General features: G+C 35.4%; 46 protein-coding genes and 1 tRNA gene (2 of these 47 cut by a window edge). 19 read left to right on the forward strand and 28 right to left on the reverse strand.

What is annotated here, in order from left to right:
- On the reverse strand, nt 1-1,898 hold the 5' portion of the coding sequence (locus BMX24_RS00475) for a TonB-dependent siderophore receptor (protein ID WP_089790056.1). Its footprint begins 301 nt before the window's first position; 1,898 of the gene's 2,199 nt are visible here — the first part of the coding sequence; its start codon is at nt 1,896-1,898; its stop codon lies off the left edge, out of view.
- Nucleotides 1,899-2,069: 171 nt separating this feature from the next.
- Between BMX24_RS00475 and BMX24_RS00480 the strand changes: the two genes are divergently transcribed.
- Nucleotides 2,070-3,125, forward strand: coding sequence for a Gfo/Idh/MocA family oxidoreductase (locus BMX24_RS00480; protein ID WP_089790058.1), 1,056 nt, complete (start codon nt 2,070-2,072; stop codon nt 3,123-3,125).
- A 120-nt stretch (nt 3,126-3,245) separates the two neighbouring features.
- Here the strand turns inward: BMX24_RS00480 and BMX24_RS00485 are convergent, their stop codons facing one another.
- Nucleotides 3,246-5,147, reverse strand: coding sequence for an ABC-F family ATP-binding cassette domain-containing protein (locus BMX24_RS00485; protein ID WP_089790060.1), 1,902 nt, complete (start codon nt 5,145-5,147; stop codon nt 3,246-3,248).
- Between the two features lie 276 nt (nt 5,148-5,423).
- Here BMX24_RS00485 and BMX24_RS00490 point away from each other — a divergent pair, with 276 nt between their 5' ends.
- Both BMX24_RS00490 and BMX24_RS00495 read left to right on the forward strand, forming a co-directional pair.
- Nucleotides 5,424-5,939, forward strand: a complete 516-nt coding sequence (locus BMX24_RS00490; protein ID WP_317040864.1) for a DUF1761 domain-containing protein — start codon at nt 5,424-5,426, stop codon at nt 5,937-5,939.
- A 126-nt stretch (nt 5,940-6,065) separates the two neighbouring features.
- A complete protein-coding gene (locus BMX24_RS00495; protein ID WP_139176673.1) occupies nt 6,066-7,115 on the forward strand; it encodes a peptidogalycan biosysnthesis protein in 1,050 nt (349 codons plus the stop codon).
- A 226-nt stretch (nt 7,116-7,341) separates the two neighbouring features.
- Here BMX24_RS00495 and BMX24_RS00500 read toward each other — a convergent pair whose 3' ends face one another.
- Complete coding sequence (locus BMX24_RS00500) at nt 7,342-8,202, reverse strand: glycoside hydrolase family 25 protein (RefSeq protein ID WP_089790064.1); 861 nt, start codon at nt 8,200-8,202, stop codon at nt 7,342-7,344.
- Nucleotides 8,203-8,267: 65 nt separating this feature from the next.
- On the opposite strand from BMX24_RS00500, the gene BMX24_RS00505 reads away from it, so the two are divergent.
- The 5 genes from BMX24_RS00505 to deoC all read left to right on the forward strand — a co-directional run bounded on the left by BMX24_RS00505 (nt 8,268) and on the right by deoC (nt 12,770).
- On the forward strand, nt 8,268-9,530 hold the full coding sequence (locus tag BMX24_RS00505; protein WP_089790066.1) for an NAD(P)/FAD-dependent oxidoreductase: 1,263 nt from the start codon (nt 8,268-8,270) through the stop codon (nt 9,528-9,530).
- Entirely contained in the window at nt 9,527-10,204 is a 678-nt protein-coding gene (gene trmD, locus BMX24_RS00510; RefSeq protein WP_089790068.1) for a tRNA (guanosine(37)-N1)-methyltransferase TrmD, read from the forward strand. The genes BMX24_RS00505 and trmD overlap by 4 nt, the downstream gene beginning before the upstream one ends.
- A gap of 373 nt (nt 10,205-10,577) precedes the next feature.
- Nucleotides 10,578-11,522, forward strand: a complete 945-nt coding sequence (locus tag BMX24_RS00515) for an endonuclease/exonuclease/phosphatase family protein (protein WP_089790070.1) — start codon at nt 10,578-10,580, stop codon at nt 11,520-11,522.
- A gap of 27 nt (nt 11,523-11,549) precedes the next feature.
- Nucleotides 11,550-12,020: an Lrp/AsnC ligand binding domain-containing protein gene (locus tag BMX24_RS00520; RefSeq protein ID WP_089790072.1), complete on the forward strand. Its 471-nt coding sequence runs from the start codon at nt 11,550-11,552 to the stop codon at nt 12,018-12,020.
- 3 nt (nt 12,021-12,023) lie between these two features.
- On the forward strand, nt 12,024-12,770 hold the full coding sequence (gene deoC / locus BMX24_RS00525) for a deoxyribose-phosphate aldolase (RefSeq protein ID WP_089790074.1): 747 nt from the start codon (nt 12,024-12,026) through the stop codon (nt 12,768-12,770).
- 65 nt (nt 12,771-12,835) lie between these two features.
- Here deoC and dusB read toward each other — a convergent pair whose 3' ends face one another.
- Together dusB and BMX24_RS00535 are read right to left on the reverse strand one after the other, a co-directional pair.
- Complete coding sequence (gene dusB, locus BMX24_RS00530; protein ID WP_089790076.1) at nt 12,836-13,834, reverse strand: tRNA dihydrouridine synthase DusB; 999 nt, start codon at nt 13,832-13,834, stop codon at nt 12,836-12,838.
- Nucleotides 13,835-13,973: 139 nt separating this feature from the next.
- Nucleotides 13,974-17,186, reverse strand: a complete 3,213-nt coding sequence (locus BMX24_RS00535) for a hypothetical protein (protein ID WP_089790078.1) — start codon at nt 17,184-17,186, stop codon at nt 13,974-13,976.
- Nucleotides 17,187-17,375: 189 nt separating this feature from the next.
- Here BMX24_RS00535 and BMX24_RS00540 point away from each other — a divergent pair, with 189 nt between their 5' ends.
- A complete protein-coding gene (locus tag BMX24_RS00540; RefSeq protein ID WP_089790081.1) occupies nt 17,376-18,317 on the forward strand; it encodes a T9SS type A sorting domain-containing protein in 942 nt (313 codons plus the stop codon).
- Between the two features lie 225 nt (nt 18,318-18,542).
- A complete protein-coding gene (locus BMX24_RS00545; RefSeq protein WP_089790083.1) occupies nt 18,543-19,409 on the forward strand; it encodes a lamin tail domain-containing protein in 867 nt (288 codons plus the stop codon).
- Nucleotides 19,410-19,469: 60 nt separating this feature from the next.
- Here BMX24_RS00545 and BMX24_RS00550 read toward each other — a convergent pair whose 3' ends face one another.
- The 8 genes from BMX24_RS00550 to BMX24_RS00585 all read right to left on the reverse strand — a co-directional run bounded on the left by BMX24_RS00550 (nt 19,470) and on the right by BMX24_RS00585 (nt 29,139).
- A complete protein-coding gene (locus BMX24_RS00550) occupies nt 19,470-22,286 on the reverse strand; it encodes a gluzincin family metallopeptidase (RefSeq protein WP_228404614.1) in 2,817 nt (938 codons plus the stop codon).
- A gap of 59 nt (nt 22,287-22,345) precedes the next feature.
- The gene (gene pyrF / locus BMX24_RS00555) at nt 22,346-23,725 is read right to left on the reverse strand and encodes an orotidine-5'-phosphate decarboxylase (RefSeq protein WP_089790085.1); all 1,380 of its coding nucleotides are present in this window, start codon (nt 23,723-23,725) and stop codon (nt 22,346-22,348) included.
- A 442-nt stretch (nt 23,726-24,167) separates the two neighbouring features.
- Nucleotides 24,168-24,515 carry a YkvA family protein gene (locus BMX24_RS00560; protein ID WP_089790088.1) on the reverse strand — a complete coding sequence of 116 codons (348 nt, stop codon included), beginning with the start codon at nt 24,513-24,515 and terminating at the stop codon, nt 24,168-24,170.
- An 82-nt stretch (nt 24,516-24,597) separates the two neighbouring features.
- Nucleotides 24,598-25,137 carry a TlpA family protein disulfide reductase gene (locus BMX24_RS00565; RefSeq protein WP_089790090.1) on the reverse strand — a complete coding sequence of 180 codons (540 nt, stop codon included), beginning with the start codon at nt 25,135-25,137 and terminating at the stop codon, nt 24,598-24,600.
- A 64-nt stretch (nt 25,138-25,201) separates the two neighbouring features.
- Nucleotides 25,202-25,765: a thioredoxin family protein gene (locus BMX24_RS00570; protein ID WP_089790093.1), complete on the reverse strand. Its 564-nt coding sequence runs from the start codon at nt 25,763-25,765 to the stop codon at nt 25,202-25,204.
- 15 nt (nt 25,766-25,780) lie between these two features.
- Nucleotides 25,781-26,851: a chorismate synthase gene (aroC, locus tag BMX24_RS00575; protein WP_089790095.1), complete on the reverse strand. Its 1,071-nt coding sequence runs from the start codon at nt 26,849-26,851 to the stop codon at nt 25,781-25,783.
- Nucleotides 26,852-26,901: 50 nt separating this feature from the next.
- The gene (locus BMX24_RS00580) at nt 26,902-28,536 is read right to left on the reverse strand and encodes an LIC_10190 family membrane protein (protein WP_089790097.1); all 1,635 of its coding nucleotides are present in this window, start codon (nt 28,534-28,536) and stop codon (nt 26,902-26,904) included.
- Nucleotides 28,537-28,590: 54 nt separating this feature from the next.
- Nucleotides 28,591-29,139 carry a YMGG-like glycine zipper-containing protein gene (locus BMX24_RS00585; protein WP_089790100.1) on the reverse strand — a complete coding sequence of 183 codons (549 nt, stop codon included), beginning with the start codon at nt 29,137-29,139 and terminating at the stop codon, nt 28,591-28,593.
- A 261-nt stretch (nt 29,140-29,400) separates the two neighbouring features.
- Between BMX24_RS00585 and BMX24_RS00590 the strand changes: the two genes are divergently transcribed.
- Both BMX24_RS00590 and BMX24_RS00595 read left to right on the forward strand, forming a co-directional pair.
- Nucleotides 29,401-29,847 carry a hypothetical protein gene (locus BMX24_RS00590; protein ID WP_089790102.1) on the forward strand — a complete coding sequence of 149 codons (447 nt, stop codon included), beginning with the start codon at nt 29,401-29,403 and terminating at the stop codon, nt 29,845-29,847.
- A gap of 516 nt (nt 29,848-30,363) precedes the next feature.
- Nucleotides 30,364-30,624 carry a hypothetical protein gene (locus BMX24_RS00595; protein WP_089790104.1) on the forward strand — a complete coding sequence of 87 codons (261 nt, stop codon included), beginning with the start codon at nt 30,364-30,366 and terminating at the stop codon, nt 30,622-30,624.
- A gap of 69 nt (nt 30,625-30,693) precedes the next feature.
- Here BMX24_RS00595 and BMX24_RS00600 read toward each other — a convergent pair whose 3' ends face one another.
- Nucleotides 30,694-31,524 carry a glycosyltransferase family 2 protein gene (locus tag BMX24_RS00600; protein ID WP_089790106.1) on the reverse strand — a complete coding sequence of 277 codons (831 nt, stop codon included), beginning with the start codon at nt 31,522-31,524 and terminating at the stop codon, nt 30,694-30,696.
- 564 nt (nt 31,525-32,088) lie between these two features.
- Between BMX24_RS00600 and BMX24_RS21405 the strand changes: the two genes are divergently transcribed.
- Together BMX24_RS21405 and BMX24_RS00605 are read left to right on the forward strand one after the other, a co-directional pair.
- Nucleotides 32,089-32,223 carry a hypothetical protein gene (locus BMX24_RS21405; RefSeq protein ID WP_262485630.1) on the forward strand — a complete coding sequence of 45 codons (135 nt, stop codon included), beginning with the start codon at nt 32,089-32,091 and terminating at the stop codon, nt 32,221-32,223.
- Between the two features lie 486 nt (nt 32,224-32,709).
- Nucleotides 32,710-36,483 (forward strand): fibronectin type III domain-containing protein, encoded by a 3,774-nt coding sequence (locus BMX24_RS00605; protein WP_089790109.1) that lies wholly within the window; start codon nt 32,710-32,712, stop codon nt 36,481-36,483.
- A 371-nt stretch (nt 36,484-36,854) separates the two neighbouring features.
- On the opposite strand, the gene BMX24_RS00610 is transcribed toward BMX24_RS00605, so the two are convergent.
- From BMX24_RS00610 to BMX24_RS00645, 8 genes are all read right to left on the reverse strand, one after another.
- Nucleotides 36,855-37,082: a hypothetical protein gene (locus tag BMX24_RS00610; protein WP_089790111.1), complete on the reverse strand. Its 228-nt coding sequence runs from the start codon at nt 37,080-37,082 to the stop codon at nt 36,855-36,857.
- An 832-nt stretch (nt 37,083-37,914) separates the two neighbouring features.
- Nucleotides 37,915-37,985 (reverse strand) — tRNA-Cys (locus BMX24_RS00615).
- Nucleotides 37,986-38,043: 58 nt separating this feature from the next.
- Nucleotides 38,044-38,556 (reverse strand): RDD family protein, encoded by a 513-nt coding sequence (locus BMX24_RS00620; protein WP_089790113.1) that lies wholly within the window; start codon nt 38,554-38,556, stop codon nt 38,044-38,046.
- A 13-nt stretch (nt 38,557-38,569) separates the two neighbouring features.
- Complete coding sequence (locus tag BMX24_RS00625) at nt 38,570-39,934, reverse strand: DUF4403 family protein (RefSeq protein ID WP_089790115.1); 1,365 nt, start codon at nt 39,932-39,934, stop codon at nt 38,570-38,572.
- A gap of 37 nt (nt 39,935-39,971) precedes the next feature.
- Nucleotides 39,972-40,343 (reverse strand): dihydroneopterin aldolase, encoded by a 372-nt coding sequence (gene folB / locus BMX24_RS00630; RefSeq protein WP_089790117.1) that lies wholly within the window; start codon nt 40,341-40,343, stop codon nt 39,972-39,974.
- Between the two features lie 395 nt (nt 40,344-40,738).
- Complete coding sequence (gene nadA / locus BMX24_RS00635; RefSeq protein ID WP_089790119.1) at nt 40,739-41,758, reverse strand: quinolinate synthase NadA; 1,020 nt, start codon at nt 41,756-41,758, stop codon at nt 40,739-40,741.
- Between the two features lie 106 nt (nt 41,759-41,864).
- Nucleotides 41,865-42,428, reverse strand: a complete 564-nt coding sequence (gene gmk / locus BMX24_RS00640; protein WP_089790121.1) for a guanylate kinase — start codon at nt 42,426-42,428, stop codon at nt 41,865-41,867.
- Nucleotides 42,429-42,522: 94 nt separating this feature from the next.
- The gene (locus tag BMX24_RS00645) at nt 42,523-43,380 is read right to left on the reverse strand and encodes a YicC/YloC family endoribonuclease (protein ID WP_089790124.1); all 858 of its coding nucleotides are present in this window, start codon (nt 43,378-43,380) and stop codon (nt 42,523-42,525) included.
- Nucleotides 43,381-43,591: 211 nt separating this feature from the next.
- Here BMX24_RS00645 and miaA point away from each other — a divergent pair, with 211 nt between their 5' ends.
- Nucleotides 43,592-44,512, forward strand: a complete 921-nt coding sequence (gene miaA, locus BMX24_RS00650; protein ID WP_089790126.1) for a tRNA (adenosine(37)-N6)-dimethylallyltransferase MiaA — start codon at nt 43,592-43,594, stop codon at nt 44,510-44,512.
- 71 nt (nt 44,513-44,583) lie between these two features.
- Here miaA and BMX24_RS00655 read toward each other — a convergent pair whose 3' ends face one another.
- From BMX24_RS00655 to BMX24_RS00675, 5 genes are all read right to left on the reverse strand, one after another.
- Nucleotides 44,584-45,231, reverse strand: coding sequence for a hypothetical protein (locus BMX24_RS00655; RefSeq protein ID WP_089790128.1), 648 nt, complete (start codon nt 45,229-45,231; stop codon nt 44,584-44,586).
- A 192-nt stretch (nt 45,232-45,423) separates the two neighbouring features.
- On the reverse strand, nt 45,424-46,836 hold the full coding sequence (locus BMX24_RS00660; RefSeq protein ID WP_089790129.1) for an efflux transporter outer membrane subunit: 1,413 nt from the start codon (nt 46,834-46,836) through the stop codon (nt 45,424-45,426).
- Nucleotides 46,837-47,066: 230 nt separating this feature from the next.
- Nucleotides 47,067-50,249 (reverse strand): efflux RND transporter permease subunit, encoded by a 3,183-nt coding sequence (locus BMX24_RS00665; protein WP_089790131.1) that lies wholly within the window; start codon nt 50,247-50,249, stop codon nt 47,067-47,069.
- A 246-nt stretch (nt 50,250-50,495) separates the two neighbouring features.
- Nucleotides 50,496-51,656, reverse strand: a complete 1,161-nt coding sequence (locus tag BMX24_RS00670) for an efflux RND transporter periplasmic adaptor subunit (RefSeq protein ID WP_089790135.1) — start codon at nt 51,654-51,656, stop codon at nt 50,496-50,498.
- 371 nt (nt 51,657-52,027) lie between these two features.
- On the reverse strand, nt 52,028-52,624 hold the full coding sequence (locus tag BMX24_RS00675; protein ID WP_089790137.1) for a TetR/AcrR family transcriptional regulator: 597 nt from the start codon (nt 52,622-52,624) through the stop codon (nt 52,028-52,030).
- Between the two features lie 302 nt (nt 52,625-52,926).
- Between BMX24_RS00675 and BMX24_RS00680 the strand changes: the two genes are divergently transcribed.
- Nucleotides 52,927-53,481, forward strand: a complete 555-nt coding sequence (locus tag BMX24_RS00680; protein ID WP_089790139.1) for a thioredoxin family protein — start codon at nt 52,927-52,929, stop codon at nt 53,479-53,481.
- Between the two features lie 337 nt (nt 53,482-53,818).
- On the opposite strand, the gene BMX24_RS00685 is transcribed toward BMX24_RS00680, so the two are convergent.
- Nucleotides 53,819-54,718: an AraC family transcriptional regulator gene (locus tag BMX24_RS00685; RefSeq protein WP_089790142.1), complete on the reverse strand. Its 900-nt coding sequence runs from the start codon at nt 54,716-54,718 to the stop codon at nt 53,819-53,821.
- 123 nt (nt 54,719-54,841) lie between these two features.
- Here BMX24_RS00685 and BMX24_RS00690 point away from each other — a divergent pair, with 123 nt between their 5' ends.
- The 3 genes in view from BMX24_RS00690 to BMX24_RS00700 are tightly spaced (at most 27 nt apart) and all read left to right on the forward strand, a layout consistent with a single transcriptional unit that may run on beyond the window.
- On the forward strand, nt 54,842-56,071 hold the full coding sequence (locus BMX24_RS00690) for an MFS transporter (protein WP_089790145.1): 1,230 nt from the start codon (nt 54,842-54,844) through the stop codon (nt 56,069-56,071).
- A 2-nt stretch (nt 56,072-56,073) separates the two neighbouring features.
- On the forward strand, nt 56,074-57,552 hold the full coding sequence (locus BMX24_RS00695) for a trehalase family glycosidase (protein ID WP_089790148.1): 1,479 nt from the start codon (nt 56,074-56,076) through the stop codon (nt 57,550-57,552).
- A 27-nt stretch (nt 57,553-57,579) separates the two neighbouring features.
- Nucleotides 57,580-57,671 carry the 5' end (the start) of a TonB-dependent receptor gene (locus BMX24_RS00700; RefSeq protein ID WP_089792655.1) on the forward strand. The gene runs 2,359 nt beyond the window's last position, so only the first 92 of its 2,451 coding nucleotides appear in the window; the start codon lies at nt 57,580-57,582; its stop codon lies off the right edge, out of view.

The raw sequence follows: 57,671 nt of genomic DNA on the forward strand, positions 1-57,671 counted from the left end.
GAAGCATTTGCTGTCACAGCAGGTGTTCTTACCAATCTTTGATCCTCAACATAGCCATAAACGTCAGGAGTTTCTGTGTACACAGAATTATTATATGACACTCCTCCTATTAATGATAAATTGGTAAGCGGATTTCCGGTGATATCCAATTCTACACCCCGGCTTCTTACTTTACCTGCAAATTCTTTTAAATTGGAATCTGAGTTCTGTGTACCATCAGCTTTGAATCTCGCTGTGTTGTAAGTATTATTGTTAATGATTTGATAAGCCGTTAAGTTAATGGCTACTGCATTATTAAATACATTCTTTTTAATACCAATTTCATACTGATCTACGGTAGAAGGTTTTAATGCTTCAAAATATACTGTAGTTCCTGTGTTTGGAACGAATGAGTTGGTATAAGTCGCAAATACTGAAAGATTATCATTTGGATTATAAACAATGCCAACTTTCGGAGAAAAAGCGTGATCTTCCGTTTTTGCACTTGTAGCAGCAACAGGGTTATTTGGCAAGAATATTTTATCACTGGACTCTCCGTTCGTTAAATAAGAAAAACGTACTCCAGCTAATAATTTTAAAGATTTTGTTAGTTCTACAAGATCTTGTGTATAAATTCCCAATCTTCTTGTAGGAATTCTTCTTCTGTACGTTTTATCAGCGGTTGGCATTGCTCCTTCATTACTCCATGTAGAAGGATCATTTAGAAGTAATGTACCTAAAGTTGTACTGCTTAGTTTGAAAGTATATGAATCAGCCTGACCATAATCACCGTCGGTTCCTACTAAAAGTTTATGAACTATATTTCCTGTTTTAAATTCTCCATTTAAGTTGATCTGCAGGGAAGTGTAGTTTTGCTCATTATAAGTTCTTCCAACAGGTCTTGTCCAAGACGGATTGAAATTATTGTTTTTTGAATTATAAGCCCACTGAATCCTCTCTGTAGAAAAATAATCTTTCGTATAGTTTTGATAAGAAGCTACAGCGTTTAAAGCCCAGTTGTTATTAAATTTATGATTTAAAATCACATCGGTTGAAGCCTGTTGATTGGTTTGATATTGCCAATTTGCTCCAAAGAATTGATTTCTTCCAATTTCGGTTGCCAATCTTGAAACTCCGGTAGCATTATCCGTGACACTTCCGATTCCAAAATCCGGTGTGAAATTATGGTATAAATAATCACCTTCTACTATTAACTGTGTATTTTCACTAAGATTAAAAACAAAAGACGGGTTGAAATAATTCTTTTTAGATTGTACCAAATCCCTGAAACTTTCAGCATATTCATAAGCTCCGTTTACTCTAAAAGCAATATTTTTTGATAGAGGTCCATAAATATCAATTGTTGGTTTGTAAGAATTCCAGCTTCCGGCACTGAAGCCAAATGCACCTCCAAATTCGAATTTTGGTTTTTTTGTGATTAAGTTTACAATTCCACCAGGACCAACGTTTCCATATAACATTGCATTCGCTCCTTTTAAAACTTCAACTCTCTCCAAGCCGCTTACTTCAGGAAAAACCCCACTATTTACTTTAGCTCCGTTTTTGAAAATATTATCGTTCCCAAATGTGAAACCACGTCCACCAAAACTATCCTGAGAACCGCCTCTTGCAGAAGTTAAGTAAATACCATTTACATTTCTAATAACATCACTCAACTGTTTAGCCTGTTGCTGCTCAATGATTTCGTGCGTTACAATCGACATAGCCTGCGGATTTTCCATTACCGTAAGGTTAGACTTTGTAGAAAGCGGTCTCGCTTTGTTGGGATTTCCTGTTTTATGTAAGTTCACGTCTTCAATGGTCTGAACTCTGACAGTATCCGCTTCCGTATTTTTCATTTGTGCAGATAAGGATATCGCTGTGAACAATAATCCTAAGGTAACCAGCTGTTTTTTCATTCGTACTATTATTATTTAGAGAGGTTTTAAATAAGTGGCAAAAGTAAGGCTTATTTAGAATTATTCGAAATAAAAATAATGATTTTTATCACTTTAATTAAGAATTAATAATTCCCGAACACGACAAAACAGATAATATTTTTATAGATATATTTGTTAAAAATAAAAATTATGCAATTGGTAAAAGTAGGTTTGTGTGCATTCGGGATGAGCGGAAAGGTTTTCCATGCCCCGTTTCTAAAGGAACATCCGGGATTTTTTATGTCTGCAGTAGTGGAAAGAAGCAAGGAAGATTCAAAAGAAAAATACCCTGAGGCAACCATTTATCGATCAGTAGAAGAAATGCTGAAAAATGCAGATATTGAGCTGGTTGTAGTGAATACACCCGTTCAGACTCATTTTGAATATACCAAAATGGCGCTCGAAGCCGGAAAAAATGTAGTGGTTGAAAAACCTTTTACAGTTAATGTTTCCCAGGCAGAAGAACTGGTAAAACTGGCAGAAGAAAAGGGATTGTTTCTAAGTGTTTATCAAAACAGAAGATTCGACCGTGATTATCTTCAGGTACAAAAAATCATGAGTGAAGGAAACGTAGGCAATATTAAAGAAGCCGAAATCCGTTTCGACAGATTCCGCACCGAGCCAAGCGGGAAAGCCCATAAAGAAAATCCGGAAGCTACTGGTTCTGGCTCGCTTCACGATTTGGGATCACATTTGGTCGATCAGGCGGTGCAATACTTTGGTTTTCCGGAAAGATTGTTTGCAGATGTTTTTTCTATGAAAGGAAAAGAGTTTGCGAATGACTATTTTGAAATTATTTTATTTTATCAAAATGATTTGAGAGTAAGGTTAAAATCTTCGGTTTTCACTAAGGAAGCACATTATGCATACGCTATTCATGGGGAAAAAGGAAGCTTTTTGCAAGAACGAACAGATAATCAGGAAAATGAATTGGTCGCAGGAGCTGTTCCCGAATATGGAAAAGAATGGACGCAGCCTTTAAAAGAACCGGATGGAATTCTGAATTATTTAAATGAAAATAAAGAAACCCAAAGAATTTTTACATCAAGCGAACCCGGAAATTATATGAATTATTATCAGCAGATCTATGAATTTATTGTTTTCGGATATGCATTGCCATCACCGGCAGAAGAAATCATCAAAAACATGAAGATCATTGATGCAGCCTGGGAAAGTTCTAAGGAAGGGAAAATTGTAACTTTGTAAGTATTTGATTCGGAGGGTTTTAGTGTTTGAGAGTGGGTGTTTTTAGAAAAAAGTATTAAAAATTTAATTCTCAAATACTCTCACCCTCAAACCCTCCAACTCCAAAACTCTCCAACCCAATTATCCTTCTCCCAGCATTTCCTGAAGTTCCAGCCATCTCATTTCGTGGTTTTCCAGTTTTTCGGAAATGGCTTCGAGGTCTGCAGAAAGTTTTGAAATCTTTTCATAATCAGATTCATTGTTGAGAGAATCTAGGATTTCAGCTCTTTTTGTTTCCAGTTCGGGCATTTCTTTTTCGATGGTTTCTAATTCTTTTTGTTCTTTAAAGGAAAGTTTTTTCTTTTTAAACGAGTTTTGAGAAATATTTGGTGCGGAAACAGGCTCTTTTACTGGCTCAACTTTCTGAACTGCCGATTTTTCCAAAGATTCTTCGCGGCTTTTTGCTTCACGATATTCTGAGAAATTTCCGACAAAATCTTTAATTTTTCCTTCTCCTTCGAAAGCTAAAATATGATCAACAATTCTGTCCATAAAATATCTGTCGTGGGAAACGATAATCAGTGAACCTTGAAACTGTTGCAAAAAGTTTTCAAGAACCGTGAGTGTCGGAAGATCCAAGTCATTGGTAGGCTCATCAAAGATCAGGAAATTCGGATTCTGATATAAAATATACATCAGATGCAATCTCCTTTTTTCACCTCCGGAAAGCTTTGAAATCGGAGAATACTGCGTCTGGTCGTCAAATAAAAATAATCTTAAAAACTGCGATGCAGAAAGACTTTTTCCGTTGGCCAAAGGATAAAACTCCGCAACTTCTTTAATAAAATCAATGACTCTTTCATCTTCTTTATACTGCAATCCTTTTTGAGAAAAATATCCGAAATGAATGGTTTCCCCGGTTTCAATTTCACCATTATCAAATTTTTCAAATCCCTGGATAATATTTAAAAGCGTCGATTTCCCAACTCCGTTTTTTCCTACGATTCCTACTTTTTCACCTCTTTGAAATTGGTAGCTGAAATCTTTAAGCAACACTTTATTTCCAAAACTTTTATCAATATGTTTTAGTTCAAGGATTTTTTTACCCAAACGTTTCATTTCAAAATCCAGTTCCAGGCCTTGTTTTCGGGTGTCGGTTTTAGCTACTTTTTCCGTTTCGTAGAAAGAATCGATTCTTGATTTTGATTTTGTCGTTCTTGCTTTTGGCTGTCTTCGCATCCACTCTAGCTCCTTTCTGTAAAGGTTGTTGGCCTTATCGATCGTTGCATTTAAGTTGTCCTCACGAATCATTTTGTTCTCAAGATATGTTGCATAAGAACCGTTGTGAATGTAAAGGTTTTTGTCTTCCAGCTCCCAGATGATATCGCAGACACTGTCTAGAAAATACCGGTCGTGGGTTACCAGTAATAAGGTGATTTTAGCTTTATTCAAATAATTTTCAAGCCATTCTACCATTTCTACATCGAGGTGGTTGGTGGGCTCATCCATGATGAGAAGGGTATGACGGTGTTCCGCTCTGGTTTCCGTTAACAATTTTGCCAGTGCCACACGTTTGATCTGTCCTCCGGAAAGGGTTCCCATTTTAGCTTCCAGATCTGTGATTTTAAGCTGGGAAAGAATCTGTTTCATTTCATTTTCCAGATCCCAGGCTTTGTGGGCTTCCATTTCGGCTAATGCTTTTTCAATAAAATCATTGTCTGTGGAATGAAGCGATTTATGATAATTTTTCAGAGCTTTGATCGGTGCAGAATCCAACGTCATCATGAATTCCTCAATGGTAAGATCAGAATTAAAATCAATTTCCTGATCAAACAAAACCACCTGTATATCTTTATTAATATTCACTGTTCCGCTGTCTGCTACTTCTTTTCCCATCAGGATTTTCAGAATGGTAGATTTTCCGCTTCCGTTTTTGGCTACAATGGCAATTTTGTCCCCTTCATTGATGTGAAAAGAAATATTTTCAAACAAAACTTTAATGCCATAAGATTTGGTGAGATTTTCAACAGAAACGTAATTCATTGGAATGTAATACTTTAATTTAAAACTTAAATCGAGCCGCAAAAATACGAAAATGTATCAACAAAAACTTTTAAATAAAGCGATTCCGAAACAGCAGATTCTGGCGTTTTTTTTAAATTGAAAATAATAACGATTCTTTGATTGTTTTAAATTATTATTCATTAAATAGTATTTTGTTTGTGATTTTTTAATTGAAATTAATAAAATTTTGATTTTAATATATTTTGTATTGATTTTTGATGTAGCTTTATGTAACTAATTTTAAAAATTAAAACTATGATGCAAATTAACTTTTGGGCTATTCTTGTAGCCGCAATCGTCCCTCTCATTATGGGATTTATCTGGTATCATCCAAAAATTTTCGGTACTGTTTGGATGCGTGAAGCCGGATTGTCGGAAGATAAAATGCAGGGACAGATGATAGGAGTTTTTATTTTCTCACTGATTTTATCGGCGCTCATGGCCTTTTTCCTTCAGATGGTGACGATTCACCAGTTTGGAGCTATGGGAATGGTCGGCGGCGACGAGATGAACGCCAAAGATTCTTACACCGCTTTCATGAAAGACTACGGAATGGCTTACCGTTCTTTTGGTCACGGCGCTTTGCATTCTTTTATGGCAGGGATATTTTTTGTTTTTCCTCTTATTGCCATTAATGCCATGTTTGAAAGAAAATCCTGGAAATACACCATGATCAATACGGCGTATTGGACGATCACCATTACCATTATGGGAGGAATTATTTGCGGATGGTATGCCGTAGATGGTTTTTATTGGGTGACTCAAAAATAATTTTAACGGTTTAAAAGATAGGGCTACATTTGTGTGGCCTTTTTTATGTCTTATAATTTAAAAATATACTCCACTGTTTCAGATTTACCTGAATATTGGAACACTGTGATTGGGAACCATAATATTATGCTTTCCAAAGAATATTTCCATGTTCTTGAAGTGTCCTCTCCTCAAAATATGCGATGTTATTTTGTGGGATTTTTCCTGGATAATGAATTGATTGGTGGCGCTTTGTTTCAATATCTGGACTTTCAATATCATTCTACTTTTCAGAAAAACCAGGTTTGGTGCAGCATCAGGAATTTCTTTGGACGGCAGTTCAGCAAAGATGTGATGATTCTCGGAAATAATATGCTGACCGGGCAAAACGGGTTTTATTTCGATTCGTCAAAAATTAATCTAGAACAGGTTGTTCCTCTTCTGGATAAAGCGGTTTGTAAGATGCAAAAAGAGATCAGAAAAACGTCTTTGATAATTTATAAAGATTATCAGTCGAATTTTGTTACTTATTTTAATGATAAGGCGCATCAGGCTTACTTTAAATTTTCAGTGCAGCCGACAATGATTTTAAAATTAAGAAAGCAATGGTTGAATTTTGAAGACTATTTAAATGATTTTTCAACAAAATACAGAACCAGAGCCAAATCTGCCAAGAAAAAATTACAGGGAATCGAGAAGAGGGAGCTTCATTTGAGAGAAGTGAAAAAGCTTCAGAAAGAAATGAATTTCCTCTACCAGAATGTCGCGGAAAATGCACCTTTCAATACATTTTTCCTGGCTGAAAATCATTTTGAAATGATGAAGGAAAATTTAAAAGATAACTTTAAAATCTTTGGATATTTTTCAGAGCAAAAGTTAATTGGTTTCTATACTTTAATCCTGAATAATGAAGATATTGATACCTATTTTTTAGGTTACAATAAAGAACTTCAAAAGGAAAAACAACTTTATCTGAATATGTTGTTGGATATGGTGGATTTTTCAATCCATCATCAGTTTAAAAGAATTATTTTCGGAAGAACAGCTTTGGAAATAAAATCGACTATCGGCGCAGAACCCGTAGAAATTTTCGGATTAATTAAACATAAAAGTTTTCTTGCCAACCAATTCATGAAAAATATTTTTCCTTCACTTTCCCCAAAAACAGAATGGATTCAGCGAAAACCGTTTAAATGATTTTAAACACAAATGACACAAATATTTTCATGGATAACACAAATGAAATTAAAAAAAAGATAATTACAATCATCTGCTTAATCTACAAAATCCGCGAGAGAATTCCAAAACACAAATAACACAAATGTTCTCACAAATAAACACAATGTTTTATATCAATAGGAACGGGCTTTAGCCCGTTTAAAAAAATAAAATAAATCAATCGGCTTTAGCCAAAACATAAAAATCAATCCAAAGTCAATCTTTTCAAAGACCAGGAACTCCCATTATAAATATCCAAATCAACCTTCGCATTAATCCCGTGAACAATTCCGTTTTCTGTAAACTGCCAAAAATCCCAGTCGTCATTGGGTGATGGAGTAGGAACATCATTGTAATTGGCCAGCCAAAGTGGATAATCATCAAATTCTCCCTTCAGAAAGTCTTTGTAATAATGATAATAGGTGTAGATAATAGGTTTTTCGCCATATGTTTCCTCAATGATTTTACACCAGATTTTCAAATCTTCGAGCAACTTTTTGTTAGTCTTACGTTTCGGAATTTTTTCAATATCTAAAATTGGAGGGAGATCTCCGCTTTCCAGTTTTACATTTTCAAGAAAATTATTTGCCTGAATTACAGGATCTTCATCAACTCTGTAAAAATGATAGGCTCCGCGGATCAATTCATGCTTTTTTGCCTGTTCCCAAAACTCATCAAAATGTTTATCAGCATTTCGGTTGCCCATCGTAGCGCGCATCACGACAAATTCCAGAGGGATGGTTCTATTTCCGATACTTAAACTGTCCCAGTTGATGTCTTCTCTGTTTTGATAATGCGAAATATCAAATCCATAGGTCTTATTAAGATTATCAGACAAGATTTTTTGAATTCTTAAAGCTTCCGCTTCAGTGTTATGAAGTTTTTTATGTTTAAATTTATTAAAGTACAGCGCGTAATAATAGCTTATAGATTGCTTTAAATAAAGACCTGTTCCTACCAAAGCAATTATTAAAATTATCAATACTACTTTTCGACGCAAAAAATAGTTCTTTCGTCGCTTCTGGTGGATCTTGGCGGTCTTTTTGCTGTATTTTCTCTGAGTCATAAAGTTTTGCAAAACTAACTTTTTTCAATACTAAATGCTAAATAAAATCAGTAAATTTGTCTACTATGGAAACACGCGAAAAAATCATCATTATTGGAGGTGGTTTTGCGGGACTGCAACTTGCAAAAACATTGAACAATAAAAATAAAAAAGTAATTGTTCTGGATCGGGTAAACCACCACATGTTCCAACCTCTATTTTATCAGGTAGCGTGTGGGAGGATCGAGCCTTCCAATATTTCTTTCCCTTTCAGGAAAATTTTTCAGCGTTCCAGAAATACGCAGTTTCGTTTAACGGAAGTTAAAGAAATTGATACCGCAAACAATAAAGTCATTACGGACGAAGCCGATTTCAGCTATGATAAATTAATCATCGCGACAGGCTGTAAAACCAATTTTTTCGGCAATAAAGATCTTGAAGGCAGAGCTTTCGGAATGAAAAATACTCAGGAAGCGATCAGCATCAGAAATCATGTGTTAATGACTTTCGAAAAACTGATTATCGAGAAAAGCCGAAGCGACGACGGAAACTGGAATATCGTTATCGTAGGAAGCGGTCCGACGGGAGTAGAATTAGCCGGAGCTTTTGCGGAAATGAAAAAAGAAATTCTTCCGAGAGACTATCCGTATATGAATTTTGATCATCTTAAAATCATTCTGATAAGCTCTACAGAAAAACCATTAGCGGTAATGAGTCCTGAAGCTCAGGAAAAATCTGAAAAATATTTGAAAGATTTAGGAGTAACATTCCTGAGTCAGGAATATGTTACAGATTACGACGGCGACAAAGTGTACATGAAAAGCGGGAAGAGCATTCCTTCTAATAATGTAATCTGGGCAGCAGGTGTGACGGGAAATGTGGTAGATGGTTTTTCTCAGGAGAATTTAATGAAAAACAGATATATAGTCGACAGATATAATAAAGTAAAAGGCTACGAAAATATTTATGCAATCGGGGATATTGCCTACATGGAAACACCAAAATATCCGCAGGGTCATCCGCAGGTTGCCAACGTAGCGATTAATCAGGCAAAAAATTTAGGAAAAAACCTTTTAAAGAAGGGTGTTAATGATTGGGTAGAATATGAATATGATGATAAAGGTTCATTGGCAACCATCGGAAAACACAGGGCTGTTGTAGATTTACCATATATAAAATTCCAGGGATTTCTGGCATGGTATTTCTGGATGTTTTTACACTTGATGTTGATTTTAAGTGTAAGAAATAAACTGGCGGTGTTCTTCAACTGGATGTGGAGCTACTTCAATAAAGATTCTTCTTTACGATTAATAATTTTGCCCAATAAGAAAAACGAAACATTACAATGAGAATTGACATTATAAGCGTACTTCCGGAATTGATGGAAAGTCCGTTTCAGACTTCTATCTTAAGGAGAGCGATGGATAAAGGATTGGCAGAAGTACACTTTCATCATCTGAGAGATTGGGCCACGAACAAGCACAGGCAGATAGACGACGAGCCTTACGGAGGCGGGGCGGGAATGGTAATGATGGTAGAGCCGTTGGACAAGTGCATTTCTGAACTGAAATCTCAAAGAGAATATGATGAGGTAATTTACCTTACTCCGGACGGGATCACTTTAAATCAAAAAATCGCCAATACACTTTCTATTAAGAATAACCTGATCTTTTTATGTGGCCATTATAAAGGAATAGATCAGCGTGTGAGAGATCTTCATATCACGAAAGAAATATCGATCGGTGATTATGTTTTAACGGGTGGAGAGTTGGCTGCGTGTGTTTTGGCAGATTCTGTGATCCGACTTCTTCCCGGTGTTTTGAATGACGAGCAAAGCGCATTGACGGACAGTTTTCAGGATGATCTGTTATCTCCGCCGATTTATACAAGACCCGAAGTTTACAAAGGTCTGGAGGTTCCTAAAATTCTTTTAAGCGGAAATTTTGGGAAAATTGAAGAATGGCGTCATGATGAAGCAATAAGGATTACGAAAGAAAAACGTCCTGATCTGCTAGGAAATTGATCGTTAAAATTTGTTAAATAAGAATTATTTTTCTATTTTTTAAAAAATTAAGTTTAGAATGGAATAAAAATTGCTCGTATTTGATTTATGATTAAAATTTAGCTTAAATTCATATTGATAAATAATTTTTATTCTAATAAATTTAAGTTTAATATATTTTTTTAATTTTACTTTAATCAGAGATAAAAAAGAATAATTAAAAATTTTAACCTAATATTAGTAAATAGATTTTTATTTTTTGTTAAGAATGGTATATTTTGAGTAAGAAATTAATGTGAAAAATATACAAAATAATTAATGATATATTAAAAAAAATAATAAATTTACATTCTGAAGTTGAGATGTAAATTTTAATTTTAAGAAATACGTGTTGATGGAGCTGTTCAGTTTTTACAACGTTGAAAATTTATTTTTACCGGATCCAATGCCGAAACATAAGTTAGACCCCACCATATCGGGGCTTAGGAATTGGGACGAGAAAAAATATCAGAACAAGCTCTTTAAAATATCACACGTCTTTCAGCTGATGAAGGAGGAAAATGGTGTATTGCCTTTTATGATCGGTTTGTCAGAAGTTTCCGGAAGGAAAGTGTTGGAAGACCTTGTGAAGATGGAACCTTTTAATTCGCAGTATGGAATTGTCCACTACAATTCTATGGATGAAAGGAATGTAGATGTAGCTTTATTGTATGATATGAATAAGATTGAAGTGGTAGACTCTCAAACTATTACTTTCTTCTTTGAAATAATAAAAAAAAACACAGAAAACTACGACACAACTAGGGATGTACTTTATTCAAAAGTAAAATATAAAGGAGAGGTCATTAATGTTTTTATCGCGCATCTTCCCTCTAAGCGTAAGAAAGATATTAATAAACCCAAAAGAGCCTTTATACTTAATGAAATTCGGGGGCGAATTTTGAATTTAGTCAATGAAGAGAAAGAACATGTGATTTTGTGTGGTGATTTTAACGAAAACCCAGATGATGAAAATTTAGTAAAAATTCTCTATGATGACGCGCATGGAAAGGTTTTAGAAAACCCTTTTCAGCAGTTATTTTCCACAAGAAATTATTCTACTTTTCATTATAAATCTGGACTGCTGTTTGACCAGATCATTTTGTCGAAGTCTTTCTTCACAAAACAATCTGCTCTGCATTTTCAGGACGCGGAAGTATTCCGATCCGAAAAAATCAGCAGCCGGAACAGGAAATTTGAAGGGCGACCCTTCCGAACTTATGCAGGTACACGGTATTTGGGCGGATACAGCGATCATTTTCCGGTTTTCGTGAGTTTCAAAAAAGATGGCACAACGTAAAAACATGAATAATAAAAAAAGTAGAAAATGAAAAATTCAAGCAACACAAACTATCATTTAGATTCAATCGACAAGGAAATCATTTACATGTTGATGGACAATGCTAAAACGTCATTAGCGCACATTTCGAAAAATGTTGGAATTTCAACAACTGCCGTTCACCAGAGAATTAAGAAACTGGAACATGCGGGTGTGATTGAAAACTCAATTTCATTCTTAAATCCTAAAAAAATCGGATATAAGGTTATTTCGTATATTGGTGTATTCCTAGATCAGCCAAGCAACTATCCTGATGTGGTAAAATCTTTAAAAGATATTAATGAAGTGGTGGAAGCTCATTATACAACAGGAAACTATACAATCTTCCTGAAGGTTCTTTGCAAGGATAACGATCACTTGATGCAGATTCTTAGCAAACTTCAGAAACTAAAAGGAGTTACAAGAACAGAAACTTTCATATCTTTGGAACAAGGTATTTACAGACAATTGAAAGTATAACAGATTATGAATATTGCTCAGTATTTGGATTCAACTTATTTGAAAACGCCCGCGCAATCAGGGCTTTCAGATGAAGAAACTTTACAGATAGATAAAGATCTTGCTCAGGAAGCGATCGAAAACGGAATTTTTGCCGTGATGATACGCCCGGATTATGTATCTGAAATCAAAAAATATCTTCTGGAAAGGAATTCAAATGTTGTGGTAGGAACTGTAATCGGTTTTCACGAAGGAACTTATTCCATCGATGAAAAACTGGCAGAAGCCTCAAAAGCAATAGCTGACGGAGCCGATGAATTGGATTTTGTTATTAATTATAATGCATACCTGAAAGGAAATCTGGGCTTGGTAAAAGAAGAATTTGTAAAATGTACACTGTTGTGCGTGCAGCATCATAAAATTGCAAAATGGATTATTGAAATTGCAGCTTTATCTGATGAACAAATTGCAGACCTTACTAAAAACATTTCCCATTGGGCAGAAGAGAACTTTTCTGAAAACGACCTGTCAAAAATTTTCGTAAAATCTTCAACGGGCTTTTATAAAACTACCGGTGAAAAGCCTAACGGAGCAACATTTGAAGGTGTAAAAATAATGCTTGATAATGCCGGGAAACTTCCTGTAAAAGCTGCAGGAGGGGTAAGAACTCCCGAAGATGCGGAAAAAATGATCACTATGGGCGTAAAAAGAATAGGAACTTCTTCAGCATTGGCTTTAATTAAAAATCAATCTGCTTCTGAAGGTTATTAATACAAAAATATTTATTTAAGATAATGCAAAAAGAAACCCATCAGTATTGATGGGTTTTTTATTTTTTATGCCTGTTGAGCTAGATATTCTGAATAGAACTCTTGAGTTTCTTTGATCAGAGCATCCATTTCCTCTAAAGTAAAGACTTCCAAAAATTTCTTTCTGAAATCTTTAAAGTGAGGAACCCCACGGAAATAATTGCTGTAATGCTGTCTCATTTCGATCAATCCCAATCTTTCGCCTTTCCATTCTGCACTCCATTCTGCATGTTGGCGAACGGCTAATAATCTGTCTGCAATCTCAGGTGCCTGCAAATGTTCCCCGGTTTTAAAGAAATGTTTAATCTCATTAAAAATCCATGGATAACCAATCGCTGCACGACCGATCATGATTCCGTCGCAGGCGTATTTTTGTTTGTACTCCAAAGCTTTTTCAGGAGAATCGATGTCACCGTTCCCGAAAATCGGAATTTCAATATTTGGATTTTGTTTAATTCTTGAAATATGTTCCCAATCCGCTTCACCTTTGTACATCTGCGCACGGGTTCTCGCGTGAATGGTCAGTGCCTTGATTCCGGTTTCCTGAAGACGTTCTGCAACTTCATCAATGTTGATGGATGTGCTGTCCCATCCCAGACGGGTTTTTACCGTAACAGGAAGACTGGTAGAACTTACCACGGCTTTTGTAAGACGAACCATAAGGTCGATGTCTTTCAAAACTCCGGCTCCGGCTCCTTTGCAAACCACTTTTTTTACCGGACATCCGAAATTGATATCTACAAGATCGGGGTTTACAGTCTCCACAATTCTTGCCGACATGGCCATTGCCTCCTCATCACCACCAAAAATTTGGATTCCGACAGGTCTTTCGTAATCGAAAATATCTAGTTTTTTTCTACTTTTTATCGCATCACGAATTAGCCCTTCAGAAGAGATAAACTCAGAATACATCAAGTCTGCACCATGCATTTTGCACAGCCTTCTGAATGGCGGATCACTTACATCCTCCATCGGTGCAAGCAAAAGCGGAAATTCCGGCAGTTCTATGTTGCCTATTTTTATCATGGCGCAAATTTACAAAATTCTAAATTATGTAGTAATAGAGTTTATAAGTAGTAATTATTTGAATTAATAAATTGAATTAAACTGCGTAGAAATGCTTTCAGCATATAAAAAATAATGATTTAAAAACAAGCAACCAAAACTAAAAACTCGCCTTCACCTGCATACTTCCAATGTGAATTGTTCTGTCTCCAGAATTTCTTCCTTCGTAGTTTAAATTTAATTGTAAGAAAGAATTGATCGCCTGCTGAATGAAAACACTCCAAACCTGGTTTTTCCCCGGCTTCAGACCATCCAACATCTGGTTTCCGACAATGCTAAAATTATTGCCTGTAAAATTATTATTAATGAAAGAAAAATTACCCCTAATTGTGGTTTTTCTGCGCTCCCACTGGATTGTTCCTGTGATATCAAATGCTTTCAGAAGCTCTTCTCCATCCACTCTGTCTTTTTGACGGAAAGCCGAAGAAAGCTCGGCCTGAATGGCGTCCGTAAACTTATACGTAGCTTTTGGCTTGGTTTCAAAATTATTCAAACGGTAATCTCTCGTCTGGAACAACTGCGATGAATTTTGAATATCATGAACGGAATTTTCCCAGTCTACCCGGAATTCTTTGTTAAACCAATATCCGATATTTAAGAAATGGGAGGTTTGTTCCCTTTCTTCGTTACTGAAATTGGCATTCACAAGATTGTCATTCGAGATAAAGCGGTAGTTTCCGTTCCAGCCGGATTTTTCTGTCGGGCTGAACTGTACAGATGCCAGAATATTCTGATTTTTAAGAATCTGGTCATCATTTTTTTCAAAAGGATTTAATACTAAAACTCTATCCTTTTTATAGAAAGAGTTTTGTGAATTTAATGAAATATTAAAATTCCAACGTTTTAAAAATTTATTTTCAGAATTAAATACAATGGAAGGATTCACAAATAAAGCCAGCTGAATTTTATTCTTATTGGAAGGAATATACCTCACGGAATTCGTATAAACCCGGATGTATTGTGCCAAATCTGAATATTCAGCAATCTCAAATTCGTCAAGCTGCTGTACGCCATCGCCATTATAATCTGTCCATTTGTAAATACCTTGTCCGTCCGTTACTTTGATATACTGAAATTCTCTTTGCGCTTCCTGTCCGTTTCCAAGCTCGTAGAAAGCCTGCAAACGCATACCATTCCTGAAAAGCTGCTGGTTGTAAAGAATATTGCCGACTACAAAATCATTGTTTCTGGACACATCAATATCCTGATTCTGATAGAAGAATTTTCTGTAGTGGATTAGTGCATTCAGTGTCGTTTTTTCGGTTTTAATGATCTGGCTTTCCGCCATGAAACCTAAGATATTATTCATGCTCTGAAGCCTGTTGTCACGCACCGAGTCGTTGTCACGCATATACACTTTCGCGAGCAATTTTGTTCTTGTACTGTCTCCGATTTTCTTTTGAACAAAAATTTCTTTCCAGCTGAAACTGGTGACATCCATAAGCTGGGTGTCGTTGTATTTCTTTTCGTTGTGTTCCATGCTTCCACCCAATGCCCAGCTTCCTTTTTTGCCGGTATATTCGGTTGAAACACCACCTCGTATGAATTTTGTATCCTGAAGTGTGGCCGTTGTATTCAGGTAAGATAAACTACCTTTTGTGAAAAATTTTCCTTTGATCCAGCCAAAATCGAGGTCGTTTTTAATTCCTTTATAAGAATCTTTTTCATCAAGATAATTGATTCTGTAGTTTAAAGTTGATTTGTTATTCCATTTATTAAGGAAGCTGAAAATAAATCTGTTTTGCGTTCTTCCGCTGAATTCCTGCGTAAGGTTGAAATCTCTTGAGAATTCCACATCATTGATCCGGTCGAGAATGTGAAACTGACTGTCTATATATTGATATTCAAAATTCGGAGTTCCTTTCCAATTGTTTTTGGAGAATGTTTTATTTCCGAAAACCCTCCACGCATAGCCGATATTTTGATATGAATCTCTTGAAGAAAATAAATTCACATCATAATTACTCAAAGAAATATCTGCACCTATTTTTCCGTCTTTTAAAAGATATTCGGAGTTTAAGGAATAGACCTGTGATTTCTCCGGAGAAGGCAGTTTTCTTACGGCTCTGTAATCTCCCTGGTTTGGCCCGACATATTCAAAAACACGTCCGTTATTGGTGGTTTGTGTAATTTTATAATCACCAAGATTAGCCCCGAAATAGGTGAAAGAAACCGTATAAAGCGTCTGGGTCGCATCTGTAGAAAATTCGTAATAATTTCCATTAGGATTTTGAATCAGTCGGTAAAGGATTTTGTTCACATCATATTCTGTTACCACACCGGACGGAGCGTACATGAGGTTCGGATTGTTTCCTGCTTCAGCAAGAATTTTTTCGTCCTCAGGAGAAAGATTTAAAGAAAGCGGAGCATTTTTGTTGTCATTTTCCATAAACCAGTTTAATCCCAGTTTTAATTTTTCTCTTTTATGCTCAACTTTTCCTGTGAATAAATATCTTGAATAATTTCTATTGGTATAGTTATAAGAAATCGTAATGAAGTTCTGCTGGAAAATCGGTCGGAAACTGGTAAAGGTAACTTCACCCGTATTGTAATTAATGATATAATCTTGGTTTTCACCACGCTTCATTAAAATACCATCAATAAAAACCTGCTCAGAACCTGAGATCAGAGTGATAAACTGCTCGCCGTTTTTCCCAGTAAGACGGTAAGGTCCCTGGTTTCCTTCAACCCCCTGAAAACGAATTCTGTTGAATTCACTTCGAGCGACACCGGCCGAGATATCTACAAAAGTTTTATTTTCTTTACCGAATTCCGTCTGAAATTCAAGACCCATGCTTCGTCTCTGGTATTTTGCAAAATAATTTTTAGCTTCTACCAAATCAAGATGTCCGGCTCTGAGGATAGATTTATCCTTAATATTCAGCTGCATATAGATCTTGTCAAACTCTTCCAGGGTCTGTGTATATCCATCTGCCTGAATCGGTAAGTTGTGATCTGAAATACTGGCCAAAATCGTGACATCCTTAGAAAGTCTACCTGAAATTTGAAGATCCATCGAACTCTGCACCGATTGTCCCTGATTATTACCAAATGTAATCCCCCGAATAATCGAACCTTTAGAATTAAGTTCTCCTAAAAATCTTTTTTTGTCGTTTCTGGCAAGTACGGCTTCATCTACAATTACCCTGTTGCTGGTTTTTACAAAATCAAGGGTGTCTTTGGCGAAAATATCCTGTTCAAATTTTGCGGCGAGGATGCTGTCATGCCTGATACTATCCTGCCTGAGACTGTCTTGGGGAAGGTTGGGGTTTTTCCACGTGAAAACCTGGGCGTTACCAGAAAATATGCCCATGAAGAGTAACACGAATATTAGAATGTAATTCCGCAAGCCTTCTTTTAAAATAATTGGTAAAAATAACTAAAAAATGTTAACGATAAGGGGTTTAGCATCATTAACAAAAAATTAATCCAATTATTGTCTTGTATTGAAAAAATGAAGTAATTTTGTTACGTAAATTATTAATAATTAAAATTTTAAATCATGAAGAAAATTTATTCGTTTTTTGCTGCAGTTGGTATGGCTGCTAGTTTTATGGCACAGACAACAGTAGCTTCGGATAATTTTAGCTACACCGGAGCTTTAAATGCAAATGGATGGGTATCTCACAGTGGAACAGCAGGACAGCTTACAGCAAATGGATCTACAGCAAATTTAGCCGCAGGAAATTCTGAAGACGTAAACCTTGCTTTTTCTACAGTATATACCATTGCTCCAGGAGTTGTAAACAAAGCAGATTATTCAGCTACAATCAATGTGCCAAATGGTACTGGCCTTACTACTACAGGGGATTATTTTTTAATGCTTGGTGGTACAGCAGGTGCATCTGTAACTTTTTTCTACGGAAGATTGTATATTAAAGGAAGCGCTACAGGATATACATTAGGTGTTTTAAATAACAGTGGAGGAACTGCCACACCGGCTTACGGTACTGAGATTCCTTATGGAACTCCTGCAAATATTACAGTAACATATACGATAGATAATTCTGTAACTCCTGCTACTAATGCAGCGACATTACAAATCAACTCTCAACCATTATTGACAAATGCTACAGGTACTTCTGCAGCGGCGACTCAGTTGGCATCTGTTGCGATCAGAGAGGCTGGTAATGCTTCATCAGGTACAGGAAATATCAGTATTGATAACTTAGTGGTTAGAACATATAGTTCAACTTTAGCGGTTTCGGATGTATCTAAAGCTAAAGGAAACTTGGTTAAAAATACTTTCGTTACCAATGAAGAGATCACTTTCGGAGCTCAGGCTAAAGATGTGAAAGTGTACAATATGTTCGGACAAGTAGTAAAAACTGCTTCTGTAAAAGAAAACGAATCTTTAAATGTTTCTGAATTACAAAAAGGAAGCTATATCGTAACAGGTACAGTAAACAACCAGCCTGTTTCTCAAAAGATTTTAAAGGACTAATTTAAAAATATTTCAGATATTCAAAACAGCCATTTCCAGTGAAGTGGCTGTTTTTTTTGTTTTAAATTTTTAATAATTAAATAGAATAAATTAATGTAAAAAAGTCATTATAATTTGATTTGTTTTAAATTAAATAAATGTATATCAGTGTATTGTTGAATTTAATTCACTACTGTGGTACTATTTTTGTACTCTCTAAGCCATCATCACACAAAATAATTTACCATGAGAAAAATTTTTACTTTTATCGGATTCGTTTCGGTAATTGCATTTGCGAATGCTCAGATTGTTATCAGTGAAATTTATGGTGGAGGGGGAAATTCGGGATCAACACTGAAAAATGATTACGTAGTCTTGAAAAATATTGGTTCGGCTACAGCTTCATTAACGGGCGCAACATTACAGTATGCTCCTGCAGCAGGAACTTTTACGCAATATCATACATTACCCAATATTACTTTAAATCCGGGACAAACCTACCTGATTCAGGAAGCGACAGGAGGTGGAGGAACAGTCGATCTCCCGACTCCCGATTTTATTGCGACCACAGTCGTTAACTTTGACGGAAGCCCAAATCCTTCTGTAGGAATCGGGATTGCCGTCACTTCAGGGAAAATTGTCATAGCCAATAATAATGTTCAGGTTACCGGACCAACAAGCACAAATGTTGTAGATTTTGTGGGATACGGTACTGCAGCCAATCAATATGAAGGTCCGGGACCGGCGCCTTCTCCTACAACAACAACGGCTATTAAAAGAATTTCCGGGGATACCAATAATAATACGGTAGACTTTACAACCGGTGCTGCCAATCCGATCAATTCTACGGGAGGTACACTGGCGATTTCTGATGTTGATTTTAATTATTCAAAATTCCATTTTATTCAAAATTCTTTTGTGAAAGAGAATGAAATAATTTTTGGAGGCGAGATTAATGACGTGAAAGTGTATAATATGTATGGTCAGGTTGTAAAATACGCACCTACCAGATCTTCCTATTCTTTGGATGTCACAGAATTGCCAAAAGGAAATTATATTGTAACAGGAACTATTAATAATGAACCTGTTTCGCAGAAAATTTTAAAAGATTAAGTAAGTTAATTAATCATATAAGTTCAAAGAAACAGTTGTACGAATTGTACAGCTGTTTTTTTAGTACCAACCTCTTCTTGCCGCATTAATAATGGAACTTAGGTTGAGAACAAGCGTATACCTGATTCTTTTTGCATAGTCTTTGAACCCGGGCTCAAAACCTAAAGAAGATTGTATCGGGAAATAAATCTCAAGGAAATCCGGAATTACCCGCACTTTTACCCCACTGTCCCAAATAAATTTGGTCGCCTGGTTTTTATTATCATAAATACCTGCATCGGCATACACATGGAAAATTTTCCAGACACTTGTATCGAGGTTGACGGAAGTAATCCATTTATTTACACTTCCCGGAATGAAAGATTTAAAACCACCATCAGCCAAAATAAACTGCTGAGATAAAATCCCGCCGGTTGCACTTTGTCCCAAAAGGTTATAAGAAAAAGAATAATCTGAAACTCTTGAAATACCGTAGTTGAAGGTATTATTTCGTGTTTCATTCCTTACAAAATATCCTGCAAACAATCGTACACTCAGTTTTTGCCTTGGTGCAAATTCCCAACGGTAGAATCCTTCTGCTGTAATTTTGTTGAAATCTTCCATCCATTGTGTACTTACGCTTAAACTTTTTTCGTGAATACTTTGGCTGTCAGAATATCCATAACCGGCACTCCACAAATTATATTTGCCATAATCGTTCTTGGCAATCATTGCAGGGCTCAGATCTCTTTCAAAATAATTGTAAGAAAGAGCGATTCCACGGCTTACCGTACTTCTCGGATTTTTTCTGAAATTAATAGTTGAATACAATGAAGCTTTTCGATATGCCAGATCATAATCATAATGAAAATAAGAACCTGAAACTCCGAAAGTAAGGCTTCTAAAGATACTTTCTGCAGGCAGGAAAGAGTAGGAGACTGCTCCCGAACCTGTAAGTTTTCCCGTCCCCGTACTGTATGTAGGCGTGATGGAATACAAGAATTTCTGATCAAAAAAAGACTGATTTTTAAAATTAAATCCAATCAAAAATTTATCATAAGTATTATTAAAACGAACTCTTGGGCTTATATAAATTTCATTAAACTCAGGGTTTGGGATGTCTTTGATCAGTTTTAGCTTGATCTTTTTGGCATTTGAGAAGAACCCTTTTGCATACAGAAAATTATCCCTGTATTTTGATTCGGGGAAAATGTAATCGTTATTCAGCGTGATTTTGTAAATATCCAGCGCCGGAATAGAAAATGTTTTAGATTTTTCGTTTTCTTCGTTTTCTACCCAATATTCTTTTTTATCGCCTTCTTGTGTTTCAGTTTGTAGCTTAACAGGAATATTTGCTAAAGTATTTTTCTGAATTTTAATATTTAAAGAATCATTTTCTTTTTTGAATTTTCTTAATTTAAAATTAACCCTGTTCTTATGTTCCAAAAAATTGGATAAATAGGAAGTTCTCTTATCCTTTTCTGCAAGTTCTTTAATGAAATCTCTCGGATCGACTTGTTTGTCGGTGTTTTTTGCAATGAAATTCTGAACCAATTGATCAAAATTTTCATAGCCCATTTTGTCCGCAGAATAATTGAATAGGCTTCCTGTTTCAAAACTGCTGATCGCCATGTCATTAAAATTACTCAAAACAGTATATTTTTCAGCAATTTTCTGATCTAAGTTTTGGGACATGATGTATTGATACGCCAAACCGTAACGATCAATAAGTTTTACATTTGAAGCATGGAATAATTTCAATGGTTTTACACCGAAAACTTTCGTTTCAGGTAAAGCGCCCAATAATTTTGTATCAGGATAAAATTTCTTTAAATATTGAATTTCAAGGTAAGATTTTAACCCATTTTTAAACCAATGATAATCTTGTTTATCGGTAATAATGCTTTCGTCTAAAACTTTTTTAGCAATAATTCCGAAATAATCAAGGTCGGTTTTTTCTGCATCGGTAAAAAGCTGGAATCTGAATTTCCAGAAACTGATGTCATTATTTCCGAAAAAATCTTCTTTCCCTCTGAATTTATCAGAAATAAAAATTCTTTCCGGGATAAAACCGATTCTTTCTTTAATAAATTTTAAATGTAAGGGAAGATAAAATTCCAGGTTTTGCTTCTCTTCAGGACGCAAATTGTACCCGAATTTCACTTCGGTATTAACGTCTGAAGTATTAATTTTTATTGATGGATATTCGTTTTCTGAAATTAAAAACTCAGGATCGGAATCCAGATATCCTTTGAAGGAGTTCATCTGAATCTGCTGCAGATTACTTTCAATAAAATAATTCACAGGAAGATCGAAATTCACTGTCCAGTATGTGTTGAAGCTTACCGATTCTTCAATATCATGGTAATCTCTCTTGGAAATATTGTCCGGATCAAAGCGATCCGGAACAATAAAGAAATATTTTAGAGCGATGCTTTTATCAGAAGTTCCGTATCCTGTAAATTTTTTATCAGGAAGCTGAATCTGATACTGCAGATGGAGTTTTATTTTTTCTCCGGGTTTTAAAACTTCTTTTAAAGGAAGGAAGAAATTCTCATCAGAAATATCGCTGACAATAATTTCCTGATCCGGATTTTTTATTTGTAAGTTCAGCAGTTTTCCGAGTTCTTCTTTTTTAGCAAAATGAAGATCCGTATTTCTGTCTTCAAGTTTTCTGTAAACGAGTGAAGTTCCTCTTCTGTTATACGCTGAAACCCAGTTTAAAAGCTTTATTGTATTTAAATCTTTTCCCGAATTGTTGTAATACACCAGATCCTGATTGACGTCCAGCGTTTTTTTATCTGAAGACAATCTGGCTTCAATATAAATGCTGTCCTTCTGTGCAGAAACTTCTGCAACACCCAGAAACAAAATAAAATAGATACTAAGCTTTTTCAATTATTTGTGATAAAGTGCCAAATATAACTTATTTTGTTTACACTTCGACTGATTTTAATTTAACTTTGAATTACTTTTTTGTCTAAAGAATTTAAATAAGCGTTCCACCCTTCATTTTTATAAGTAATCGCTGCTTCTGCAGGGTTTTCTGCTTTATAAATTCCTCTTCCTACGATGATGAAATCTGAGTGCAGTGTTTTGAAAACATGCTCAGGTGTGTTGTATTGCTGCCCTTTTCCATCGCCGGAATCTGCCAGATTTACTCCCGGAGTGAATAATAACATCTCTTCCGGAAGCGGGTTCTGAGAAACTCCTCCGATCACATTTGGATGAGATAAAGCCACTTTTAAAGCTTCTTCTCTGTAGCTGTTTGTCGTTAAAGTTCCTTTTGAAGACATCCCGATAATGGCAACTACGCCTACATTTTTGAAGCAGTCTAAAGATTCAAAACCTCCAATTACCTGTGAAGTGACGAAATCTGCCCAATCTGTAATCTTGAAAACTCCGCTTGTAAACTGAAGCTCCTGTGTATTTCCGATGTCTGCAAATTTTCTGTCTTCCATTAATAAGAAGTTGTGTTTTGCAGCCAATGCTTTCAATGGAGTGATTGTTTTATCGTATTCGAAATCAGAAATGATATCGATATGTGTTTTTAATGCAATGACGTGCGGACCTACTTTTTCAGCAAGATCCAATAATTCCTGAGTCGTGGTAACATCTGCAGAAGCAATTAAATTCGATTGTTTTGCCAATGCAGTCTCTAATAATTTTTTAGAAACGGAATGCTGAGCATTATTAAGTTTCTGCTCGTAAGAAGATCTCGTTTTTTCTTCAAACTGGATGTGGTTTCCCTGTAAGAAATCCTGAATTCTTTTTACTTCATCATCACTTAATTCCCCATTTTCCTGAAGAATTTCGCAAACTTCTGAAATATTGAAAAGTGTATGAACTCTGAAGCCTTTGCTTTCCAGAAGCTGTTTTCCGCCTTGCTCTCTATCCAGAACTACAACGATGTCAGCTACTTTGATGTCTTCCTGCTCGATTTCAGCAATGGTTTCGATCAAAGATTTTCCGGAAGTAATTACGTCTTCTACCAAAAGACAGTTTTGTCCTTTCTGGTAAATACCTTCGATCATTTTTTTAGTACCGTATTCTTTGGCTTCTTTTCTTTTGATAATCAATGGGATATAGCTTTCCAGAGACATTGCCGTAGCCATCGGAAGCGCAGCATAAGGAACCCCGCAGATCAGATCAAAATTGTCTAATGGAAGCATTTCCAATAAATAATTTGCCAGATTTTTCAAAATTTTAGGATCTGAAGCTAAAGGTCTTAAATCTACGTAAAACGGACTTTCAATACCGCTTTTCAATGTAAATCTTCCGAATTTGATGATACCAAGCTTGTAGCATTCCAAAAAGAATTCTTTTTTACTTTCCATTATTTTTTATTAGATGTTGCAAATTTAAGGAAATGATGTTAAATGTCAATTGTGAATTTTGCTTTGCGGATGAATAGTGAGTTTTTAAACACGAATCACGCAAATATTTTCACAAATAAACACAAATATCTGCGAGAGAATTTTTTTTAACGCAAATATTTTTATTTAAATGGGCAAAGAAAAATCAACAAGTTGATTTGATGAAGCTTTGCCGTTAGCTTCGTGCAGCAAATTTATTTGTCTTAGCTTGCTCAAAAGAATTTTATTTTTAAAAAAAACTTTGCGTTTAATTAATAGAACACAAACATCTGCATAGTCAACGAAATCTGCGAGAGACATTTAATCTCAATATTTTAAAACTCACTGCGAAGCAAATTGATCATTACCCATTCACTTTTAAAATATTTCACAAAAAAACCATCTTTAAAGGATGGCTTTTTATTTATTTTACAATTTCGGCGTCGATTACTTTCATGTTGCCCGAGTTGTACTTTTGCTCGGCTTCCCAAAGCAGGAATTTATCTACTTCCCTGATGAGTTTAGGGATTGCTAACGATAAAATCGCAAGGTCATCCAAGACTCCGATCACAGGAACGGCAACTTCCGGCAGAAGATCTATCGGGGAGATCACGTATAAAAGTCCCAGTAACGGCAAAATAACATCAATGGATTTTACTGGATATTGTCCTTTTTTCCACATTTTTACCATTCTGAAAATATCAGGAATTTTTTTTACGAAACCTTTGTGAGCGATGGCTTCCTTCGCCAAGTTTAATTTTGAGTACTTCATTTTGTGTTTAGTTTTAAATAATTTTTCAACTCTTTAAAATTCGCAAATTTTATACCAACTAATTATAAAATTTAGTTAAAAATTATTTTATGATATTATCAATGAATTGATGAGTAGACTCTGTGTTCCAATCTCTTGATGCATCTTCCTTGATTAAAATTCTTCCGTTTTTATCCAAAAGATAGGTTGTAGGGAAAACTTTCGGTAATATTTTCTCAGAAATAGGGCTTTGAGCAATATAAACAGGAACGTTATAATTGTTTTCTTTTAAAAATTTTCTTACTGCATCTTCCTTGTCATTCATCGCGATCAATACAAAATCGACATGATCTTTTCTGGTATCATATAATTTCTGGATAGATGGCCATTCTTTTCTGCACGGAGGACACCATGTTCCCCAAAAATTCAGGAAAACGGCTTTACCCTTGAAATTTTTCAGATTCGTATTAGGAACATTGATTCCCTGAAGCTCAACATCGTAATCTTCATCACTTACATGAACTGCATTTTCAATCGTTGCGATCGGGAAGAAAGTATCCTGTAATTTTTCCTTTACGCCCGGAACAAATGCAATCACTCCGATAATTACGATTAATACAAGGTAGATGATATTTTTTTTCATTTTTACTTTTTGATAAAAAATTATTTTAAACTGCGAAGGATTTATATTTTAATTGTGAATAAAATTACAACAATTCTAAAATCTCCTGAACCGCATCTTTCCCCCTGTTTTTAGCATAATAAATCTGAAGATCATTATAGAATGTATCTTTTGGATAGGCTTCAGGATCGGCTTTATATTTCATTAACAATTCTTTTCCGTATTTTGGACGTGGTCCCCAAGAATTTTTTACGTTAAAATCTTTATCCAGAATAATAACTTTCGGAATTGATTCTGTTCCGTTGGTTAAAAATTGATTAATTAAACTTTTATCACTGTCTCTAAGGAAAATTTTCACTTCGTTTTTGCCTTCGAAAAACTTAACCAAAGCAGGAACAGTCGAGCTTGCGTCACCACACCACACTTCAGAAATAATTAAAATTTTTCCGTCAAAGTTTTTGGATTCGAGTTCTTTTAACTGATCTTCATCCGGAACATACTTTTTCAGGGTTCTTTCAATTCTCTGAAGTCCCAGTTCGTAATATTGTTTATAATCGGTTTCCTGTTGAGATGCAGGATTTGCTAATCTTTGTTTTCCAATTTCAAGATATTCCTCGAAAAAGATACTTTTATCCCAGTAATTTTTCATTACTAAAAATTTATATTAAAAATTATTGATGTTTCTTGTTTTATTAATCAGAAATAAATCTGCCAAAACGAAAGCTGCAAGACTTTCCACGACAGGAACTGCTCTTGGAAGTACACAAGGATCGTGACGTCCTTTTCCTTCTACAATCACCGGATTTCCATCTTTGTCGACACTTTCCTGAGGCCTTAAAATCGTCGCTATAGGTTTAAAAGCCACCCGGAAATAGATGTCCATTCCATTGGAAATTCCTCCCTGTATGCCTCCTGATAGATTGGATTTTGTCGTAAAATCTTCGTTGAAAAGATCATTATGTTCTTTTCCCGTCATTTTTGCGCCGCAGAAACCGCTTCCGTATTCAAAACCTTTTGCAGCATTGATGTTGAGCATTGCTTTTCCCAATTCTGCCTGAAGTTTTGAGAAAACCGGCTCGCCGATTCCCACCGGAACATTTTTGATGACACAAGTGATGGTTCCTCCGATCGTGTTGCCTTCTTTTTTGATCTCTTTGATTTTTTCGATCATTTTTTCGGCAGTTTCCGCATCAGGACAACGAACTTCATTGCTTTCCGTTTTTGAAAAATCTAAGGCCTGATAAGGTTTTTCACAGAAAATCTCACCTACGGAAGAAACGTAAGCATTGATTTCAATATCTGACAAAAATTGTTTTGCTAAAGCTCCCGCAACTACCCAATTCATGGTCTCTCTCGCAGAAGATTTTCCTCCGCCGCGATAATCTCTCAAACCATACTTCTGATCATATGTAAAATCTGCGTGACTCGGACGATACGATTTCGCAATATGATCATAATCTTTAGATTTCTGATTTTCGTTTTCGATGATAAAACCAATGGGAGTTCCTGTTGTTTTTCCTTCAAAAATTCCTGAAAGAAACTGTACGGTGTCACTTTCTTTTCGTTGGGTCACAATCGCCGACTGCCCCGGTTTTCTGCGATCCAGCTCGTACTGAACTTTTTCGAAATCAACCGCTAAACCTGCCGGAAAATTATTGATGATCCCACCGTAAGCCAGACCATGGCTTTCCCCAAATGTTGTAAGACTGAGAAGATTACCTAGAGTATTTAACATGATACAAATTTACGGCTTTTTCTTCAGATAGAAAGCCCTCGAAATTTGTTCTATTTATATGAATTGTTGATAGAATTGATTACTTTTTCCGCTTCTTTTTTCTCTTCAGTGTTCAATTTTTTCCAGATAAATCCTTTTTTGATATTTTTTTCGTCAATCAGCTGTGGAAAGATGTTGGCTTTTATATCTTCAAAAATAAAACTTTCGGAAATAGCCGGAAGCTGGGTATCAAAATTATAAGGATATTTTTTTGAAACATTAAACTTTAGATTACCGATTTTATAAGATTGAAACTTATTATAATCGTAAGTTGATGGTTTGTAAAACTGTTCTTTTTCAAATTTCCCCATGAAATTTCCGAGCTTAAAACTAGGTAAATAAGTTTGAAGAATATTCGGTAAAGTAAGAAACCCAATGAAAATTATACTTAAAGCAGAAAATATAACAAGTGATTTTTTTTGATTAAAATAATTAATAAAAATTACAAAGAAAATCACGAAAAATACATCGATGAAGAATCTGTATTGAGCAGAAAATAATAGAACTAAAATACTTTTAATCAGAATTGAAATGCAGATTAAACTGATGATTTTATTCTTTTTAATGAAAGTGAAAACGATAAAAAATAATAAACTGAAAATGAAAAGGATATTGATTTTTGCCTTAATTCCATCTAAAAACAGCCAGTTTTTAATATAATCAAAACCGGAAAACTTTTGAATTTCCTCGTAAGAATACTGCATATCATACGTCTTTTGAATGGCGTATTGAGAAGAAATTTTCAAAACTTCAGGATTTGGTTTCCAACGAACTCCCAAATCTCCAATTGATACCGGAAAAACAGGGTAGCCGAAAGCGTAAATATTTTTAATGAAAAATAACAAGAGGATTACAATTCCGGGGATTAAATTTTTAATATTTGATTTAATAATGAAAATAGAGTAGAGGAAACTTACTATCGGAAGCCAGATCATTGTAGGTTTCATGGCAAAAACAAAAACCGAGAAGGCGAATAGGAGAGAAGTATTTTTATTTTCTTTTACAATTTCATTTAAAATAATTAATGAAAAAATGATTACCGGTAAATCTGGACTTGGAGATTGAGAAAATAATAATAAAACCGGAACAAAGCACAACTGGATCCAGCTTTTCTTTTCTATTATATATAAGGTATAAATTATTAATAAAATTGAATTGATTCTTAAAAACGGATCGGAGAAATTTGAAAATCCCGCCTGAAAGATATGCCATACCGACATCTGCCCTAAAGTAAGATCGAGATTTGAAATGCCTTTGATAAGCCCAAATTCCGTCAGCCATTTTATAGAAGGAACATAATATCCAAAATGGTCTAATATATAAGGATAGAAAGATCCGCAAAATAAAATAATTAATGAAACGATTGAAATGAGCGAATAATCTTTTTTTGAAAATCCGTAAAATTCCAGATATAATTTATCCTTAAAAAAATAAATCATTCCTAATAAAACGGTAGGAATTTCTACATATATATTTAAAGGAATAAAAAAAGCCAGTACAGTCCAGATCAAACTGATTCCCAGAATTCCGGATATAATTTTTCCTGCAATTCCTCCCAGTAAAGAACCGAAGAGATTCTCCATGATTTTCCCGAAACCCATTAAGGTTGGAACAATGATAAAGGTAGAAAGCAGAATAAAAACCATAAAAAAAGATTGCCTAAAAATAAGCAATCTTTCTTTGTTATCGTGAAAATAATATTATCTAGGCTGTACACGGCCGTCTTTTCTATCTCCGGCTCTACCGATTGTATACCCGGTTGCACCACCGATCACACCGCCGATTACTGCACCCAGACCTCTGTTTTTCTTAGCAATAATAGCACCCGCAGCAGCACCACCTACTGTACCGATAATAGTACCTTTGGCTGCTTTACTCATCCCTTTTTTCTGGGTTGTAGTGGTACCCTGTGAAGCGGAGCTTCCGTTATTTGCATAAGTTCCGTTTCCAGAGCTTTGGCTAGGTCTGTCTCTATATACAGTATGTGTTTCTCTTATTACTTCAGGTCTTGAATTATTAGCGGCAGCGGTTTTAGCTTTCTGAGCTTCTACAGTACTATCTGCTTTTTTCTGAGCCTCATAGGCCATTTTCTCTTTCTCGATCGCTAACTTTTGCTTTTCAATTTCAAGCTGTCTCATTTGGAATTCAACTTTTTGTTGTTCCAGAGACTTTTCAGCTACCTGATCATCTTTTTTACAGGCTGTCAATAAAAATACGGACAATAAACCTGTTAGCACTATACTTTTCATAATTCAAATTTTAATAAGGATGTTCAAAGCCAAAACGAACTTTGATTCTTTATTATTTTCAATTATGAAGCCAAGTTTTAGTTAAGTAATGTTAAAAAAATCGAAAAAATCTTAAAATGTTGATTTTGTTGTCCTTTAAATAAGGTTTCAAAATGAATTTTTATCAATAGTAAAGTGTATTAAATGTAATCTTTCGTTAATTTTCTCTTTGTACTGAATTAATATAGATTCGTTATTTTTGATATACCAAATTACAGTATCATGAAAAAATTTACAGTAAAAGCTTTGCTTTTTGCAGGGCTTATAAGTGTCGTTGCCTCATGCTCGTCAAATGATGATTTGATCGTCAGTGATGCGCAGAGAGAACGGTTGAACTCTAAGGAAGTTTCCAAAACGAAAACATATCAGATCCGTTACGGACTTCTTTCTCAAAGTGGTGTAAAAATCCTTTCGGGAAGCTATGATGTGGGAAGTTTTGTGGCGACCAACACGGCTACCGGAGAAACTTTTGAAACTTATGCTGGTGGAGGATTTCAATCACTACCGAAATATTATGATGGTGTTCCGGCCGGAACGTATACTTTTTCGGCGATGCAGGGACAGGGAGGCTGGGTAGGATACGGCTCTGTGACGGGAGTTGTTTCTGATAGCCAGGTAGATGCAGATGGATATATTACGGTGTACATTCCTATTGTTTGGGAAGAATAATGAAATTCACTTTTATTCCATAAGTATAGTTTTTAATTCATTAGAATAGATTTTAACTGAAACTATTCGTTAATATTTTGTTCATTTATATTAAAATAAATGTTAAATTTAAAAACCTAAAAAAAAACTGAGAACTCTATTATGGAAAATTTTGACTTTTCACTTATTTTAACGTTAACTATTTTGTTTATTTCATTAATGCTTGCTATCTTTGGGCTCTACCAAATTCTCAGAAAGAGAAGTTATAGATCAGGCTTTTTATATTACAATGATTCTTTGCAGTGGAGAAGATATTGTAAAAAGAAAATATAGTAGCTGCTAAAGCTATGTACAAGTTCTGTTCAGAACACTCTGAATAGATTTTTTTCATCATTTGTGTTTTTACGGCCTCCTGAAAAGGGGGCTATTTTTGTGCCCTGAAAAAACTTCGGCTTTATGATTCTGCTCATAGTATTCATCACTGTTAAGTGCTTAATTTTAAGCAGATAAAAAAAATAAACGCCCAAAAGTATTTTTATGAAAAAATTAGTCTTATTAATAATCGGATTAGGATTTTTTGCAGTAAGCTGTAAGAAACAGGAAACACAGGTTGATAACAATACTGTGAATGATTCTATGACAACAGCCAATTCCGTAAGCCCGATGGATACTACGGCAAGTGTTCGGGACAGCAGTATGAACCAGAACAATCAGAACCCTAATCAGACAACGGGAACAAGTACAAACAGAACTACAGTTACCCCTTCGGGAGCTGTAAGTACAGATTCTGCAAGATAGTACACTTTTTTAGACCCCATACTTTTTTTAAAAAAACTCCTCAATTTGAGGAGTTTTCTTTTTATCAATTTAAATATTAAGTGTTGCTTTGATTTTGTTCATCAGCCTGTAAGGAATTTTAGTCTGATAATCGAGGAGGTTATAAATTTCCTGAGAATTGGTATAGTGAACAGGAACATTTTTATTCTGAATTTTTGTGATGCCTCTTCTCTTCATGGCTTCGTGGATTACTTTTGCAAAAGAATCTTTAGCACTTTGCTTTGATCTCTGCTGAGAAATCCCGTTGGAATGAAGTCTGTATTTGTATAAAACTTCTTCAATAAATTTTGCATCACCTTTTTCCAGAAGCTTAAGGTAAAGATCCTGATCTACAGCATTTTTCAACTCAGGATTGATTCCTGACGTCTGCAGATAAGCTTCTCTTTTGAAAACAAAAAATGCAGAAAGTTGAATAGGAGTATTAAAAAAATATTTATCGTTGTGTATCTGCTTGATTTTAGAAAATATCTCTTTCGGATTAAGCTTTTCATCACAAAATACCAATTGTGAATATACTGCTATAATCTTATTATGCTTATTAAATTCATCTATTGCGCATTCAAGAGAATAATAAAAAAGGGCATCGTCGGGATCCAGATAAGCACAGAAATCTCCGGTAGCCAAGTCTGCACATTTTCTTTTTGTATATCCGCAGCCTTTGTTGATGTCATTTTTATATAATTTAAAACGATCATCATTTTTTATTATTTCCTCAATAATTTGTACAGAATCATCTGTTGAACAATCATCTACAATAATTACTTCCCAATTCTCGTAGCTTTGTGAAATAATTGATTCATAACAATCTCTAAAATATTTGCCATTGTTATAATTTGCGATTAGTATGGATGCTTTATTCACTTGTTGTTGATTTAGACTATTAAACAAAGTTATTTAACATAATCTTAAAAAAATATGACTTAGATCATGTTGTATTTTAATAAAAATGTGTATTTTATAGAATAATTTCCTTAATACACCTCTAATAAAGATTGTTTGTAATCTATTATTAGTCAATTGCTTAAAATTAATTTCATTCTATGGTGAATAATTGTTTTATTGAAAATAATAAAGCATTATTATTCCATTTTGAATAAAAATTAATATGCAGTTTTATAAGTGAAGTGAATTTGGTCTGTGATCCCAGAACAGGTACCAAATATTGAAGTGTATAACAAATATAGAATTTGTAGTTTGGATATTTTCAAATAAATCATAGATAAAATGATTATTAAATATATATATAATAAATGAAGCTTAATGGTGTTGTATTTAATTCGTAAATAATTATTGTTTTACTTGATTTTAATTGAAGGAATAGATTGTATTTAACAAGGTTTTATTGAAAAATATTGTATATTTTAAAAATAATTTAATTTTGGATCGATTTATTTTTTATATTTATAAAAATAAAAATTCATTATTATGATATTAGCTGTGGAATCTGCAAGTAGTAAAGCTTATGAATTGGATTTGGCACAGCAAATTCTAGTAGTTGGAGTAGTTGTTTTGGTAGGGCTTTTAGGATTTGCTTTTATAAATAGCTGGAACAAAAGGTAAATTTTATTTACTCTGATTCATTTCAAAATTTTTCTAAGTACTAAAACATCTTTTACATTATTAAAAATGTGAAACACTGCCCCATGTTTTAAAATATTATAGGATTTGATTTTTTTTTTAATATTAAATAAGATTAAAAAATACCATTTTCTCACAATTAATAAGACGGCATAAAAGCATGTGTAATTTTCCTGAAATTGTATTAAAAAATATTAAATTAAAAGTTTCAAGGATGTTAAATGTGATATTATTTATTAAATCAAGAACCTTCTATTCATGATAGATTGTGATTGTTTTTCTTCCAACTCCATATTCAGATAATAAAATTAAATACTAAACGTTTGTTTTAAGTATGTATAAGCTGATGTTTCAATATATTCTGATTTTAAAAATTTAACAAAAATTCTGTAAAAAACATTGCAATTTATACTATATATTATCTAAAAACGAATTAGATTTGCACGGATTAATATTAAATGATAACTTATGAAGAAATTTTATACTTTCTTAGTACTTCTTCTGTGTTTGATAAACCTTGGCGCCATACCGGATGTCTATGGTCAAACACCTGCTACGTTACCGTATTCACAAGACTTTAACACTGCGAATGATTTCACGCTTCTAAACGGAACTCAGACCAATAAGTGGGTTTATGGTGCTTTTACGGGGAATACAGGCAGCTCGATTTATGTCTCTAATGACAATGGAGCTTCTAATGCGTATACCAATACTACAACAAGTACTGTTCAGGCCTATAGAGATTTTACGATTCCTGCGGGATCTACGATCGCCAATTTCTCTTTCGACTGGAAAAGTGGGGGAGAATCTACCTGGGATTATGTAAGAGTATGGGTTGTGCCTGCTACTTTTACACCTACTGTGGGAACTCAAATCGGAGCAGGAGCTGGAAGAACGCAGCTTGCACAGCTTAATTTGCAGTCTACATGGCAGACTTTCAGTTTGGTGAATTTAAATGTAAGCGCATATGCAGGAAGCACCATGCGTCTTGTTTTTGAATGGAGAAATGATGACAGTGCTGGTATACAGCCAGCTGTAGCAATTGATAATGTTAATTTAAGTATTCCTACATGTATCATGCCTTCAGGAATGGCAACATCTGCGGTAGGAGCTACAACAGCTACATTATCTTGGACGGCACCGTCTCCCGTACCAGGAAACGGATATGAATATTATTTAAGCACAACAAATACTGCTCCTACAGCGGCTACAGTAGGTACTGCAAATGCAGGTACTACAGTAACGCCTACAGTAACGCCTGCTACTACTTATTATTGGTGGGTACGTTCTGTATGTAGCGGAACAGATAAAAGTGTTTGGGTGGCCGGACCTAGTTTTACAACGACTCAGATTCCTGCTACTGTTCCTTATATTCAAAACTTCTCAACAGGAAATGACCTTCAGCTTAACAATGGAACTCAACCCAATAAGTGGTTCTATGGATCTGCAGTTGGAAATCCTGTAAATGCTCTTTATATCTCTAATGATAATGGAGTTTCTAATGCTTATACCATCAGTTCTTCAAGTGTTGTTCAGGCTTACAGAGATATTATTATCCCTGCCGGAACTACTGATGCTGCATTGGCATTCGACTGGAAGGCAGATGGGGAAAACTCTTGGGATTATTTAAGAGTTTGGCTTGTTCCAACATCTTTTGTGCCTACTGCGGGAACTCAGATTGCTGCGGGAGGAGGAAGAATTCAGGTTGGTGGTAATTTTGGCCAACAAACGACTTGGCAGAATTATCTTAATACAACATTAAACTTAAGCAGTTTTGCAGGACAGACAATGCGTCTTGTATTCGAGTGGAGAAATGACGGCAGTGGCGGTACACAACCTCCGGTAGCTATTGATAATATTAATTTATCTATTCCTACTTGTAAAGTACCTTCAGCTTTAGCAGTATCTGCTATTACAACAACTTCAGCGACAATCAGCTGGACGGCTCCAACACCTGCTCCTGTAGGCGGATATCAGTATTACCTTTCTACAACCAACACGCCTCCTATTGCTACAACAATACCAACAGGAAGCTCGGCTACTACGACGGCTGTTTTATCTCCTTTAACACCGAACACTACTTATTATTTCTGGGTACGTTCTGTGTGTGTGGGATCTGACAGAAGCTTCTGGGTTGCGGGACCTAGTTTTACTACTCCGCAAATCCCGACAACAATTCCTTACTATCAGGATTTCTCTACCAATAATGATTTAGGGTTCACAAGTGGAACTCAGGTAAATAAATGGTTCTATGGCTCTGCAGTTGGAAATCCGGCAAAAGCAATTTATATTTCTAATGATAACGGAACTACAAATGCTTATACAACTGGTTCATCAAGTGTTGTACATGCTTACAGAGATATTACAGTGGCTGCAGGAACTACGAATGTTACTTTCTCTTTCGACTGGAAAGCAGCTGGTGAAAGTTCATGGGATTATCTAAGAGTTTGGTTGGTTCCGGTATCTTTCATGCCTACAGCAGGAACTCAGATTACTGCAGGAGCAGGAAGAATCCAGGTAGGTGCAAACTACAACCAACAGGATACTTGGCAGTCATACCTTAATGCTACTTTAAATATCAGCAGTTTCGCAGGACAGACTATGCGTCTTGTATTCGAATGGAGAAATGATGGCGGTGGCGGTACACAACCTCCGGCTGCTGTAGATAATATTAAAATACGTATTTGTAGTACAGCAACTCCTACGGTAACTGTAGGTACTGTTACGCACAATAGTGCAGTATTGACATGGCCACAAGATAACGGTGGTGCAAACTACACGATCAGATACAGACCTGTCGGTACAACAACTTGGCTGACTACCAATGTAGCGGCAGCTCCTTTCCCGACAGCGACCAATACAACGACACTTACAAACCTTCAATCTGCAACTCAGTATGAAGTCGAGATTGCTGCAGTTTGTAATGGTACAACAGGAACGTATTCTCATAATACATTCTTAACAAGATGTGATCCTACACCTCCAAATGTAACGATCAGTAATATTACTACAACATCTGCTTTGATTACGTGGGCTCCTCTTGCAGCTAGTTCTCATTACTTTATGAGATACAGAATTGTAGGAAGTGGAAACGCAGGATGGAGTGCAAACATTCCTTTACCAGCAGCGCCAACAAATACATATTCATTGACGGGCTTAAATGTATACACTACATATGAAGTACAGATTGCCAATATGTGTGATAATGAAACTACTTTAAATACATGGTCTAATCCTAAAGTATTTACTACAGAGAGAACTTGTGAGATTGCTCCTCCGGGGCTTACCATCACGAACCTTACGCCTACAACGGCAGTAGTAGTTTGGGATCCTTTCCCTGGTGCGACTTATATCTTAAGATATAGAAAAGTAGGTATTCCGAGCTGGACAAACGTTCCTTCTTCTACGAATACAGTTACGTTGACAGGTTTAATTGAATTAACTCAATACGAAATGCAGGTGGTAAATGTATGTAACGGAACTCCGGGTACTTATACTCAGCCTTACATATTTACAACACCGACTGTGGTTTATTGCCAAATGGAATCAACAGCATCTACATCTGAATATATTTCAAAAGTAACTGTTACGCCAAATGGTAAACCGGTAATGGAAAATCAATCACTGGCATCAAATTATACAGATTATACTGGTGTTACGAATAAATTCATCGAGTTGATCCAAGGTTCTTCAAACAACCAGATCACGATCGAGAAAAAGTTATCAGGTAACGCAAACGCTGGAGTAGCTGTTTGGATTGACTTCAACAGAAACGGATATTTTGACATCAACGAAAGAGTATTGGTTTCAGGTCCGAATAACAGTGATCAGGCAACAGGAACGTTCTCTGTACCTACAGATGCATTCGTTAGTATGACAGACTTCAAATATGTTGTCATGAGAGTTGCATTGCAGAAAGACGGAATTCCTGTAAACTGTACAAGCTTCCCTGCAGGTGAAGTGGAAGACTACACGGTAAGAATTTCTAAACCGATAGTACCAAATCCTATCAACCAGACGGACATCTTAATTTACCCTAACCCGGTAAGAACTGTATTGAATGTGAAAAACATTAGCAAAAGAGCTAATTATAAAATCTACAATGCAGCTGGACAGATTGTATCGTCAGGAATCATCTTAAACAACAAGATTGATGTTCATGCATTAATCAACGGAGTTTATGTAATTGATATCGAAGATAGTGCTGGTCTTACGGCTCAGAAGAAATTTATCAAAGAATAATAATTGATACTACTAAATAGAATAAGCTCTCAGAAATGAGAGCTTATTTTTTTATGATACTTTATAGCTAATACTCAAATAAAATTTAGTGCCGGATGTATAGTAAAGCTTGTTTTAAGTACCTCCTGAGTGGTTTAGAATGTCTTAAAGCTTTTTTAATGAATAATAAAAATTTGTTAATTGATGAAATTAATAGTGAATATAGACCCACACATGACATACATTTCATACATTTGCAGTCACTCATGTTTAATTTGAGTTTTCATGGTTATTAGTTTTTAGTCCTCGTAGATATACGGGGACTTTTTTATTGTCTAATAATCAATCTTTTACTTTATTAATGGAACTAATAACCATTAAATCCGGGGAATTTAATTTTGATTTTTTGGAAAAAGAAATACTTTAAACTGAGAATTGCTGCTGTACACCTTGCAGTTTTCATCAGTGAATATTGATGGAGATTGGCGAAAATCATTGATAAACTTTTCGGCTTCTTCTTCAATAGCCGGAATGATGATATAGTCATAAAGCGTTTTTGTAAAATCGCTTGAGTTTTTTAGAATATTTTTTTTGTGTTTCAGGGCTTCGCTAAATGTCATGTAAAGAGTTTATGCAAATTTAATCAATAAATAGTGAATAAATATACAGGAAATAATCATAAGAGTATGATTCTGATCATATAAGATAGTGAGATGATTTTAGCTAAACTAAAAAATATTCATATTTTAACGATTATTATGGTATGGAATTATCCGTTGCGGCACAATGTTTGATTCCTGAAAAGTACCATCACCACTTCATTTTAATATACTTTCAAATGTAATCCCCACTTTTTTAGTGGGGAATTTTATTAATTGATTTAAATATTTCACGATGTATAATTTGAATCATAAAAAGTAATTAAACCAGTTAATATCTTTGCAATAGTTTAAAAAGCAAAAGTTGATCTTGTGTTTTTAGCAGGAATTAAATGATTGTAATTTAACTTTTGCATTTATTTCATAAACTTCCCTTTTTTCTAGGAGAGTTTTTGTATATTTGAACCCGAAAAATAATTTTTTTTCATCATTTGTGTTTTTTTATGCCTCTCATTTATGGGAGGCATTTTGTTTTCTTACGAAAAAAATATTTCGTTGTTATTTTAAATTCTTTTTTTTGAAAAAAGTCAGAATATGCTTCGCAAAATCCGCAAGGGAAATTTCTTTGCGATTATAATCATAAAATTTCTGTAGAATTCATCATAGTTTTGTAGAAGATTCTCAATAGAGTTCTCAGTTATTAGTTTTTTATCCTCGATTGATTTCGGGGATTTTTGTTTTTAGTTTGATTAATTTAAACAAAGTATACTTGATGATTGAAAGAGTAATAATTTCAAGTGTTTTTAAAACAAAAAACCTCTAAAAATCCATAAGATCATAGAGGTTTGTAAAGAGGTACCTAGCGGATTCGAACCGCTGTAGATGGTGTTGCAGACCACTGCCTAGCCGCTCGGCCAAAGTACCATTCTTACCATTTTTAGGTGTGCAAATATAACAAAATATATTGTTCGGCAAAAATTTTTTATGCAATTTCTTTGGCGCCAATGCTCTCTATTTCGCTTTTTGCCTGTAATTCAGCTTTATAATTTTTGATATGAATTACCCTTGTGTCGCTCCAGCTGTCATGCCATCCGTTTCCCCCGCCTAAAAACGACAATGCATCGAAAGGTACAAAACGTGAAATATTACGGATAAAATAATCCTGAAGCGTAGGTTGTGTACCATCTGTGGAAATAACTTTGCTGCCTGTAATATATTTCCCTATCGTTCTTCCTTTGGTAAAATATTCCATGAGAAAAACATACAGAAAATACACTGTCGTGGTAATCAGGATGTCCATAAATTTATTGACGGATGAGAGTTCTAAAGCAATATTGATAAAAAACTCAGTTCCCAGAATTTCGTAGGTAAGAGAGGCAAAAAAGCCGAAAGCAAGGAAGAACAAATAAACGACAACCCTGTCTATAATAAAATTACCAAACCTTACCCATGAATTTGATCTGTTGTTTTCTACAACTTTAAGTATTTTTTTCATCTTTTGTATTTTTTTAAATTCCGTTTATGATTAATTTTAAAGAAGCGTTCGTATCGATCACAGCAGTGATTCCCGATGGATTTAAAAGGATATTGGTTGGTTTTAGATTAAAAACCTTTCCACTCATTTTTAGTCCTTTATAATATTCTTTATTAAAGGCTTCTTCTATGCTTTTTCTGGAGCTGTTTTCGAGATCCTGTGTAGGAATTCCGTATTCCTCTTCGATCATCTTTACAATTTTCCCTTTGAATAGAAGCGTAGCTGTTTTTTGTAAAATATTTGCAGTTTTTAAATTGAATTTAGTATTTGACAAAACAATTTTCTTTTTTATTTCATCATAAACCGGAATTCCGGAAATAAAAGCTTTTCCATTCACATACCCTTCGGTTTCTGCTTCGATCATTACCCTGTTGTCCACGCCGTATACTTTTATATCTTTTATTTTAACTTTAGAATTTCTTACATCATATTCTTTATTTAAAAACATATTTCGTGCGATATTAGTCGCTTCGGTGAAAGGTACATTCGCTGTTGTCTGTAACAAAAACCTGTCTGCAAGTACCGGAATAAAGTTGAAATCCGATGCTGTTTTTACAGGTTGCGACGATTCGGGTTTGGTTCCGGTAAAGGTTTCAGAATATATATCAATCCCGATATTGGTGTCGATTTGGTTTCCATAGAATTTTAATGGAGTGATATTGATATTAACAGGTGTTACTTTCAACCACGTATTGTATTCTTGTGAAATGTTGAAAGGCTGCGAGAAAACATTCCAGGCCATTACGGTGTATTGCTGGAAGTTCAGTTGGGTCGCCATTTGCTGGTCGATGGTTTTGCAAAATTTTTCTTGCTGCTCCTTTAAGTTTTTTTCAACCAACGAGGTGATCGGTATTTGTATTCTTCCGAAATCCAGAACGGGTTTTGTTACCCATTTGAAGCCGTTTGGCTGGGTGTTGGTGGCGATGGTCCAGTTATTTTTCAGGGTTAAAGATGCATTGAAGGACATCACTGTTTCAAAAGTCGTATTCTGGTAAGTGTAAACTCCCAATGTCCCGATTCCTTTTTCTGCCCAGATTTTCAGAGGAACTTCGATCAGGATGTTTTGATTGGTTCCGCCCACAAGACGTATGGGACGGGTTTTCCAGACTTTTACCTTGAATTGGTCATTGTTGTTGTCCGTGTAAGAATCGTCCTGATAGATCAGCTCTTTTACAGAAGAATTGATCATATTGCTCACTTCCGAAAGCGGAATGGTCACCGGCATTGTAATGCTGGATTTTATCTTAGGAAAATTATGAACAGCCAATTGATTATCAACATTCGTCTGTCCGAAAATATTGATAAAAGCTAATAGAAATAATACTTTAATGAATTTCAATTCTTTATGTTTTAAAAAAACGAAATTAAGAATATTTTTAATTATCAGGTTTAAAACTTTTTTCCAATTCGATACTTGCGCCTTTCATTTCGCCCTGCATCGGAGGAGAGGTTTTGGTTATTTTTAATTTAATATAAGAAATTTCGGGAAATTTTTCATGAATTTCAGCAATAATTCTTCCTGCAACATGCTCCAGAAGTTTGGATTTAATTTTCATTTCGCGATGAAGGATTTCATTGATGTCTGCATAGCTTATCGTATCCTTCAGGTCATCGGATTCTGCAGCTATCCAAAGATCGGTGTGAAGTTCTGCGTTTAAAATATAATACGTTCCGATAATATTTTCTTCGGGTAAAACTCCGTGATAGGCGTATATTTTTACATCTTCAAGATAGATTTTGCTCATGATTTTATGATTAATTTTTTTTGAAATTGTTTAAAAAAAATCCTTCGACTGCTTCGCGCTCAGGATGACATCGCTAAAATTAATTGTGTGGTTATGTAGTTTCCACTGTCAAGCCGAGACTCTCGAAGTCTTCAAAGTTACTTCAAATTGATAAATTCACCAGACATCACTAATATTGAACGTCTGAATATGTACTATCATTGTCCACTGTCAGACTGAGGTTTCTAAACCATCAAAAGTTCCCTTAAATTGATAAACCACCTGCATCGCTAATATTGAATATCTGGCAAGCAGTGTAATTCTCCACTGTCAGGCTGAAGTTCTCGAAGCCTTTCAAGCTCCTTATAATTAAATAAAAATTAAAGTTAAAAAAAGCGAGTATCAAACCCGCTTTTCATTTATTTTATACTTTTCGAAAGGTCAAGCATTGCCTCGATGGGCTTTAATGCTTTCAATCTCAATTCTTCATCGATAAGAATCTCCGGAAGTTCATATTTCATACACAAATACAATTTTTCCATCGTATTGCGCTTCATGTAGAAACATTCCGAACAGTTGCAGGTTTCATCAAAAACCAAAGCGGGAATCAACTCTTTATGAGGAGCACGTTTTCTCATTTCGTGCAAAATTCCTTCCTCTGTAGCGATGATGAATTTCTGACAATCGTCTTTTTCAACATAATTTAACAAAGCAGAAGTAGAACCGATGTAATGTGCCAATTTTAAAACAGCTTCTTCACTTTCAGGGTGAGCGATCAGTTTTGCATCCGGATTGTCTGCCAATTGTTTTGCAATTCTCTCCATCGAAAATGCTTCGTGAACCACACAGCTTCCATCCCAAAGAATCATATCGCGACCCGTTTTTTGAGATAAATATCTTCCTAAGTTTTTATCTGGAGCGAAAATAATCGGTCGGTCTTTCGGAAGTGCTTCAATCACCGTTTCAGCGTTTGAGCTTGTGACGATAATGTCGCTTTCTGCCTTCGTTTCAGCGTTGCAGTTGATGTACGTTGCAACCAGGGCATTAGGATATTGTTCGCGCATTTTTCTCAAACCTTCCCCGGAACATCCGTCTGCCAAAGAACATCCGGCCATTGTATCGGGAAGGACAACTTTTTTCGTCGGGTTCAGAATTTTCGCGGCTTCCGCCATGAAATGTACTCCGCAGAATACGATCATATCTGCATTCGTATCTTTTGCCTGTCTCGCCAATTGCAGGGAATCTCCCAGAAAATCAGCAATATCCTGAATTTCTCCAGGTTGGTAGTAATGCGCCAGAATCACCGCATTTTTTTCTTCTTTCAATTTAAGAATGGCTTTCACCAATTCTTCTCCTTGAGGAATCACCAAGTCTTTTATATCTAAAAATCCCCTTACCGGAATCGCAGATTTAGCTTTTTCTAATGTTTCGGTACTCATATCGACCTCAATGTTTTAAAATCAGAAATTAGAAGTTAGAAATTAGAAATTAGAATTTTGACATTATTTATTAAACCTCAAACTTCCATCATCCAGCTTCCATCCTTTAACTCCCAATAAAATTTTTTATTAAACTTTCTATTTCTTTTTTAGCAATATCCAAATCGGAATTAATCACGATTTTATCAAATTCTTTCGCATAGGACATTTCTTCTTCAGCCTTTGCTACACGGGTTTTGATGGTTTCTGCATCGTCTGTGTTTCTTGAAATCAATCTTCGTTCCAATTCTTCAATGGAAGGCGGTTCTATGAAAATTGACAAAGCCTGTTCTCCAAAATATTTCTTTAAAGAAATTCCACCTTTTACATCTACATCAAAAATAACCACTTTTCCCTGGTTCCAAATCTTTTCAACTTCAGATTTTAAAGTTCCGTAATATTTATCAGTATACACCTCTTCAAACTCTACGAAAGCATCTTCCGAAATTTTCTGTCTGAATTCGTCAGGCGTTAAAAAATGATAATCAACAGCATGTACTTCACTTCCTCTCGGCTGTCTCGTCGTACACGAAATAGAAAACTGAAGTTCATCAAAAACCTCTAAAGAATGCTTTACTAATGTCGTTTTTCCGCTCCCCGACGGCGCTGAAAATATGATAACTTTATTCATTGTTTAGTTTCGGGTTTCGAGTTTCGGGTTCCGAGTTTTCAGATTCCACATTTTTATCTCGAATTCTAAAAACTCGTATCACGAATCTCGTAACTTATAGTACGTTTAACGTCTGTTCTTTAATTTTTTCCAGATCATCCTTCATCATGACTACCAGTTTCTGGATTTCGGCATGATTGGCTTTTGAACCTAATGTATTGATTTCCCTTCCGATTTCCTGAGAAATAAAACCTAATTTTTTCCCGTTGAAATCTTCATTATCCATTACTTCTTTATAATATTTTAAGTGTTGGGTAAGTCTCACTTTTTCTTCAGAAATATCTAATTTTTCTGTGAAATAAGCCATTTCCTGGTAAAAACGTGTCTCGTCTACGTTCTCAAATTCCTTTAATGATTTTTGATAACGCTCCCTTACCGAAACGATTCTTTCTTCTTCGAAAGGAATAACTTCACCTAAATATTTATCAATATTCTGGATGTTTCTTTCCAGCTCTTCATGTAGATTTTTTCCTTCTGTTTTTCTGAATTCTTCAAAACGGTCAATTGCAGCATGCACTATGCTTGCAAGCTTTTCCCATTCGCCTTCGCAAAGCTCGTCGGGTCTGGAAGTGATGGCATCTGGAAGTCTTACCGCCATTTTCAGATATTCGAAATCCGGTCCGTCTGAAGCGATGTTTCGAAGTTCATTGATATAAGAATCAATTAAACCTTTATTGATTTTCACATCATTCGTCTCCTCAAGATTTTCTATGTTGATGTAGCAGTCTACTTTTCCACGGATTATTCTATCGTTCAGGATCTTTCGGATTTCAAATTCCTTTTCCTTGTATCTCAAAGGAATTTTGATATTTAAATCAAAGCTTTTGCTGTTCAGTGACTTAATATCTATTGAAATCTTTTTCCCTTCAAAAACATCTTCAGCTCTACCGAAGCCGGTCATTGATAAAATCATAGTTTTTTATTGTAGTACAAAGATAAACATTTAAGTCTATAGTTTAACCAAGTCAAATGGCAGGAAGTTGGATGCGGGAGGAGGGAAGATTGCTGTGAATATAAAAATTATATCCAGAATGATATCCAGTCTTAAACTTCCAGCTTCAGACTTCCATCTTCCCGCAAATTAAGATTTTCTTTTTAAAATCTCATTTTCGTAAATTAGCGCTGTGAAAAAGAAAAATTTGATTTCTGTTGTAGGACCCACCGGAATTGGAAAAACGAGACTGGCAATTGATTTGGCTAAACATTTCGATACAGAAATTGTTTCCTGCGATTCGCGGCAGTTTTTTAAAGAAATGAAAATAGGAACCGCATCACCGTCTTCGGAAGAACTGGCAGAAGCACCTCATCATTTCATAGGAAATCTTTCTGTTGAAGAGTATTATTCTATCGGGCAGTACGAAGAAGATGCCTTAAAAAAGCTTAAGGAACTTTTTGAAAATCACGATACTGTCATTCTGGTTGGCGGAAGCATGATGTACGAAAAAGCAGTGATTGAAGGATTGAATGATCTGCCGGAAGCCGACGAAGACAATCAGAAAAAATTACATGAAATTTTCGAAAAGGAAGGAATTGAAAAACTTCAGGAAATTTTAAAGGAACTCGATCCCGAATATTTTACGGTGGTTGATTTTCATAATCACAGAAGGCTTTTACGGGCCATCGACGTTATCTGGCAGACGAATAAAAAATATTCTGAACAAATTGCTGTTTCACAAGACTCAAGAGATTTCAATGTGATCCGAATCGGAATTGAAGCGCCGAGAGAAGAATTGTACGACAGAATCAACAGGAGAGTGGATATCATGATGGAGAAAGGTTTGCTGGAGGAAGCAAAAAGTTTAGAAAAATTTAAACATTTAACAGCTTTGAATACCGTTGGTTATGCTGAACTTTTCAAATATTTTGATGGAGAATGGGATCTTGATTTTGCTGTTTCTGAAATTAAGAAAAACAGCAGGAGATATGCAAAACGTCAATTGACATGGTATCGAAAAGCGGATGATATTCATTATTTGCCTTTGGGGTATTCGCAGGAGGATTTTGATGGATTGATTGAATATATTAATGAGCAGATTTTGAAATAAATTTTAGAGAATTTAGGTTTTGAATTAAAGGATTAGAAAGCTTGTGTGCTATTGTTAACAATAAGTTGTTTTTATTCTATTAAAGGATGTCCGAATGTCATTTCGTTATTTTTCAAATTGAAATTATAAATATCTTGATTTTCTACTCTGCGACCACCGGTAAAATTGAATAATAATTCATTCATTCCAATATCTAAATTTACATAAAGAATAGAATTATCAATTAATTTTTTTCTAACTAAATTGTCTTCTTTAATATTTTCATCATTATGTTTATTATTTAAAATTGGGTTAAATAATTTTATAAATAATCTTTCTAATAACCAAACAGATGTTTTACTATGTATATCTTTTAATTCATTGAAAATATTGAGTGGATTATTGTGAAACTCATTTAATCCTAAATAAGAAAACCGAATATGTAAAAAATATACAACAAGATGATCTTTTGATTTTAAGAGAGTTGTTGCTTTAAGTAACTTTTTATGTGGGCTAAATCTATTTTTTTTATCAAATGTTTCACCAACATATAAAACTTCTGGTTTAGAAAATTTTTTCAAAAAAAATCCTTTAACTCTTAATCTACAAATAAGATATATTCTTGATGATGCAATTGTCTCGTTTGTTTTATCATAGGTATCCATAATTTTTTCGTCAATAGCTTCACTATAAGGGATCATATAAGCATTTTGAATTTTGTAGAAAATTGTATCATTCATATTAAGTGAAAATTTTCTTACTAAAGTATTAAAATTGTTTATTATAGTTGCTCAAAGTAATTTTTATTTTAACTTAGATTCCAGGCTCCACTTTGTTCCGTTCAGAATGACAGTATCAATATTTTTTTAATTCAAAACAAAAAAATGCGATCCCGAAGGACCGCATTCCATTAACAATATTATTTTAATTTACTACTTCCAACCGCCTCCTAACGCTCGGTACAAGTCCACAATACTACTCAATCTCTGTCTTTTTACGGACGCAAGATTCAGCTCTGCTTGTAGAGAATTTCCCTGAGCTGTTATTACTTCTAAATAATTTGCCATACCGCCTTTGTAAAGCATTTCGGCACTTTTAATTCCATTTTTAAGGGTTGCTACTTGTTCGGTTGCTTTTTGTTCCTGAACTTTTAAGCTTTCGTTGGAAACCAAAGCATCGGAAACTTCACCCACAGCATTTAAAACAGATTGACGGAACGCCAACACGTTTTTCTCTCTCTGGATTTTAGCAACATTAAGATCTGTTTTCAATTGTCTTTTCTGGAAAATAGGCTGAGTCAATCCTCCTAACACAGACCCAAACAATGAAGCCGGAATCTGGAACCAGTTATCAATTTTAAATGAATTCACCCCTCCGTTGGCAGTGATTTTCAATGAAGGATACATATTTGCCTGAGCAATTCCTACCATCGCGTTGGATTCCAGTAACACCAATTCCTGTTGACGAACATCCGGACGACGGCTTACCATCGCTGCAGGAAGCCCCGCAGAAATATCTTGTGGTAAAGAAGTGTCGGACATTTCAATCGTTCTGCTGATTTTGCCCGGATTTTCACCAACCAAAATACTTAATGCATTTTCCTGAATCGCAATATTTTGTTCCAATTGTGTGATCAAAAGTTCTGTCGATTGCTTTTGAGCTGTCGCCTGCTGAACTCCCAAAGAAGTTGTATCACCACTTTGCCACAATTTTTCCGTTAAAGAAAGAGTATTTGTGCTTAATTCTAAATTCGATTTTGCAATCTCCATTTGTTTGTCAAGCATCAATAAATTGTAATATCCCTGAGCAATTGCCGCAACAACCTGTGTCTGAATCGCTTTTGTAGCTTCGTAAGTCTGTAGATACTGCATTTTTGAAACTTCCTGCTGATTTTTGATTTTACCCCAAATGTCAGCTTCCCAAGACAAATTGAACGCGGCGTTGTAATCTTCAACATAGCTTTTTCCTAAAAATAAATTTAAGCTTTGCCCGTTCATACTGTTTTTCGAAGGCTTTGAAATCTGTGCAGCAACTCCGAAGCCAACGTCAGGATATTGAAGATATTTTGCCTGTTTTAGTTTTTCCTGTGAAGAAGCAACCTGTTTTAAAGCAATCTGTAAATCGTAGTTGTTTTTAATCCCTTTTTCAATCAGACCTTGTAAAATAGGGTCGCTGAAAAATTGTTTCCATTCCAGGTTGGCTACGCTTGCTGTATCGGCTGTTGCAGTATACTGGAATTTTTCAGGAAGCTCAAGGTCCGGTTCCGTGTACGCCAATTTGGACACACACGAAACAGAGCCTAAAGCCAATATGAATGTTAGAAAAATATTTTTTACTTTTTTCATAGTTTTTAAACTTTATTTGAATACAAAACTTTGAGAGTTTTTTTATGCAAAGTTGTCTTTAGTAGGAGAGTTGCTTTGCTTTATATGATATGAGTTTGAATAGTTTGCTTCTCTATTTTTTGTTTTTCCCACAGATTTCACGGATTTCACAGATGATTGTGTTTATTTGTGAAAATATTTGTGCTGTTTGTGGTTAAAATAAATCTCTCAAAGTTTGTAATTCATTTTTATTAATGAGTAGTTGCTAAAAGTTCTGCCTCCAGTTTTTGTCTTTGAAGTCTTTTCTTTTTTCTACTTGGCATTTTTTCATGTAAATACTGGAAGATCACAAACATTACAGGAATAATGAAAATCCCGAATACAACTCCTGTTAACATTCCGCCAACAGTACTGAATCCGATGGAATGATTCCCTTTTGCAGAAGCTCCCTGAGTAAACACAAGAGGCAACATCCCGACAATGAACGCAAATGAGGTCATTAAGATCGGTCTTAAACGTAATCTTGAAGCCTGAAGTGCAGATTCCAATAATGATCTTCCTGCATTTCTTCTTTGTACGGCAAATTCTACAATCAGGATCGCGTTTTTCGCTAATAATCCGACGAGCATGATCAAACCAACCTGAACGTAAATATTATTATCAATTCCAGCCAGTCCTGTGAAGGCAAATACCCCGAAAATACCTGTAGGAATCGTTAAAATAACCGCAAACGGAAGAATATAACTTTCGTACTGAGCCGCCAACAAGAAGTATACAAATAAAATACTTAACATAAAGATAAATGCTGTCTGTCCGCTTGTTTTGATCTCTTCACGGGTAATCCCTGTCCATTCGTATCCATAACCTCTTGGCAATGATTTCTGTGCAACTTCTTCCACCGCTTTGATTGCGTCTCCGGTACTGTAACCAGGTTTTGGAGTTCCGTTGATCGTCACCGCGTTGAATAGGTTATTTCTTGTCACTGTTTCAGGTCCGAAGGCTCTTTTTAGAGTTACTAATGTTTTTACAGGAACCATTTCACCTGATTTATTTTTAACATAAATTCCTTCTAAAGAATTCGCATCTGTTCTGTAAGGAATATCCGCCTGAGCCATTACTCTGTAGTACTTTCCGAACCTGTTGAAATCTGAAACGAAGCTACTTCCGTAATAGATCTGCATCGTCTGCATCAATTCTGTAATGGAAACTCCAAGCTGATTCGCTTTATCACTATCAACTTCAATGGTAAATTGTGGGTTTCCGGCTGCGTAAGTTGTAAAGGCAAATGCAATTTCCGGACGTTTCATCAATTCTCCGATGAATGCCTGAGTGGTTGTTCCCAATTGTTCCAAAGAACCATTAGTTTTATCCTGAAGCATAAATTCGAAACCGGAAACGTTACCAAATCCCTGAACAGTAGGGAAGTTGAAGAAGAATGCACTCGCATCTTTTACCTGGGAAACTTTTCCTGTCAATCCCGCTGCAATCTGATCTGGGTCGGTAATTTCGCCACGTTGATCATGATCTTTTAATTTAATAAAACCTGCAGAATATGGAGAAGCATTCGCATTACTGATGAAGTTCAGACCATCTGCAACCCAAAGGTGGTTTTTAGCTTTTTCACCGTTGATGATTTTGTCAATCTGTTCAGTCGCTCTGTGTGTTCTGTCCAAAGAACTTCCCGGAGGTGTGTTCACCGCATACAAGATGAATCCCTGGTCTTCCGTAGGAATAAATCCTGATGGTGCTTTTTTAATCAAGAAAATACTTGCAGCTGTAATTAATACTAATCCTCCTACTGCAACCCATTTATTTTTAATTAAAAATTTAAGGCTATAGATATATTTTTTGGTAAGATTATTAAAGCTAACATTGAATGCATTGAAAAATCTTGCTCCAAAACCTGTTTTTTTACCGTGTTCTCCGTGTTCACCCTGAGGATCATTTAAGAACATAGCACATAAAGCAGGACTTAATGTTAATGCATTCACTGCAGAAATCATGATCGCAATCGCCAATGTAAAGGCAAACTGTCTGTAGAAAACTCCCGCAGGACCCTGCATGAAACCAACCGGAATAAATACGGCACACATCACCAGGGTAATGGAAATAATGGCCCCGGAAATTTCACTCATGGAACTCATTGTGGCTTGTTCTACAGGCATTCCCGTATGTTCCATTTTGGAATGGACGGCTTCCACCACAACGATCGCGTCATCCACCACAATACCGATGGCGAGTACCAAAGCGAACAATGTCAACATGTTGATACTGAACCCAAATAACTGTAGGAAAAAGAAGGTACCGATAATCGCCACCGGAACTGCAATGGCAGGAATTAATGTAGATCTGAAATCCTGAAGGAAAATATATACTACAATAAATACCAAGATAAATGCAATCACTAATGTTTCCACAACCTGATGAATCGAAGCATCCAAAAAGTCTTTGGAATTGTACATGATGATCGGCTCAACACCCTTTGGAAGGGTAGTTTTAAACTGGTCAACCTGTTTTTCAATTTCAGTTAAGATTTCGTTGGCATTAGATCCTGCCGTCTGCATAATTGCAAAACCTGAAACGGGTTTGCCATCCACTCTGTTAGCTGCTGTATAAGTATATGAACCGAATTCTACTCTTGCCACGTCTTTCAGTCTTAGGAAAGAACCGTCGCTGTTGGCTTTTATGGCAATGTTTTCGTAGTCTTCGTTTTTGTTTAATTTACCTTTATACTTTAAAATATATTCGTAAGTTTCCTTACTTCCCTGTCCCAAACGTCCCGGAGCAGCCTCTAAGTTGTGATCTCTTACAGCGTTCAAAACTTCCTGCGGAGAAAGGTTGTTGGCTGCTAATCTGTCCGGCTTCAGCCAAAGTCTCATAGAATAATCTCTCGTTCCGAAAACCTGCGCCTGAGCAACCCCCGGAATACGCTGAATTTGCGGAATGATGTTGATTTTCAAGTAATTCTGTAAGAAAAGCTCATCGTATTGTTTAGGATCATCACTTGTCAATCCCATGAACATGATCATACTGTTCTGAACTTTCTGCGTCGAAATACCCGCCTGCACAACCTCTTGCGGAAGCTGGCTCATCGCTTTCGATACACGGTTCTGAACGTTTACGGCTGCATTATCTGCATCTGAACCTTGTTTGAAAAATACGCTCAGAGTCATGGTACCGTCGTTACTCGAGTTGGAGGTCATGTAGGTCATGTTCTCAACTCCGTTCACCGCTTCTTCGATCGGGGTTGCCACCGAACGGGCTACAACTTCCGCATTCGCACCCGGATAGAAAGCTGTCACCTGCACACTCGGCGGAGCAATGTCCGGAAAGAGGGCGATGGGTAAATTAAAGAGGGACAATGCCCCCAATAATAAAAGTATTATGGAGATGACCGTTGAAAGTACCGGTCTTTCTATAAATTGTTTTAACATAAGAAGTTTATTTTTTTATGTTGCTTAAACTATATTCTTACCACAAAAGACACAAAGCTTTCTGCTGAATTCAGATTAATTGCTGATATTTTAAAGTTCACAAAACGAAAATCTTAGATTTTCAAAAAACTTGGGTGTTCTTCTATTTTCAAAGATTTAAACCTAAATGTGACTTATGTGTTTAAAAACTTTTGAGGTTTAAAAAAAGTTTAAGCAGTTCTTATAAATAGTCCTGAGAAGGATCGTTTACAAAGGTCTTGCCTTAAGCAGACTATCAGAAGAGATAGTTTTTGGCTGGATGGCAACACCGTCTTTTAATGTTCCGATTCCTGTAAACACAATTTTATCTCCTACAGAAAGTCCATCTGAAATGAAGTAATAATTGTTTGTTTTTCCTGAGATGGTTACAGGTTTTCCGGTTACTTTTTTATCTTTTCCGACTACGTATACATACGTTTTATCCTGAATTTCATACGTAGATTCCTGAGGAATGACAAGCGTTTTGTCGAATAGCTGAGGCATACGAACTCTACCTGTATTACCCGTTCTCAGTACTCCGTTTGCATTCGGGAATACGGCACGAACACTGATGGCTCCGGTGGTTTTGTCAAATTGTCCGTCAACGATGCTCATTTTACCTTTTTCAGGATACGTGCTGTTGTCTGCAATGACCAAATCTACTTGTGGCATATTTTTCAGCTTCTCGTTTAAAGTGGCTCCCGGATATTTATTCTGGAAAGCAATGAAATCCATTTCGCTCAAAGAAAAATAGGCGTAGATCTCGCTGATATCAGATAATAAAGTCAATGGACTTGGATCTGTTCTTGAGATCAGACTTCCTTTTTTGTAAGGAATTCTTCCGATGTATCCGCTTACCGGCGCTGTAATCGTTGTAAATCCTACGTTGATTCTTGCGCTCCCTACTGTTGCTTTTGCCTGTGAAGCGGCTGCTACAGCGGCTGCATAGTTGGCTTTTGCAGTTCTCAGCTGTACTTCGGAAACTACTTTTGCGGCTACAAGAGGTTCCAGTCTGTCAACCTCCACTTTCGCTTTCTGAATATTGGCATTGGCAACCTGTAAATTGGCTGTAGCCATATTCATTTGTTCGCCGTAACTTCTTGAATCTATTTTAAATAAAGGCTGTCCGGCTCTTACATAAGCTCCTTCTTCTACGTAAATTTTATCTAAATATCCATCAACCTGAGATCTGATTTCCACATTGTTTTTTCCTTCCAATGCAGTAGGGAATTCCTGATAAACAGTAGCAGGAGAGGTGATTACGGTATAAACGGGTAACTCTGGAGCAGGGGGAGCCTGGTTGGTATTTTCAGCGGCTTTACTGCAACTTTGTAAAAGGATAATACTTGCGATAAGTACGATAATCCTCGTTTTTCCAAATATTTTCATTTTAAGTTTAAAATTTTTAATGAAGTGTTAGATTTTAATAATGTTTTTAATGTAAATCCTGTTATATTTCCTAACGCTGTTAATGATTAGTTCAAAAAAAATTACAGAATTTTTAATACTCGACGTCAGATCGGTGTTTTCATAATTGAAAATTGTTTTTAATGTTGGTTTAGTATAATTAAGATGAGGTGTAAATCGCGTTATTTTTACTAACAGTGTTAATTATTAAAGTAAAAAAAAATTAATTTTTACTATTAATTTTCAAATCTTACATAGATGGTTTTTAAGTTTTAATTAGTTTTAAATGAATAATTTACATTAATTCAGTGTTAATATTCCTAACGGTGTTAATTTTAATTTCAAAAAAAATTCTACAAAGACTTAACAAAAGCAGAAACAGTTTCATCCAAAGTCGTCTTGTTCATCGTAGAAGGAATATCGTCATTACGCATCATCATGATCGAAATCAAGCCATGTACCGCAGAAAATAAAGCGTGAGACATGTGACAGGCGTTATCCGGATTTGATCCGTTTTTCTTAATAATTTCATACGTGCAATCGTAAAGCATATCCTGAAACGACGAAAATTCTTCTTTCATCATTCCTTTTCCGCTACATTGCATTCCCAATCCGAACATCAATTGGTAATACTCTTTGTTTTTGAATGCAAACTTCCAGTAGGCATCCACAATAGCTTTCAATTGGTCTTCCGGATTGTCGTGTTCTCTCTGAGCTTTCAACAATTCGATGTGCAAACAATGGAAACCATTCAACGAGATCTCGTATAAAATAGCCTCTTTGTTTTCAAAGTGATCGTAAACTACCGGCGCACTGTATTCAATGGCATCGGCAATTTTTCTCATGGAAAGTGAAGCCCACCCTTCGGTTTTAGCCAGGGAAAAAGCCGCGTCCAGAATGCTGGTGCGTATGTTTTCTTTTTCTCTTTGTCGACGTTCATGTAGACCCATGATTTTTAATTACTAACAGTGTTAGCAAAACTACAAACTTTTTAATATAACTTCCAAACAAATTTTAGAGTTTAACTTTTGAAGCAAGGTCTTTGAGAACTAATGTAAATTGGCTGGATGCTGGAAGAATGGGAGCTGCAGGTTATTGTGAAAAGGTGATTTTTTTAATTATTGTAAAAATTAATGGAGTTTATAGTCCCACTCAATTAAATAATAATTTGTTAGCTTCTATCCCCTTGTTTCAAGCTTCCTTACTTATATAATCAAGAAAATCTTTATCTTTGTGCACAAATAAAAAAAATATGAATACTCCTTCAAATATGATCGAATTGGGTACAAAAGCACCGTTTTTTGAGCTTCCAAACCCATCAAAAAGTAACGAAATACAGTCATTGGATGAGCTGAAAGGAGAAAAAGGCACATTGGTGATCTTCATGTGCAACCATTGCCCGTTTGTTCTTCATGTGATCGATAAATTACACGAATTATATGAAGACTATCATGAAAGAGGGATTGAATTTATTGCGATCAATTCGAATGATGTAGAAAAATATCCTGCAGATTCTCCTGAAAAAATGATCGAATTCCAGATTGAAAGACATTTTGATTTTCCTTATTTATACGACGAAAGCCAGACGATTGCAAAAGCCTATGACGCCGCTTGTACACCGGATTTCTTTTTCTTTGATGATAAATTAGACCTTATCTACAGAGGGCAAATGGATGATTCAAGACCTGGGAATAACAAGGATGTGACGGGTGAAGATTTAATTATTGCTTTTGAAAATTTGTTGTTGGGCGAACCTCAGGAAGAAATTCAAAGACCGAGCATGGGCTGCAATATTAAATGGAAATAATTTTTGGTTGATGGTAGCAGGGTGTCGGTTGACAGTTCTTGCAATTGATGATATATAAGCTGTTCTTTGGGACGGCTTTTTTTGTTTTTTTTGATATGTATAATTTTTAAACGCAAAGATTTAAATAACATTATGTTTTATTTTAATAGGGCAAAGGCAAATGAAATTTGCTTCGTGAAATCAACTTGTTGATGCAATCTTAGCTTACTTTAAAATGTGAAAAAAAAGATAAAAACTTTGCGTTAAAAAATATGACGATCTGCAAAATCTGCGAAAGATTTGAAACAGTTTTTATTAGCATTATCATGTTGGGCTTATCGAAGCATCTAAAATTATTCTAAAACGTAGCCTTACTCTTAGCTTCCACCTTCAAATCTACATTCACCTTATTATGCGAGAAATTCTTAATAAACTCAGAAGGTGTTTTTTCCGTATATTTTTTAAACATCCTGTTAAAATAAGTCACATTATTAAAGCCACAGTTATAACTGCATTCTGAGATGCTTTTATCCTGCGCCATCAGCAAACACGCTTTATTGATACGATATCGGTTCACAAACTCTGTAAACGTAATCTGAGTCGCTTTTTTAAAAAAATTACAGAAAGCCGGCAGTGTCAGATTTGCCAGTTTCGCCACATCTTCAATATTGATTTCCTTATCGTAATTGTGTTCAACATAGGTGAAAATATTTTCCAGACGGGTTTTATTTTTTGAAATAATCGTGTAAGGCATAATTTCCTTGTTTAGAAGCTCATAATCTGTACATTTTGACAATTCAAACAAAATTTCAAGCAGCAGCAAATACCTTTTATACCCTTCAGATTCCAACATGAGTTTCAGTCTTGGAAGCATCGTTTTTTTAATTTTGGAATGAAAATGAATCCCATATTTTGAAAGTTCGAGAAGGTTTTTAATCGATCTCGCTTCCACTTCCTGTTGCGGAAACTGCAGAATTTCTTCCCGGAATTGCAATACAATTTCTTCATGCGGATCAATAGAATTCAACCCAAACCCGGAGTGGGGAATATTGGAACCGATCAACACCAGATCACCATTCGTATAATTGCTTTTATGGTATCCGACGTGGCGCGTTCCACTCCCGGAAATCACACAGACAAGTTCAATTTCTGGATGATAATGGTATTCCCATTTGAATTCTGAAATGGGAGAATTGTTGTGAATCGTGCGGAAAGAGCTCTTTTCATCAGGGATTACCCGTTCAAATGTAACTTTCATTCAATTAATCGTATTTTGTTTTCTAAAATAATAATTATATTAATATAGTTCAAATATTCATTTACTGTGTTAAATTAACGTTAAGGCAAATGCTTATATCTTAGCCGACAAGAAAGTAATTGAATGAAAAATTTCAACATAAAGGCAGTTTTATTTTTAAATTATTTCGTTTTTGCGATTCTTTTGAATTCTGTAGGAACGGTAATTTTACAAATGCAGCAAAATTTCGGTATTTCGAAGTCTTCTGCAAGTGTTTTGGAAGGTTTTAAAGATCTTCCGATTGCAATTTGCTCATTCATTCTGGCATCTTTTTTACCAAAAATAGGAATAAAAAATTCGATGTTGATCGCTCTGTTTTTGGTGAGTTGCATGTGTTTTGTGATGCCTTTTTCCAATGACTTTTGGTTTTTCAAACTGTTATTTACCATTGTCGGGATTTCTTTTGCTTTAATTAAAATTTCAGTCTTCACCTCCATCGGGTTGGTGACGGATACAGATAAGGAACATTCAAGTTTTATGGGTTATCTGGAAGGTTTTTTCATGATCGGCGTATTAATGGGAAATGTTTTATTCAGCTTGTTTATAGATGACCACAATCCCAGATCAACCCATTGGCTGAATGTGTATTGGGTGTTGGGAACACTCTCAACTTTATCATTTCTATTCTTGTTCTTCTCAAAATTAGACGAACATGAAGCGAAAAGCGAGAAAACAGATTTGCTGGGAGATTTGAGAAACAGCGCAAGTTTATTCAGTTATAAAAAAGTACTGTTCTTTTTATTGTGCGCTTTTCTTTTCGTGTTGGTAGAACAAAGTTTCCAAACCTGGACGCCGACTTTTTATAAAGAAATTTTAAAAGTTCCGACTTCGATGAGCATTCAGGCGGGAGCGGTTTTAGCGGGAGCTTTTGCGTTGGGAAGGTTTTTATCAGGGTTTTTCTCGAAAAAATTCAGCTGGATCTACGTGGTTTCTTTCTGCGTGGTGGGCTTTGCGATAAGTATTTTATTGGTTTTACCATTGACTCACAACATCCATATTGATACCGGAACAACATGGTTGAATGCTCCGCTTGTCGTGTATTTATTTCCATTAATGGGTGGTTTGCTGGCTCCGATTTATCCGAGTATCAACTCCGTGATTCTGGCTTCAATTCCAAAATATTTACACAGCGCAATGTCTGGTTTAATTGTGGTTTTCTCCGCAATTGGAGGTACGATAGGATCAATAATTACTGGTTTTGTCTTTCAGGAATTCAGTGGACAGCAGGCGTTTTACCTTTCATTAATTCCACTTTCATTGTTGATTATTTCAGCAATTATTATGAATAAATTAAAAATAAATCATAAAAAATAAAAATGAACAAACAGCTCTATATAAAAGAAATTCAGACTCTTTTTGATGATGTCCAAAGATCAAAGGTTTTTGAAGATCAAAAGATGATGACCGATGCAGTTCCGCTGTTTCCGATCAGTTTGATTAATGCAAAATATGAAAAAGAAAAAAACTCGGAAAATTTTGATCTGAAAGATTTTGTATTCTCTCATTTTGATTTTTTAGGAGCAAAAATTTCGATTCAGAGGGAAGACCATTTGCCGATTGAAGAACATATCGAAAAGCTTTGGGATGAACTGACAAGAACAGCTTATGAAGAAAAAGGAACCTTGCTGAAGCTTCCGAAGCCATACATCGTTCCGGGAGGCCGTTTCAATGAGTTTTTCTATTGGGACAGCTATTTTATCATGCTGGGATTACAGGTTTCCGGAAGAGTGGAAATGATGGAAAATATCATTGAAAACTGTTCGTATTTAATTCAGACTGTCGGATTTGTACCGAATGCAAGCCGAACTCATTTTCTGAGCCGTTCCCAGCCTCCGTATTTTTCGTTGATGCTTGATCTGCTTTTTGAAACAAAAAAAGATGAAGCTATTTACATCAAATATTATGACACTTTAAAAAAAGAATATGCTTTCTGGATGAACGGAATTGAACATTTAGAAAATGCTTCAAATATTAATAGAGTCGTAAAAACTATTAATGGAGATATTTTAAACAGATATTACGATGCAGAAAACGAACCGCGTCCTGAAAGTTATTTAATTGATATTGAAGACAGCGAAAATGCAGGAGAAGAATTTTACAGAAACATCAGAAGCGCCTGCGAATCGGGCTGGGATTTTTCCAGCAGATGGTTTGCAGACGGAGAAAATATACAGACAATCGAAACCCTGAACTTAGCTGAAGTAGATCTGAACTGCCTTCTATGGCATTTGGAAAAAACATTGGCAAAATCTTCAGCGCTTCAAAATTTGTCTGAAAAAGAAAATTATTTTAAAGAAAGAGCAGCAGGCCGAAGACAGATGATCGACAAATATTTCTGGGATGAAAAATCAGGGACATACAAAGATTATCACACAAAAAAAAACACAACAACACCGTCTGAACATATTGCTGCTCTTTATCCTTTATTCCTGAAATTGGCAAGTGGCGAACAGGCAAAATCCGTAGCAAAAATCATAGAAGAAAAATTCCTCTATCAAGGCGGATTGGTGACTACGACCAAAAAAACAGGACAACAGTGGGATCTTCCCAACGCTTGGGCGCCGTATCAATGGCTGGGTTTTAAAGCAATGAAAAATTACGGTTTTGATGAGTTGGCAGAAAAAATTAAAAATAACTGGTGCGCCAATGTAGAAAGAGTCTACAACAACACCGGAAAATTAATGGAAAAATACAATGCTTTAGACATAGAAACTGTTGCAGGAGGTGGAGAATATCCGAACCAGGACGGATTTGGATGGACGAATGGTATTTATCTCACATTAAAAAATAACTAAAAACAAACTAACTATAACAATATGGCTATGAAAAAAAGATCGATTTTCTTACTTGCCGGGATTGCAACGCTTTATTTTAATAATACGTATGCACAGGAAACTCCACAGGATTCCACAAA

This window comes from Chryseobacterium wanjuense, assembly GCF_900111495.1.
Taxonomy (GTDB): Bacteria; Bacteroidota; Bacteroidia; order Flavobacteriales; family Weeksellaceae; genus Chryseobacterium; species Chryseobacterium wanjuense.

Bases quoted from the DNA above. Each gene is read 5' to 3' on its own strand.
- BMX24_RS00595 (WP_089790104.1), top strand. From the start codon at position 30,364: ATGAAAAAATTAGTCTTATTAATAATCGGATTAGGATTTTTTGCAGTA.
- BMX24_RS00695 (WP_089790148.1), top strand. From the start codon at position 56,074: ATGAACAAACAGCTCTATATAAAAGAAATTCAGACTCTTTTTGATGAT.
- BMX24_RS00620 (WP_089790113.1), bottom strand. From the start codon at position 38,556: ATGAAAAAAATACTTAAAGTTGTAGAAAACAACAGATCAAATTCATGG.
- BMX24_RS00500 (WP_089790064.1), bottom strand. From the start codon at position 8,202: ATGACTCAGAGAAAATACAGCAAAAAGACCGCCAAGATCCACCAGAAG.
- BMX24_RS00685 (WP_089790142.1), bottom strand. From the start codon at position 54,718: ATGAAAGTTACATTTGAACGGGTAATCCCTGATGAAAAGAGCTCTTTC.
- BMX24_RS00580 (WP_089790097.1), bottom strand. From the start codon at position 28,536: ATGGTTTTTATTCTGCTTTCTACCTTTATCATTGTTCCAACCTTAATG.
- BMX24_RS00485 (WP_089790060.1), bottom strand. From the start codon at position 5,147: ATGAATTACGTTTCTGTTGAAAATCTCACCAAATCTTATGGCATTAAA.
- BMX24_RS00690 (WP_089790145.1), top strand. From the start codon at position 54,842: ATGAAAAATTTCAACATAAAGGCAGTTTTATTTTTAAATTATTTCGTT.
- BMX24_RS00520 (WP_089790072.1), top strand. From the start codon at position 11,550: ATGAAAAATTCAAGCAACACAAACTATCATTTAGATTCAATCGACAAG.
- BMX24_RS00495 (WP_139176673.1), top strand. From the start codon at position 6,066: ATGCTTTCCAAAGAATATTTCCATGTTCTTGAAGTGTCCTCTCCTCAA.
- dusB (WP_089790076.1), bottom strand. From the start codon at position 13,834: ATGATAAAAATAGGCAACATAGAACTGCCGGAATTTCCGCTTTTGCTT.
- BMX24_RS00535 (WP_089790078.1), bottom strand. From the start codon at position 17,186: ATGGGCATATTTTCTGGTAACGCCCAGGTTTTCACGTGGAAAAACCCC.
- BMX24_RS00605 (WP_089790109.1), top strand. From the start codon at position 32,710: ATGAAGAAATTTTATACTTTCTTAGTACTTCTTCTGTGTTTGATAAAC.
- BMX24_RS00585 (WP_089790100.1), bottom strand. From the start codon at position 29,139: ATGAAAAGTATAGTGCTAACAGGTTTATTGTCCGTATTTTTATTGACA.
- BMX24_RS00565 (WP_089790090.1), bottom strand. From the start codon at position 25,137: ATGAAAAAAAATATCATCTACCTTGTATTAATCGTAATTATCGGAGTG.
- BMX24_RS00675 (WP_089790137.1), bottom strand. From the start codon at position 52,624: ATGGGTCTACATGAACGTCGACAAAGAGAAAAAGAAAACATACGCACC.
- BMX24_RS21405 (WP_262485630.1), top strand. From the start codon at position 32,089: ATGATATTAGCTGTGGAATCTGCAAGTAGTAAAGCTTATGAATTGGAT.
- BMX24_RS00645 (WP_089790124.1), bottom strand. From the start codon at position 43,380: ATGATTTTATCAATGACCGGCTTCGGTAGAGCTGAAGATGTTTTTGAA.
- gmk (WP_089790121.1), bottom strand. From the start codon at position 42,428: ATGAATAAAGTTATCATATTTTCAGCGCCGTCGGGGAGCGGAAAAACG.
- BMX24_RS00570 (WP_089790093.1), bottom strand. From the start codon at position 25,765: ATGAAAAATTACTGGGATAAAAGTATCTTTTTCGAGGAATATCTTGAA.
- trmD (WP_089790068.1), top strand. From the start codon at position 9,527: ATGAGAATTGACATTATAAGCGTACTTCCGGAATTGATGGAAAGTCCG.
- BMX24_RS00480 (WP_089790058.1), top strand. From the start codon at position 2,070: ATGCAATTGGTAAAAGTAGGTTTGTGTGCATTCGGGATGAGCGGAAAG.
- BMX24_RS00505 (WP_089790066.1), top strand. From the start codon at position 8,268: ATGGAAACACGCGAAAAAATCATCATTATTGGAGGTGGTTTTGCGGGA.
- BMX24_RS00545 (WP_089790083.1), top strand. From the start codon at position 18,543: ATGAGAAAAATTTTTACTTTTATCGGATTCGTTTCGGTAATTGCATTT.
- BMX24_RS00680 (WP_089790139.1), top strand. From the start codon at position 52,927: ATGAATACTCCTTCAAATATGATCGAATTGGGTACAAAAGCACCGTTT.
- BMX24_RS00560 (WP_089790088.1), bottom strand. From the start codon at position 24,515: ATGAAGTACTCAAAATTAAACTTGGCGAAGGAAGCCATCGCTCACAAA.
- BMX24_RS00590 (WP_089790102.1), top strand. From the start codon at position 29,401: ATGAAAAAATTTACAGTAAAAGCTTTGCTTTTTGCAGGGCTTATAAGT.
- BMX24_RS00670 (WP_089790135.1), bottom strand. From the start codon at position 51,656: ATGAAAATATTTGGAAAAACGAGGATTATCGTACTTATCGCAAGTATT.
- BMX24_RS00610 (WP_089790111.1), bottom strand. From the start codon at position 37,082: ATGACATTTAGCGAAGCCCTGAAACACAAAAAAAATATTCTAAAAAAC.
- BMX24_RS00655 (WP_089790128.1), bottom strand. From the start codon at position 45,231: ATGAATGATACAATTTTCTACAAAATTCAAAATGCTTATATGATCCCT.
- aroC (WP_089790095.1), bottom strand. From the start codon at position 26,851: ATGTTAAATACTCTAGGTAATCTTCTCAGTCTTACAACATTTGGGGAA.
- BMX24_RS00540 (WP_089790081.1), top strand. From the start codon at position 17,376: ATGAAGAAAATTTATTCGTTTTTTGCTGCAGTTGGTATGGCTGCTAGT.
- BMX24_RS00660 (WP_089790129.1), bottom strand. From the start codon at position 46,836: ATGAAAAAAGTAAAAAATATTTTTCTAACATTCATATTGGCTTTAGGC.
- BMX24_RS00515 (WP_089790070.1), top strand. From the start codon at position 10,578: ATGGAGCTGTTCAGTTTTTACAACGTTGAAAATTTATTTTTACCGGAT.
- pyrF (WP_089790085.1), bottom strand. From the start codon at position 23,725: ATGGAAAGTAAAAAAGAATTCTTTTTGGAATGCTACAAGCTTGGTATC.
- BMX24_RS00490 (WP_317040864.1), top strand. From the start codon at position 5,424: ATGATGCAAATTAACTTTTGGGCTATTCTTGTAGCCGCAATCGTCCCT.
- BMX24_RS00665 (WP_089790131.1), bottom strand. From the start codon at position 50,249: ATGTTAAAACAATTTATAGAAAGACCGGTACTTTCAACGGTCATCTCC.
- nadA (WP_089790119.1), bottom strand. From the start codon at position 41,758: ATGAGTACCGAAACATTAGAAAAAGCTAAATCTGCGATTCCGGTAAGG.